The sequence below is a fragment of the Lysinibacillus cavernae genome, from assembly GCF_009724685.1.
In the GTDB taxonomy this organism is placed as follows: domain Bacteria; phylum Bacillota; class Bacilli; order Bacillales_A; family Planococcaceae; genus Lysinibacillus; species Lysinibacillus cavernae.
Genome location: NZ_WMEF01000002.1, coordinates 340,855 through 398,525, shown reverse-complemented (window position 1 = coordinate 398,525; position 57,671 = coordinate 340,855). Strand labels below are relative to the sequence as shown.

56 protein-coding genes, 1 riboswitch and 1 other annotated feature (2 of these 58 only partly in view) are annotated in these 57,671 nt (G+C 37.9%); of the genes, 17 read left to right on the top strand and 39 right to left on the bottom strand.

Features of this window, described 5'->3' with window-relative positions; genetic code table 11:
• On the bottom strand, positions 1 to 239 hold the 5' portion of the coding sequence (locus tag GJU32_RS06460; RefSeq protein ID WP_155591115.1) for an AI-2E family transporter. 961 nt of this gene lie to the left of the window's left edge; the window shows 239 of its 1,200 coding nt (coding positions 1–239); it begins with the start codon at positions 237 to 239; the stop codon falls past the left edge of the window.
• Between the two features lie 65 nt (positions 240 to 304).
• Positions 305 to 1,255: an LCP family protein gene (locus tag GJU32_RS06455; RefSeq protein WP_155591114.1), complete on the bottom strand. Its 951-nt coding sequence runs from the start codon at positions 1,253 to 1,255 to the stop codon at positions 305 to 307.
• A 174-nt stretch (positions 1,256 to 1,429) separates the two neighbouring features.
• On the opposite strand from GJU32_RS06455, the gene msrA reads away from it, so the two are divergent.
• Positions 1,430 to 1,951 carry a peptide-methionine (S)-S-oxide reductase MsrA gene (msrA, locus tag GJU32_RS06450; protein WP_155591113.1) on the top strand — a complete coding sequence of 174 codons (522 nt, stop codon included), beginning with the start codon at positions 1,430 to 1,432 and terminating at the stop codon, positions 1,949 to 1,951.
• 309 nt (positions 1,952 to 2,260) lie between these two features.
• Here msrA and GJU32_RS06445 read toward each other — a convergent pair whose 3' ends face one another.
• The 5 genes from GJU32_RS06445 to argS form a co-directional block, all read right to left on the bottom strand.
• On the bottom strand, positions 2,261 to 3,220 hold the full coding sequence (locus GJU32_RS06445) for an MBL fold metallo-hydrolase (protein WP_155591112.1): 960 nt from the start codon (positions 3,218 to 3,220) through the stop codon (positions 2,261 to 2,263).
• A gap of 209 nt (positions 3,221 to 3,429) precedes the next feature.
• Positions 3,430 to 5,202 carry a DNA helicase RecQ gene (gene recQ / locus GJU32_RS06440; RefSeq protein WP_155591111.1) on the bottom strand — a complete coding sequence of 591 codons (1,773 nt, stop codon included), beginning with the start codon at positions 5,200 to 5,202 and terminating at the stop codon, positions 3,430 to 3,432.
• Between the two features lie 7 nt (positions 5,203 to 5,209).
• Complete coding sequence (locus tag GJU32_RS06435) at positions 5,210 to 6,313, bottom strand: hypothetical protein (protein ID WP_155591110.1); 1,104 nt, start codon at positions 6,311 to 6,313, stop codon at positions 5,210 to 5,212.
• Positions 6,314 to 6,567: 254 nt separating this feature from the next.
• The gene (locus tag GJU32_RS06430; RefSeq protein WP_155591109.1) at positions 6,568 to 7,740 is read right to left on the bottom strand and encodes an MFS transporter; all 1,173 of its coding nucleotides are present in this window, start codon (positions 7,738 to 7,740) and stop codon (positions 6,568 to 6,570) included.
• A gap of 181 nt (positions 7,741 to 7,921) precedes the next feature.
• Entirely contained in the window at positions 7,922 to 9,595 is a 1,674-nt protein-coding gene (gene argS / locus GJU32_RS06425) for an arginine--tRNA ligase (RefSeq protein ID WP_155591108.1), read from the bottom strand.
• A gap of 44 nt (positions 9,596 to 9,639) precedes the next feature.
• Positions 9,640 to 9,858, bottom strand: a binding site (T-box leader).
• Between the two features lie 113 nt (positions 9,859 to 9,971).
• On the opposite strand from argS, the gene GJU32_RS06420 reads away from it, so the two are divergent.
• Together GJU32_RS06420 and GJU32_RS06415 are read left to right on the top strand one after the other, a co-directional pair.
• Positions 9,972 to 10,271, top strand: a complete 300-nt coding sequence (locus tag GJU32_RS06420; protein ID WP_155591107.1) for an ArsR/SmtB family transcription factor — start codon at positions 9,972 to 9,974, stop codon at positions 10,269 to 10,271.
• Positions 10,272 to 10,399: 128 nt separating this feature from the next.
• On the top strand, positions 10,400 to 11,587 hold the full coding sequence (locus tag GJU32_RS06415) for an MFS transporter (protein ID WP_196426615.1): 1,188 nt from the start codon (positions 10,400 to 10,402) through the stop codon (positions 11,585 to 11,587).
• 21 nt (positions 11,588 to 11,608) lie between these two features.
• Here GJU32_RS06415 and GJU32_RS06410 read toward each other — a convergent pair whose 3' ends face one another.
• Positions 11,609 to 13,495 carry an FAD-dependent oxidoreductase gene (locus tag GJU32_RS06410; protein ID WP_155591105.1) on the bottom strand — a complete coding sequence of 629 codons (1,887 nt, stop codon included), beginning with the start codon at positions 13,493 to 13,495 and terminating at the stop codon, positions 11,609 to 11,611.
• A gap of 176 nt (positions 13,496 to 13,671) precedes the next feature.
• Here GJU32_RS06410 and GJU32_RS23555 point away from each other — a divergent pair, with 176 nt between their 5' ends.
• Complete coding sequence (locus tag GJU32_RS23555) at positions 13,672 to 13,806, top strand: hypothetical protein (RefSeq protein ID WP_274381805.1); 135 nt, start codon at positions 13,672 to 13,674, stop codon at positions 13,804 to 13,806.
• A 580-nt stretch (positions 13,807 to 14,386) separates the two neighbouring features.
• Here the strand turns inward: GJU32_RS23555 and GJU32_RS06405 are convergent.
• The gene (locus GJU32_RS06405) at positions 14,387 to 14,911 is read right to left on the bottom strand and encodes a hypothetical protein (protein ID WP_155591104.1); all 525 of its coding nucleotides are present in this window, start codon (positions 14,909 to 14,911) and stop codon (positions 14,387 to 14,389) included.
• A 467-nt stretch (positions 14,912 to 15,378) separates the two neighbouring features.
• On the opposite strand from GJU32_RS06405, the gene GJU32_RS06400 reads away from it, so the two are divergent.
• Positions 15,379 to 16,983: an ABC-F family ATP-binding cassette domain-containing protein gene (locus tag GJU32_RS06400; protein ID WP_155591103.1), complete on the top strand. Its 1,605-nt coding sequence runs from the start codon at positions 15,379 to 15,381 to the stop codon at positions 16,981 to 16,983.
• A gap of 49 nt (positions 16,984 to 17,032) precedes the next feature.
• Here the strand turns inward: GJU32_RS06400 and GJU32_RS06395 are convergent, their stop codons facing one another.
• The 5 genes from GJU32_RS06395 to GJU32_RS06375 form a co-directional block, all read right to left on the bottom strand.
• Positions 17,033 to 17,776, bottom strand: a complete 744-nt coding sequence (locus GJU32_RS06395; RefSeq protein ID WP_155591102.1) for an amidohydrolase family protein — start codon at positions 17,774 to 17,776, stop codon at positions 17,033 to 17,035.
• 86 nt (positions 17,777 to 17,862) lie between these two features.
• Positions 17,863 to 18,039 carry a hypothetical protein gene (locus GJU32_RS06390; RefSeq protein ID WP_196426614.1) on the bottom strand — a complete coding sequence of 59 codons (177 nt, stop codon included), beginning with the start codon at positions 18,037 to 18,039 and terminating at the stop codon, positions 17,863 to 17,865.
• 68 nt (positions 18,040 to 18,107) lie between these two features.
• Positions 18,108 to 19,343, bottom strand: a complete 1,236-nt coding sequence (gene fabF, locus GJU32_RS06385) for a beta-ketoacyl-ACP synthase II (protein WP_155591100.1) — start codon at positions 19,341 to 19,343, stop codon at positions 18,108 to 18,110.
• 28 nt (positions 19,344 to 19,371) lie between these two features.
• Positions 19,372 to 19,929 carry a TetR/AcrR family transcriptional regulator gene (locus tag GJU32_RS06380; RefSeq protein WP_155591099.1) on the bottom strand — a complete coding sequence of 186 codons (558 nt, stop codon included), beginning with the start codon at positions 19,927 to 19,929 and terminating at the stop codon, positions 19,372 to 19,374.
• A gap of 80 nt (positions 19,930 to 20,009) precedes the next feature.
• Complete coding sequence (locus GJU32_RS06375; RefSeq protein WP_155591098.1) at positions 20,010 to 20,480, bottom strand: DinB family protein; 471 nt, start codon at positions 20,478 to 20,480, stop codon at positions 20,010 to 20,012.
• A gap of 171 nt (positions 20,481 to 20,651) precedes the next feature.
• On the opposite strand from GJU32_RS06375, the gene GJU32_RS06370 reads away from it, so the two are divergent.
• Together GJU32_RS06370 and GJU32_RS06365 are read left to right on the top strand one after the other, a co-directional pair.
• Entirely contained in the window at positions 20,652 to 21,290 is a 639-nt protein-coding gene (locus GJU32_RS06370; protein WP_155591097.1) for a hypothetical protein, read from the top strand.
• Between the two features lie 59 nt (positions 21,291 to 21,349).
• Positions 21,350 to 22,174 carry a S1C family serine protease gene (locus tag GJU32_RS06365; protein ID WP_155591096.1) on the top strand — a complete coding sequence of 275 codons (825 nt, stop codon included), beginning with the start codon at positions 21,350 to 21,352 and terminating at the stop codon, positions 22,172 to 22,174.
• Between the two features lie 44 nt (positions 22,175 to 22,218).
• Here the strand turns inward: GJU32_RS06365 and GJU32_RS06360 are convergent, their stop codons facing one another.
• From GJU32_RS06360 to GJU32_RS06350, 3 genes are all read right to left on the bottom strand, one after another.
• Positions 22,219 to 22,704, bottom strand: coding sequence for a YkvA family protein (locus tag GJU32_RS06360; RefSeq protein WP_420798369.1), 486 nt, complete (start codon positions 22,702 to 22,704; stop codon positions 22,219 to 22,221).
• A gap of 477 nt (positions 22,705 to 23,181) precedes the next feature.
• Entirely contained in the window at positions 23,182 to 23,382 is a 201-nt protein-coding gene (locus GJU32_RS06355) for a cold-shock protein (RefSeq protein WP_004230088.1), read from the bottom strand.
• A 222-nt stretch (positions 23,383 to 23,604) separates the two neighbouring features.
• Positions 23,605 to 23,961, bottom strand: a complete 357-nt coding sequence (locus GJU32_RS06350) for a DUF1033 family protein (protein ID WP_230874960.1) — start codon at positions 23,959 to 23,961, stop codon at positions 23,605 to 23,607.
• 52 nt (positions 23,962 to 24,013) lie between these two features.
• On the opposite strand from GJU32_RS06350, the gene GJU32_RS06345 reads away from it, so the two are divergent.
• From GJU32_RS06345 to GJU32_RS06330, 4 genes are all read left to right on the top strand, one after another.
• A complete protein-coding gene (locus GJU32_RS06345) occupies positions 24,014 to 25,741 on the top strand; it encodes a methyl-accepting chemotaxis protein (RefSeq protein ID WP_155591094.1) in 1,728 nt (575 codons plus the stop codon).
• A 44-nt stretch (positions 25,742 to 25,785) separates the two neighbouring features.
• Positions 25,786 to 26,067 carry an acylphosphatase gene (locus GJU32_RS06340; protein WP_155591093.1) on the top strand — a complete coding sequence of 94 codons (282 nt, stop codon included), beginning with the start codon at positions 25,786 to 25,788 and terminating at the stop codon, positions 26,065 to 26,067.
• 344 nt (positions 26,068 to 26,411) lie between these two features.
• Complete coding sequence (locus GJU32_RS06335; RefSeq protein WP_155591092.1) at positions 26,412 to 27,062, top strand: 5-bromo-4-chloroindolyl phosphate hydrolysis family protein; 651 nt, start codon at positions 26,412 to 26,414, stop codon at positions 27,060 to 27,062.
• On the top strand, positions 27,059 to 28,126 hold the full coding sequence (locus GJU32_RS06330) for a toxic anion resistance protein (protein WP_155591091.1): 1,068 nt from the start codon (positions 27,059 to 27,061) through the stop codon (positions 28,124 to 28,126). The genes GJU32_RS06335 and GJU32_RS06330 overlap by 4 nt, the downstream gene beginning before the upstream one ends.
• Before the next feature lie 50 nt (positions 28,127 to 28,176).
• On the opposite strand, the gene GJU32_RS06325 is transcribed toward GJU32_RS06330, so the two are convergent.
• From GJU32_RS06325 to GJU32_RS06285, 9 genes are all read right to left on the bottom strand, one after another.
• Positions 28,177 to 28,374, bottom strand: coding sequence for a DUF6501 family protein (locus GJU32_RS06325; RefSeq protein ID WP_012294410.1), 198 nt, complete (start codon positions 28,372 to 28,374; stop codon positions 28,177 to 28,179).
• A 263-nt stretch (positions 28,375 to 28,637) separates the two neighbouring features.
• Positions 28,638 to 29,369: an amino acid ABC transporter ATP-binding protein gene (locus GJU32_RS06320; protein ID WP_155591090.1), complete on the bottom strand. Its 732-nt coding sequence runs from the start codon at positions 29,367 to 29,369 to the stop codon at positions 28,638 to 28,640.
• 12 nt (positions 29,370 to 29,381) lie between these two features.
• The gene (locus GJU32_RS06315) at positions 29,382 to 30,107 is read right to left on the bottom strand and encodes an amino acid ABC transporter permease (RefSeq protein WP_155591089.1); all 726 of its coding nucleotides are present in this window, start codon (positions 30,105 to 30,107) and stop codon (positions 29,382 to 29,384) included.
• 169 nt (positions 30,108 to 30,276) lie between these two features.
• A complete protein-coding gene (locus GJU32_RS06310) occupies positions 30,277 to 31,134 on the bottom strand; it encodes a transporter substrate-binding domain-containing protein (RefSeq protein ID WP_155591088.1) in 858 nt (285 codons plus the stop codon).
• Between the two features lie 119 nt (positions 31,135 to 31,253).
• A riboswitch (Lysine riboswitch) is annotated at positions 31,254 to 31,440 on the bottom strand.
• A gap of 344 nt (positions 31,441 to 31,784) precedes the next feature.
• Complete coding sequence (odhB, locus tag GJU32_RS06305; protein ID WP_155591087.1) at positions 31,785 to 33,044, bottom strand: 2-oxoglutarate dehydrogenase complex dihydrolipoyllysine-residue succinyltransferase; 1,260 nt, start codon at positions 33,042 to 33,044, stop codon at positions 31,785 to 31,787.
• A gap of 92 nt (positions 33,045 to 33,136) precedes the next feature.
• Positions 33,137 to 35,962, bottom strand: coding sequence for a 2-oxoglutarate dehydrogenase E1 component (locus tag GJU32_RS06300; RefSeq protein WP_155591086.1), 2,826 nt, complete (start codon positions 35,960 to 35,962; stop codon positions 33,137 to 33,139).
• Between the two features lie 232 nt (positions 35,963 to 36,194).
• Positions 36,195 to 37,580 carry a HAMP domain-containing sensor histidine kinase gene (locus GJU32_RS06295; RefSeq protein WP_155591085.1) on the bottom strand — a complete coding sequence of 462 codons (1,386 nt, stop codon included), beginning with the start codon at positions 37,578 to 37,580 and terminating at the stop codon, positions 36,195 to 36,197.
• Complete coding sequence (locus GJU32_RS06290) at positions 37,577 to 38,251, bottom strand: response regulator transcription factor (RefSeq protein ID WP_155591084.1); 675 nt, start codon at positions 38,249 to 38,251, stop codon at positions 37,577 to 37,579. The genes GJU32_RS06295 and GJU32_RS06290 overlap by 4 nt, the downstream gene beginning before the upstream one ends.
• 112 nt (positions 38,252 to 38,363) lie before the next feature.
• Positions 38,364 to 40,391, bottom strand: coding sequence for a diguanylate cyclase domain-containing protein (locus GJU32_RS06285; RefSeq protein ID WP_155591083.1), 2,028 nt, complete (start codon positions 40,389 to 40,391; stop codon positions 38,364 to 38,366).
• A 533-nt stretch (positions 40,392 to 40,924) separates the two neighbouring features.
• Between GJU32_RS06285 and GJU32_RS06280 the strand changes: the two genes are divergently transcribed.
• On the top strand, positions 40,925 to 41,473 hold the full coding sequence (locus tag GJU32_RS06280) for a GNAT family N-acetyltransferase (protein ID WP_155591082.1): 549 nt from the start codon (positions 40,925 to 40,927) through the stop codon (positions 41,471 to 41,473).
• Between the two features lie 79 nt (positions 41,474 to 41,552).
• Here GJU32_RS06280 and GJU32_RS06275 read toward each other — a convergent pair whose 3' ends face one another.
• A complete protein-coding gene (locus GJU32_RS06275) occupies positions 41,553 to 42,629 on the bottom strand; it encodes an undecaprenyldiphospho-muramoylpentapeptide beta-N-acetylglucosaminyltransferase (RefSeq protein ID WP_155591081.1) in 1,077 nt (358 codons plus the stop codon).
• 173 nt (positions 42,630 to 42,802) lie between these two features.
• Here GJU32_RS06275 and GJU32_RS06270 point away from each other — a divergent pair, with 173 nt between their 5' ends.
• A complete protein-coding gene (locus tag GJU32_RS06270) occupies positions 42,803 to 44,149 on the top strand; it encodes an MATE family efflux transporter (RefSeq protein ID WP_155591080.1) in 1,347 nt (448 codons plus the stop codon).
• Between the two features lie 42 nt (positions 44,150 to 44,191).
• Here the strand turns inward: GJU32_RS06270 and GJU32_RS06265 are convergent, their stop codons facing one another.
• From GJU32_RS06265 to GJU32_RS06235, 7 genes are all read right to left on the bottom strand, one after another.
• The gene (locus GJU32_RS06265) at positions 44,192 to 45,268 is read right to left on the bottom strand and encodes a Ger(x)C family spore germination protein (protein WP_155591079.1); all 1,077 of its coding nucleotides are present in this window, start codon (positions 45,266 to 45,268) and stop codon (positions 44,192 to 44,194) included.
• Positions 45,258 to 46,286, bottom strand: a complete 1,029-nt coding sequence (locus GJU32_RS06260) for a GerAB/ArcD/ProY family transporter (RefSeq protein ID WP_155591078.1) — start codon at positions 46,284 to 46,286, stop codon at positions 45,258 to 45,260. The genes GJU32_RS06265 and GJU32_RS06260 overlap by 11 nt, the downstream gene beginning before the upstream one ends.
• Entirely contained in the window at positions 46,283 to 47,716 is a 1,434-nt protein-coding gene (locus GJU32_RS06255) for a spore germination protein (protein WP_155591077.1), read from the bottom strand. The genes GJU32_RS06260 and GJU32_RS06255 overlap by 4 nt, the downstream gene beginning before the upstream one ends.
• A 256-nt stretch (positions 47,717 to 47,972) precedes the next feature.
• Positions 47,973 to 48,662: a CAP domain-containing protein gene (locus GJU32_RS06250; protein WP_155591076.1), complete on the bottom strand. Its 690-nt coding sequence runs from the start codon at positions 48,660 to 48,662 to the stop codon at positions 47,973 to 47,975.
• A 444-nt stretch (positions 48,663 to 49,106) separates the two neighbouring features.
• Positions 49,107 to 50,009 (bottom strand): CobW family GTP-binding protein, encoded by a 903-nt coding sequence (locus tag GJU32_RS06245; protein WP_155591075.1) that lies wholly within the window; start codon positions 50,007 to 50,009, stop codon positions 49,107 to 49,109.
• Positions 50,010 to 50,079: 70 nt separating this feature from the next.
• Positions 50,080 to 51,594 (bottom strand): lmo1851 family serine protease, encoded by a 1,515-nt coding sequence (locus tag GJU32_RS06240; protein ID WP_155591074.1) that lies wholly within the window; start codon positions 51,592 to 51,594, stop codon positions 50,080 to 50,082.
• A gap of 333 nt (positions 51,595 to 51,927) precedes the next feature.
• A complete protein-coding gene (locus GJU32_RS06235; RefSeq protein ID WP_230874959.1) occupies positions 51,928 to 52,695 on the bottom strand; it encodes a GNAT family N-acetyltransferase in 768 nt (255 codons plus the stop codon).
• A 144-nt stretch (positions 52,696 to 52,839) separates the two neighbouring features.
• Here GJU32_RS06235 and GJU32_RS06230 point away from each other — a divergent pair, with 144 nt between their 5' ends.
• Complete coding sequence (locus GJU32_RS06230) at positions 52,840 to 53,115, top strand: translation initiation factor 2 (RefSeq protein WP_155591073.1); 276 nt, start codon at positions 52,840 to 52,842, stop codon at positions 53,113 to 53,115.
• 40 nt (positions 53,116 to 53,155) lie between these two features.
• Here the strand turns inward: GJU32_RS06230 and GJU32_RS06225 are convergent, their stop codons facing one another.
• On the bottom strand, positions 53,156 to 53,902 hold the full coding sequence (locus GJU32_RS06225) for a polysaccharide deacetylase family protein (RefSeq protein WP_155591072.1): 747 nt from the start codon (positions 53,900 to 53,902) through the stop codon (positions 53,156 to 53,158).
• 219 nt (positions 53,903 to 54,121) lie between these two features.
• Positions 54,122 to 54,547, bottom strand: a complete 426-nt coding sequence (gene fabZ / locus GJU32_RS06220) for a 3-hydroxyacyl-ACP dehydratase FabZ (RefSeq protein WP_155591071.1) — start codon at positions 54,545 to 54,547, stop codon at positions 54,122 to 54,124.
• A 249-nt stretch (positions 54,548 to 54,796) separates the two neighbouring features.
• Here fabZ and GJU32_RS06215 point away from each other — a divergent pair, with 249 nt between their 5' ends.
• Positions 54,797 to 55,414 carry a LysE family translocator gene (locus tag GJU32_RS06215; RefSeq protein ID WP_155591070.1) on the top strand — a complete coding sequence of 206 codons (618 nt, stop codon included), beginning with the start codon at positions 54,797 to 54,799 and terminating at the stop codon, positions 55,412 to 55,414.
• An 88-nt stretch (positions 55,415 to 55,502) separates the two neighbouring features.
• Positions 55,503 to 55,982, top strand: a complete 480-nt coding sequence (locus GJU32_RS06210; protein ID WP_155591069.1) for a DinB family protein — start codon at positions 55,503 to 55,505, stop codon at positions 55,980 to 55,982.
• Here the strand turns inward: GJU32_RS06210 and GJU32_RS06205 are convergent.
• From GJU32_RS06205 to GJU32_RS23115, 3 genes are all read right to left on the bottom strand, one after another.
• Positions 55,979 to 56,413, bottom strand: coding sequence for a DUF7832 domain-containing protein (locus tag GJU32_RS06205; protein WP_155591068.1), 435 nt, complete (start codon positions 56,411 to 56,413; stop codon positions 55,979 to 55,981). The genes GJU32_RS06210 and GJU32_RS06205 overlap by 4 nt on opposite strands.
• Positions 56,397 to 56,900: a GNAT family N-acetyltransferase gene (locus GJU32_RS06200; RefSeq protein ID WP_155591067.1), complete on the bottom strand. Its 504-nt coding sequence runs from the start codon at positions 56,898 to 56,900 to the stop codon at positions 56,397 to 56,399. The genes GJU32_RS06205 and GJU32_RS06200 overlap by 17 nt, the downstream gene beginning before the upstream one ends.
• Positions 56,901 to 57,003: 103 nt before the next feature.
• The gene (locus GJU32_RS23115; protein ID WP_196426613.1) at positions 57,004 to 57,156 is read right to left on the bottom strand and encodes a hypothetical protein; all 153 of its coding nucleotides are present in this window, start codon (positions 57,154 to 57,156) and stop codon (positions 57,004 to 57,006) included.
• Positions 57,157 to 57,319: 163 nt separating this feature from the next.
• On the opposite strand from GJU32_RS23115, the gene GJU32_RS06195 reads away from it, so the two are divergent.
• On the top strand, positions 57,320 to 57,671 hold the start of the coding sequence (locus tag GJU32_RS06195) for a copper amine oxidase N-terminal domain-containing protein (protein WP_155591066.1). 494 nt of this gene lie beyond the right edge of the window; the window shows 352 of its 846 coding nt (coding positions 1–352); the start codon lies at positions 57,320 to 57,322; the stop codon falls past the right edge of the window.

Here is a 57,671-nt window from a genome sequence, read left to right as displayed (position 1 = left end):
ATTGCCAACAATGGACGTAATAAATAGTAGCCTATAACGGCTAGTACTCCTGGTAAAATCACTACTTCAAATAATACTTGAAGCGGGGTAAAGATAAAGGAAACTTCATTAAACATAAAAATAACACATGCAACTAGTAATAAAATCACCAGCATAAATAATAGGTTTCTCCCACCTAAAAAACGAATAAACTTGGTTGCTAGCAGGTTTGAACGTTCTTTTGGTCTCTCTTTTTCCATATATCCACCCCAATCCAACTTGCTTTACCTTTATATTACAGGATAATGCTGGTTTTGGCTAAATATCACTCCAGCGAAATGCCTAAAAAATCACTTAAAAAGGCTTTATTTTGCTCCACATCAATGACAATGGAATCGCCCGCATGGCTAAAGTTTTGGAATTGATAGCTACCTTCAATTGGTATCGTTGCTTTTTCAATGTTGACCTTGCCTTTTGACAGCAATTTAAGCACTTGTTGCATTTCCTCAGTAGATGAATAATCTGTTGTAATATAGCCCTGTGCTGCTCCGACGAATTTCGGTAAATGTAACATATTCGTAGGCGTTAATAGCTCCGATTTTAAAGCTTCAATGACTTTTTGCTGACGCGCAACACGACCAAAATCTCCTTCAGCATCGTGACGGAAACGTGCATAGCCTAGTAATTCCTGTCCATTTAAACGATGGACACCTTGCTTTAACTCTACTCCAATATTTTCAGACATATCCTTTTCAACATCCATCTCCACACCATTTGGCGCTAAAATATCCACTAGTGATTCAAAGTTTTTAAAATCAATCAGTGCATAATGATGAATCGGTAAGCCAAACATATTTGTCAATGTATCCTTTAACAGCTGTACCCCGTCTAAGTAGTAGGCTGTATTGAGTTTATAGGATTGATAGCCTGGAATTTCTGCGTAAATATCACGCATAAAGGACACAAGTTTAATATCATTGTTTGCTTTATTCCAAGATAATACCATCATCGTATCTGTACGAGATTTTTCCTCGCCACGTGTATCGACCCCTAAAATTAAATAGTTCTCAATTTCCCCTTTGATCGTATCGCCAGAAAAATCCTCCTGTGCAACTTTCGTATCATTTGCCAGCTTAAGCCCGCTACGATATTGCATAACAGAGTAACCTACTATCACTATGATGCACAGTAATAATAGTGTGAAAATTGCTCTCCCTTTACGTAATCTACGTTTTTGTGGACGTTGTGAGCGTCTCGTATAATCTTGCTCTTCCATAACAACTAACTCCTCTATTTTGATATAGTTAATGTAACGATTGATTAGCTGGAAAGTTTCATTTAGCTAATGTTAAATTCCATCTTCTTCTATCTAATCGTTATTTTACACCTAATTGCTCAGTTTGGAGCAAAACAATGCTATAATATTTTCACAAAAGAAAGGATGATTCAAATGATCGAAAAAGCTACATTTGCTGGCGGATGTTTTTGGTGCATGGTCAAGCCATTCGTCGAGTGGGACGGCATACATAAGGTTACTTCTGGCTATATGGGTGGCCATTTAGAAAACCCAACATATGAAGATGTTAAGAAAGGGACTTCAGGTCATTTAGAAGTAGTCGAAATAGAATTCGATTCTGCTATTTTTAGTTACGAGCAGCTCCTTGATATTTATTGGATGCAAATTGATCCAACAGATGCTTATGGTCAGTTCCATGACCGTGGAGAATCCTATTCTACAGCCATCTTTACCTATACGGATGAACAAAAGCAAATCGCAGAAGCTTCTAAAGAAAAGCTCACACACAGTGGTCGCTTCGATAAACCTATTGTAACCAAAATTCGCGCTGCCGAACGCTTCTACCCAGCGGAGGATTATCACCAAGATTATTATAAGAAAGAGTCTGAACACTATCAGCAAGACCGAGCTGTTTCAGGTCGTGATGAGTTTATTACAAAACATTGGGATAAATAACAAAAAGAGGTGTCTCAAAAGTTTGAGACACCTTTTTCATTTGATTAAAAGTAATTCTAAAATTCATTTTTTATAGTAAATGAAAAGAAAGTATTTAAACAAAGATTGATCAAAAGGCTTTCTTTACTGGTAATTTAAGATACAGTTTTTATAAAAAAGTTTGATTATGTTTTTAGTAGCTATTTTCCAACTAAACACCCATTAAAAGTAATAGCAATACCATAGAAAATGACAGGCTATTATGTTCTTTTATGGGAGTTGAATAAGTTAGTAGTGTAACCCTGTTCTTAAATCAACAGCCTAATAGAATTAGCCATTAGTTGAATTAGCTAATGAATAAAAATTATATATTTTTGTAAGGTTATCCTTAATACCATTTACGCCTCTCCACTCAGTGTATTCTTTTGGTATAGTAAACTCTAAAAGAAATGAATCAATTGAATGATTGTTTTCCAATGCTTGTAATGAGCTGTTAATTAAAACAGAAATATAGCGTTCTAATGAATTCAACTGTTCTCTATTTCCGACATTTCCGTGACCAGGAACTAAAGTTATGATATCCATTTCCTTCACTTGCTTTAGAATTGATCTGTATTCGTCAGGGTTATAAATAGGTAAGTGTAGATTTTCAGTAACTAAATCTCCCATAAATGCAATCTTCTCTTCAGGCAAATACATGAACGTATCGCTAGGTGTATGACCCCCACCTAAACAATGCAATTCGACCTTTCTCTTCGAACCTTCAATAATGAGCTTTTCTTCAAAAACAACTGTAGGTAAAACTAATTTCAATCGAGGTAAGTCAACTAGTACCTTTGACATTTCATTAAACTGATTGACCAGACTATCTCTTATTACTTGTTCTTGATTTTTCTCAATCTTGATTTTAAGGTTATTTAGATATTTTTCCATCTCTTCTATTTCTCTTTTTAAATCACCAATCACATTTTTCTCAATAAACCACTTCTTTGTAAGTGAAGTAGAAATAATCGTAGTGTCTTCAAATGCTTGATTACCAAAAACGTGGTCCCCATGATAATGACTGTTAATTAGATACTTTACTTTTTTTTCTGTAATATTTTCAGCATGTCTTCTTAACTCAATTCCAGCTGATGGAGTTGAAAAAGAATCGAAGACTAACAATTCTTCTCCTAAATCAACAAAACCAGCATTACTCCAAGCCCCGTGACCAGGTTTTGCAATAGCAGCATAAATCCCTTCACTTAAACAATTCAATATAAAAAAATCTGTTTCTATTGCTCTGGTCAATTTTTCTTTCCCCCTATACTACTCTTGTTCAACTAAGATGACTCTATAGTTTAAGTACATTTCTTCACAATCTTCATAGTAATACTAACATAAATATCCAAAAAATCATCTCACCTTAACAATCTATAAAGGTGGGATGATTTTAATCAAACATTGTTATAAATAATTAATCTTTTTTATAAAACTACACTGATTAGACTACCGCAGCGTCAAACAGAGCCTTCTAAAAACGATTGCAGCGCGTCAAAGAAACGTTTACCGTACTTATCAAACTTCACCTCACCAATACCGCTCACCTGGCGTAAATCCTCAAGTACAGCTGGTTTTTTATCGCATAGATCACGCAACGTTTTATCAGAAAATACTACAAAAGGTGGTACCTTTTCTTCATCTGCAATCTCTTTGCGCAATACACGTAAATGCTCGAATAATGGATCATTGTCAACAAGTTTACGAACAGTGACAGCTTCTTTTCGCGTGACCTGCCGATTTCCAAGTAGTACTTCCTTGCCGTCCGCAGAGACATATATCGTTGGAAAGGTACCATGCTTAACAGCAAGTAAACCTTCTGCAATTAAAAATTCAATAAAGTTTGAAACATCCTTTGAGGCATACTTCCCTTTTAAGATGCCATAAGTCGATAAACGAGCAAAACCAAATTCAGCTATTTTTTGATTTTTGGAGCCAATTAATACTTGGGCAACCATCGTCTTGCCGAATTTTTGCCCCATGCGTACGACACATGCCAATACCTTTTGTGCGTCCTCTGTTACGTCTGTCACAGTGCGTCCATCATTGCAATTACTGCAGCGACCACATGGCTCCTCTTGCACTTCACCAAAATACGATAAAATGGCATTTTGTAAGCAGCCCTCTGTATGGCAATAATCAACCATTGTTTGGAGTTTGGCTAATTCCTGGGATATACGTGCTTCATCAAGTGTTTGTTCAATCAAAAAACGCTGTGTTTGGACATCTCCAGAAGCATACAGTAATATACAAGCACTTGGTAAACCGTCTCGGCCAGCACGCCCCGCTTCCTGATAATAGCTCTCCATATTACGTGGCATTTGATAATGTAGCACAAAACGCACATTGCTTTTATCAATGCCCATACCAAAAGCGTTTGTTGCTACCATAATACGTGCCTCATCTTTTAAAAAGCGCTCCTGCTCAGTCATTCGCAAGTCCTCTGATAGTCCTGCATGGTATTTAGCAACAGCTTCTCCAGAGCGAGTTAGCGTGTCATAAATAGCATCTACTGCTTTTCGTGTGGCAGCGTAAATAATGCCGACTTCTTGTTTATTTTTCTGTAAGTAATTTTTTATATAACGCTCTTTGTTTTCCCCAATTAGCACGGATAGTGCGAGGTTTTCACGTGAAAAACCTGTCATCACTGTTGCCTGCTCATCAATCGTTAATAAGTGGCGAATATCATCACACACAGCAGGGGTCGCTGTTGCAGTAAGCGCTAAAACAGTTGGCTTTTGTGGCCATAGCGTAAATAGCTTCTGAATGGAGCGATAACTAGGTCTAAAATCATGCCCCCAATGCGAGATACAGTGTGCCTCATCAACCGCTATTAATGGCACTGATAAATACGACAATGCTTGAAGAAAGGACACACTTTCCAGTCTCTCAGGTGCGATATATAGTAGTTTTAAATAGCCAGCACTGGCAAGTTGCATCGTTTCATCCACTTCCTGCGCTGTCAATGTGCTATTAATATAAGCCGCAGGAATATTGGCCGCACGTAAAGCCTCCACTTGATCTTGCATCAACGAAATAAGTGGCGAAATGACGATGGTTAAACCCTCTAACATTAACGCAGGAATTTGATAGCAAATGGACTTCCCTCCACCTGTTGGCATAACACAAAGGCTCGATTGACCTTGTAATGTTTGTTCAATAATTTGGGTTTGTCCTTGACGAAAGGATTCATAGCCAAAATGATGCTGTAGCATTTGTCTTGCTTGCTCCATGCAAAGTTCACTCCTCGTTTGTTAGACGAAGTAGCTTGTACTCGCCTTGTTCATTTTTCTCAATTTCATATAGCGTAATGGAATGGGCAAGTGCTTCCTGTCCAGCAGCATTCGTCAAAACATATTCCGTTTTGGCTCGAACAATGAGATGCTGTCCTTCAACACGAATAGCTTGAATGTCGGTGTTAGAGAAATGAATCTTCGCTTGTTTGGAAGCATAATAAGCAACCATACTCTCCAAGGTGTCTAGTAAATCCTCTGTTCCGACAATTGGTTTCATGACAATTGCATCCTGTATCGCCACAGCTCCTTTTAAATGCTTATGGAACGTATCTAAAAATAACTTGATTTCATCCGTATTATAGGCAAACACATTTTCACCATATTGCTCAATTGCTTGCTGTACAGCTTCTTTGTCCCCTTGTTCTATATAGGGATATAAATTTTTGGATTGGGATAACCGCACACTGGCTTTCATTCCTTCTTCAATCCATTTATCAATGAATGATTGGATTTCCTTTGTCGGCAGTATGTATGGCTGGGACTCTCCCTGCTGCTGACGATTAAAATAAAGGCCTACGATGGCTCCGTTTTCAGCCTCCATCACAGGGCTTCCTAAAGGCATAGCTTCTTGTACATCTATGTAATAGGCTGCAACTCTATCTTGATATTTCTGAATCGTATAGGGCAAGCCATTCACATATACGGCTAGCTGATTCAGCTCACCTTCATATATTTTTGGCACTTGTACATTCGCTTTATACGTTACTTGCAAAAGCGCTAGATTATGTGCAGTCGACATGACATGTACATTCGCTGCCTTTAGCTTATCCTGACCAAATTGAACAAGGGCCGTTGGTTTGGACGCAACTAGTGCACCATTCGTTAAAATAAACAGCTGATCATCCTGCTGTTTAATAATTATGCCTGCACCAATACCATACTCTCCAATGACTTTGACCTCTGGAACAATTTTTTCTTCTTGCTTGGTCACTGCCCCCTCTGTTTGACTCTCTGCATTTTTATTTTGAAACCAGCCTGCTCCTATTTGAGTGTCACAGCCTGCGACGAGTAAAGCAGTCGCTCCTAAAATGAGCATTTTTTTATACATACTTTCACCAAAACTTTCTATTCAACATTCTCTAATATCTATCATAATCAAGGATTTAGGATGTTTCAAGTTTACATAATATTATTATTTATATAGTGTTATTAGGAAAATGCAGCAACCTCTCTAAATTTATTTCATTCTACCTATTATTATTTATGAATTTCGAGATTTGCTGTGAGGATTGGAGCATAACTGAACCTCAAAATAATTTTCACTAAAAAAGACATGCGTATCGTTACACATGTCTTCTTCTATTATTTTTTTCTTAACAGTCCTGTTGTTACGATAATGCCCACCATCAACGCTAAAAAAATGATATAAGTCCATGTATGGTTGCCTGTGATATCATAGCAAACCCCAATCATAATGGGAATAATGGCACTCAGCATAAAGCCACCTGATAACACCATTGATGACCAGCTATTGGCCTCTTGATCATTTTTGGCTTCATCGAGCGGTAACAACAAACCAATCGGAAACAGACCACTTAGGACAACGCCGATTAATAATACAGGCAGCCATAAATAAGTACCTGACATAAGCCATAGTAGTGTAAAACCAAGTAATCCTAAAAATCCTAATGCCAGTATCCATGCCATCCGGCTTTGCCATTTTTCCATGAGCATTGGCACAGCAATATTACCAATCATTTGCACAATGGACATAAACGTCAGCATGGCACTTGCTGTTTCTAGTGAAAAGCCTTTATCCTGCAACAGCGGTGTGAGCCACGACATCATAGAGAAAAACAGAGACGTTTGTAAGCCAAAGTACAACAAGATTGCCCAAGCACGTCCAGATGTCCATGGATTACGAGCATGTTCAGTCGACGTTATTTGAACCTGTTCATTGTGCTGTGATGGTATCGCCCAACCCCAGATTATTAGGGCAACCACAGCAAGGAGGGACCACATCCCAAGTGCAACTGTCCAGCTATTACCGGATTCATGATAAAAAGTCACGGTTAAGGCTGCACTTAATGTAGCACCTACGCCAATGCCTAACGAATAAATGCCAATAACTGTCGTAAAACGCTGTGGAAATGTTTTCTTGATATACGCATTTAGAATGGGCCCAATCATTGCAATGGCCAAGCCTGCGCCAAAGCTTGTGATGACTAGCAAGAAATAGCTTTCTTGGAAAAAACGTAATCCATTGGCTACTACGAGGATTACCACTAATAGTATGATAGCTGATTTCGTTCCAATCTTTCGCTGAAGCGGTACTGCAAAAGGTGCAAATAACCCCATACAAAACACAGGGATGGCTGTGAGAAAACTCATGCTTGTATTGGATACATGTAAGGATGTCATGAGCACATTAAATAGTGGTCCGATCCCTGTTACTACTGGTCTCATATTAAGTGCTACAAAAAATATACTTATCACCACAAGTATGAGTGAAACGTTCCATTGCTTTTTAGCCATTTATTCAAGATCCTCTCTACTGCCACTCAACATTCTTGATGAAAGAGTTTATTCATTACTCTATCCTTTTACCATGTTTTCTATAGTCGGTCAATAAATGGACAATTCACTTGAAAATGGCGGTGAGTTTTGAGCAAGAACAGAAATAAATCTGGACGCTATTACACCGTGGCATAGTTGATTACATATTTTCAGGTGATTCAATGCCAAGTAAGGCTAATAATTCTTTTAATACAATCGCTACACAAGAACAAAGAGCTAGACGTGATGCTTGTTGTGCATCGTCAGTTAATATTTTATGTTGTGCATAATATTTATTCAATAAACGTGCTAGTTGTAAGGCGAATTTCGCTAGTTGTGACGGATCAGCCTGCTCAAAAGCAGTGGCCACCACTTTCGGAAACTGCTCTAGTAATAAGATTATTGGCCAAGCCTGTTCTCCTAATGGCATGAAGGTCACATGCTGAGATGGATTCTCTACTTTTTCTAAAATAGAGCAAATACGTGCATAGGTGTATTGCACATATGGTCCTGTTTCACCTTCAAAATTCATCATTTGCTCGATTGAAAATTCAATATCATTGAGGCGATGATATTTTAAATCATTAAAAATAACTGCTCCAACCCCTACTTGCTGTGCTATTTGCTCTTTATTTGGCAGACGAGGATTTTTCTCTTCTATATTGCGCTTTGCCGTGGCAATTGCCTCCTCTAGTACATCTGCCAATAACACCACTTTCCCTTTACGAGTAGACATTTTTTTGCCATCCTTGAGCATCATCCCAAATGGTACATGTTGCAGATCTGCTGCCCATGCATAGCCCATTTTCTCAATCACTTGGAATAATTGTTTAAAGTGGAGTGACTGTTCATTGCCAACGACATAAAAAATCTTTTCAGGCTGGTAATGTTGTTGACGATAAAACGCAGCTGCTAAATCACGTGTTGCATACAGCGTGGCACCATCCGTTTTCGTGATTAAGCATGGGGGCATCTCCTCCATCTCTACTACATAAGCACCATCAGATTCCACCAGAAGTCCTTTGGTTTTCAGTTCTGTTACAACTGACGTCATTTTATCATTGTAAAACGCCTCGCCTGTAAAGGCATCAAAATCAATTCCTAGCAACTGATAGATTGTTTGAAACTCTACTAATGATACATCTCGGAACCATTGCCATAATGCAAGTGCCTCTGCATCCCCGTCCTCTAATGCTTTAAAAGCGGCACGAGCCAGTTCATTCAATGCTGGGTCTTGCTCCGCTTCTTCATGAAACTTTACATAAATCTTTAATAACTCCTCAATCGGTGACGCTGTAATGGCCTCTTTATTACCCCAACGCTGATAAGCAACGATGAGTTTGCCAAACTGTGTACCCCAATCCCCTAAATGATTGACACGAATGGCTTGATAACCATTTTTCTCGGCAATATTTGCTAAGGCGTTGCCGATGACTGTTGAACGTAAATGACCCATGGAGAATGGCTTTGCAATATTTGGTGAAGAAAAATCTAAAACGACGCTTCCCTTTGAACTTTGATTGGTGCCGTATAATTGTTTTTCATGCAGGATCTTGCTCAACACCTGTTGCGTCACTTTTTGTTGATTTAAAAAAATATTGACATAGCCACCAACGGATTGCACTCGTTGAATGCTATCGCTTGTTAATTGACTCGCCAATTCGGTCGCAATACTTACTGGTGATTTTTTCCACGTTTTAGCTAAGGTAAAGCATGGAAATGCCACATCGCCTAGCTCTATTGTTCTTGGTTTTTCTAATAATTGTTCAATTTCATTGACTGATAACTGTTGATTTAATACGGCTGCAATACTTTGCGCGATTTGTTTATTCATCTTTCTCATCCTCCTGTCCAAATAAAAAAGCCCCCGCCTCTATAATTAGAGACGAGAGCATAAATTCCCGTGGTACCACTCTAGTTGCCATTTATCATGACCACTTTCCATTGTTAACGAGGTGACGCCCCGCTATTCTCTACTACTCGTTCGAGAATCTTCTCCAAAGTGCGCTTCATTCATGGTTACTGCATTAGGCTCACACCATCCCTAACTCGCTTTCCAGTCGTTCCATCAATTACTCTCTTTTTCATCGAATTTTTCTATGATTTTGACATATATTACAGGACTTTCATTTTGCCGTCAACCTTTTTTTCATTTCTGTATTCATATTTAGTAATTGACATATCGAGATAATCCGATATATCATTTTAACATGGAACCAATTGAAATTTTCAAAGCGTTATCAAACGAGACAAGGCTAAACATCTTACAGTGGTTGAAGGAACCTGAGAAGCATTTTCCAAAAGTGAGTATTGAAGGAGGCGTGTGTGTTGGTGATATTCAGGAAAAAGCGAAAACTTCTCAATCAACCGTTTCTCACTACTTAACTATGATGCAAAAGGCTGGCCTTCTCGAATCTTTTCGTCATGGTCAATGGACATATTACAAAATAAAAGAGGAAACGGTGCATCAAATTGCATCATTTCTCGTATCAGATACCCAAAATGAGTAATTGGGTTTCTGTTTAGGATGTCATATCGATTATTCACGATAAATAGATATACGCTTCTGAGTTCCGATTTTCATTTAGTTTTATATCGATAATTCTCGATATATAAATATATTAGGAGTGACTATATAATGACCAACGAAGAAAATGAACTTAGCTATAAGCATAAGATTTTAGCCTTTACATTAATTTTATTAACTTTTGTCATGGGAACGAGTGAATTTGTTATTGTAGGTTTATTAACAGAGGTCTCGACAGATTTAGGTATTACAATTGCTACGGCTGGTTCATTGGTATCTGGTTTTGCCATAGCCTATGCGATTGGTACACCCCTATTAACTGGATTTATTAGTAGATTTCCAAAATATCCGCTCATGTTAGTGCTCATCTCAATCTTTATTCTTGGAAATATCGTAAGCGCCTTATCTAGTTCTTATGGACTTTTAATAAGCTCCAGAGTTGTTACGGCTGTTGTCAGTGGTGTGCTAACGGCATTGTCTATGTCTATAGCCAATGATAGTATGCCGAAAGAAAAAAGATCATCTATCATTGCTTTTATTTTTGCTGGCTTTACCATTGCAAACGTAATGGGTGTGCCTCTTGGAACTATGGTGGGCCAATTGAGTAATTGGCATATGACATTCTGGTTAACGGCTTTTTTAGGAGGCATTGCCTTTATCATCAGTATGTTTGTGCTGCCTCGAAATATAAAAGGTACAAAAGGTTCACTTTCAGAGCAATTGAGTTTATTTAAACAACCTAAAATCATTCTAGCATTCTTTATTCCTATTTTCACAATTGCTGGAACATACACTATCTATACATTTATAACGCCAATTTTAGAAAACAAACTTGGTATTCCTACTAGATACATAGGCGGTGTTCTCTTAATCTATGGTTTCTTTTCTATTTTTAGCAATGTTTTAGCTGGCAAGATTGCTCAACAGAATGGTTTAAGTAAATTACGCTATACATTTATCGTCCAGGCCATTATTTTATTTTCACTGTATTTTACAATGTCCTCCATGTGGTTGGGTCTGATGAGTATAATGCTAATGGCAGTTACGCTTTATGCCGTTAATGCAACGGTTCAATTATACTTCATGGATTTAGCAGAAAGGTATTCTCCATCGGCAAAAGACTTTGCGTCGTCATTAACACCAGTAGCCGTTAATGTGGGGATTGCGTTAGGTTCTGCCATCGGAGGCATTGTCGTTGCTTCAGGTAGTCTAGACAAACTTGCATGGGCTGGTGGACTATTAGCTCTCATAGCTTCTGGATTAACCGTTATGAGCTATCGATTAGAGCAAAAGGATTAACAGTTAAAAAAGAAACATTCCTCAAGAGGAGGAATGTTTCTTTTCTACATAATGAATGACATCTGCCATGATGGCATACATCTCTTTTAATTTTAATTTCTTATCGTTTGAGATTTTCTTCGCCACTTTGTCAGTCACAATTCCTTTTTCGATTAACGTATCCCAGTTAGTCGCATTGGATTCACCTAAAAGGACGTCAGCCAAATATTGTGCCATCTCATCTCGTGTAATGGCTTCATCGCCATTATTGTAAACTTTATTAATGACAATTTCGAGCTGGTCAGTCATAGTTGATGAGTTTTCTTTACCGGCGCGTAGCATACTCTCTTTTAACATTTTAGCAAATTTTAATTTCGTTGCCTTACTGTCTACTTTTAGGTCATTATCATAGCCACCCACTACAAGGCCATAATTAATTAATGTTTGAATGGCTTCATCATACCATTCCCCTTGATATGGGTAATCCACAGAAAATGAGTCGACATAGGCTCCCTGTTTATCCAACTGCTTTCTTAATTTAGCAATTAACTTTTTATCTTTGCTCATGTCTCTAAAGGTTACATCCTGTTTCAATGCTAGTGCTGCCGCAGTCCCAGCCGCTTCACCTGTCACCATTCCTGTTGGAACAATGCGAGCACTTCCTGCTGCCAGAGAAGAATAACCAGCCGAACGTCCAACAACAAGTAAGCCATCGATGTCCTTCGGTACTAATGAACGGAAAGGTATGGCATATTGCTTTGGTGCGGAAATGACATAGCCATAATCATGAGGTGTTTGTGCTTGCACATCGACTGGATATGAGGCAATACCAATGCTATCCCATTGATCACTATTTTTCCAAAGGTCTGACATCGGTAATTGATATTCTGCCCAAATATGTCTTGTTTCTCTCACATACAGTTCTTCTGGATAGCTGACAATTTCAGCATTTTCAAACCCTGGGAACTTTTCTTGTAAATACTGCAGTATTTGTTGTGTTTCTTTCTTGCCAGCAACTATAGCAGCCTGTTTCGAATTCTCATTCAAGCCATCAATTCCAAAGATTTGTAAGGCATTAATAAAGTATTCATCATCTACTCGAGCCAAATTTAACCCTCGTAACCTTGTCCCCTCTTGCAAGGGCTTGTATTCATCATGAAGCTTCGTAAAGCCCCACATTACGGTATGATTTAAGTTCGCCCCACCAAATACATCGGATTTTGCCGCTTTTTTCACTTCATCCCAATTTACATTTTTCAAATGAAGCATTAATGTTACAGCCATGCGTTTATCCTTTATACCAATATCCTCTCCGCCAACAAAGAAAGGAACATTAGACATGGCAGCAAAATCAGCATCTTGTGTGGCATCTATGAATGATTTCCCTGTTACAACATATGTACCGTATTCATTTTTTAATTCCACAGACGTTAATTGCTGTTCATTGAGATTCGCTTTCACAACCTCTGTTTGTACTGACAATGTTAAATTTGGTTCCTCATCAATCAATTTTTTAAAGGCTGCCTTTGCACCTACAATCCCAAAAGCATCATTTCCTCTGACAAGCTCGTGCCATTCTTTAAAAATACCTTCACTGATTGAGTTATTATGGCCATCACGAGGAATATCGAGGAAATTTAGCATACCGTATGTAAATAATCCACCTAGCTCTTCCCTTTTTTCTACAAGCAATGTTTTAGCTCCATTACGTGCAGACGCAACCGCAGCAGCAACACCCTCAGGCTCACCACCGATGACAATTACGTCATATTGTGCCTCTATATTTTTAATTGGTACTGGCTTTTTATACTCATCCACTAATTTATCGTATGCCATTGAGTTCGTTAATTCTTTAATAAAATAGTAGCTTCCAAAACCAAGTAAAACTACTATTATAGAAGTGGCTGTCCATAATAAGACCTTACCCATAATATACCTCCAATAGTTAATATTTCCATCAATGTGTTTATTTTACCATCATTACCACCCCTCGAAAGAGCTGAATGTCCTAATTGTTCATTTACTTTAGAATGCAGGAATACCTTTACCGCAAACGAATAGTCCTGCATGATACAGTAGTCTCTATGAAATTATCGTAAAGATCAATGAATGAAATCATTTATGAGGATTGTGATGTTTTGGCTGACTTGCAACGGAGACAGCAACATCAATCTAGTATGAATGAAAAGCAAAGAATAAGCTGGCATTCAAAACGAGGATGGGCTTGTGGGCACCCATGATGATTCACCTGACATAAAAAAACAGTCAGAATCATTTTAGTCCATACCTTTGTGAATAAGCAAACAAAATCCTTGTGGTAAATGATGTCATTTTTCTATTCTTTTTCAAAAATAGTTAATCACACTACAATATAGACGTCTCATTCTAAGAGAAAGTTACAGCAAAGAAAAAATTTTTTCACTGTATCTTTATTCAGTTTATGTTTACTAATGATTCTAGCTTGTTCTTTGTTTCAAGTGTGACCATATGGACACTTCCAATGAACATTCTTATTATCTGACTCGCATCTTCTCAAAATCTCAAATTTAGATCATTACTGGCTAATTCTTTAACATTGAATTGTACAGTCTAGGATCATCTGGTTTGATCCTTTCAAGGAAAACTTCATTTTATTGTAAAGACTTCATAGCTCTATTGTGAACTGAAAACGCTGATTTGAAACATCTATCACTGTGATTTAGTTGCTTCATATTCTGATTTCAGGTACTATCAAAATCCAAAAAAAGTCTCCAGCACCACCTAAATGCTATTCACAAATTTCCTCTGCATGCATAATAGACTTCTAGGTAACTAAATCCTTTAATCGTCTAGTTCATCATCTTCAATCAACACAATCTCAACCTTGGAAATTCTTTCACCCCATTGACTGCAGTCTTTAATCGTTGCAAAAACTTCATACATCCCATCACCAAAGCCTGAACGAAATGCTACACCTAATCCTTCATGCCCTAGCTTGTAATGTAATTGACCGCCTTGTTTTTCCTCATCTGAAGTTAATTTACATACCGTATCAAAACTATTGTCCGTTTCAATAGTTGAAACAATCAATAAGTCGTTTTCTTTTGCCGTTTTTTTAATCATGTTTAAAGTGTCCTCAGCATTCATATTGGTACAGGAGACATACTTAACATCCTCTTCACTAATTGTGTAGCCTAGATTTTTTAACAAAGATGACAATTTATCTTCATCTCTTCCCCAGAATTTAACGGCTATCGGATTTCCGTCAACCTTCCATTCACTATTGATATAGCATGGGTCAATAATCATTAGTTGACCTGAATCTACCCCCACTACTCCAAGTGACACTTTTCTTTCTTCTGACATTTAGGTCACTCCTCCATTTTTATAAACGCTGATCTTCCCTATTATAATAACTAATTGATTAGGGAGTTTCTCACGTAATTCTATTCTTTAATAGCCATTAAACGATGCTTTTATATGTCGCTCAAACTTCTCCAATGATTCATGCTGTGTCCCTTTATTTATATAACATTATACCCAATATCTTATACTATAGGGTATATTTTCTGGTAACGAGGTTGCTTTTTGTTAAATTTAATAGGAAATAAAAAGGGATAAAATATTTCTATTCACTTCCCTGTTCTTTACCCTAGGAATGTTTAAATTAAAACAGGATTATTTGGATTTATTTATTATTACATTATTTCCCATGCCTACTTCACTCATTCCATACATCCGTAATACGCTAAAGCTTGATTTAATAATGTTTATAGACTATGGAACATATTTCATGATATACTAGAGCCATTGTGAAAAAAGGAGGAACTTGCATGATTCAAGTTAGTAATGTAGGTCTTCGCTATGGCGATCGTAAACTATTTGAAGACGTAAATATAAAATTCACACCAGGAAATTGCTACGGTTTAATCGGAGCAAACGGTGCTGGTAAATCAACATTCTTAAAAATTCTTTCTGGTGAAATTGAAGCACAAGAAGGAAATGTCTCAATGGGCAAGGACGAGCGCCTATCTGTCCTGAAACAAAACCATTTCGAATATGATGAATTCAATGTATTAGATACAGTGGTTATGGGCAACAAACGTCTTTGGGAAGTAAAAGCTGAAAAAGACGCAATCTATGCAAAAGAAGAATTTTCTGATGAAGATGGCATGCGTGCTGCTGAATTAGAGGGTGAATTTGCTGACCTAAATGGTTGGGAAGCTGAATCTGAAGCAGCAACATTATTGAACGGCTTAGGAATTGGCGACGAGCTGCATTATATGCTAATGGCTGACCTAGAAGGTTCTGACAAAGTCAAAGTCTTATTAGCACAAGCTCTATTTGGTAAACCAGATGTTCTATTACTGGATGAGCCTACCAACCACCTTGACTTAAAAGCAATTCAATGGTTAGAAGAATTCCTAATTAACTTTGAAAATACGGTTATTGTTGTATCCCATGACCGTCACTTCTTAAACAAAGTATGTACACATATCGCTGACCTTGATTTCTCTAAAATCCAATTATACGTTGGGAACTATGACTTCTGGTATGAGTCTAGCCAATTAGCGCAAAAAATGATGGCAGACCAAAACAAGAAGAAAGAAGAAAAGATTAAAGAATTACAAGCATTCGTTGCGCGTTTCTCTGCGAACGCTTCGAAATCAAGCCAAGCTACTTCTCGTAAGAAAATGCTAGATAAAATCGAGCTTGATGACATTAAACCATCTAGCCGTAAATATCCATTCATCAACTTCCAAACAGGTCGTGAAATCGGTAATGATGTGTTAACGGTTGAAGGCCTTACAGCAAGTAATGAAGGCGAAACACTACTGAATGATATTCGCTTCTCGATGAACAAAGATGATAAAATCATTTTACTTGGTAACCCAATGGCAAAAACAGCGCTTCTTGATATTCTAATGGAAGAAAGACAAGCAGATGCTGGTACATTCAAATGGGGCGTGACAACATCTCAAAGCTACTTTGAAAACGATCACGATAAATACTTCGAGGGTTCTGAGAAATCATTAGTGGAATGGCTACGCCAATATTCACCTGATGATGAAACAGAAAGCTTCTTACGTGGCTTCTTAGGTCGTATGCTATTCTCTGGTGAAGAAGTGAAAAAATCTCCTTCTGTGTTATCAGGGGGCGAAAAAGTACGTTGTATGCTTTCTAAAATGATGCTTGCAACTGCAAACGTTATCTTACTCGATGAGCCTACGAACCATCTTGACCTTGAGTCAATCCAAGCACTTAATGAAGGCTTAATTCGCTTCAAAGGTGCGATGATCTTCACATCTCATGACCACCAGTTCATTCAAACAATTGCGAACCGTGTCATCGAAATCCGTGAAGACGGCACAATTCTAGATAAACTCTTAACATATGATGAATTCTTAGAGTGGAAAGATAGCCAAGGTTTAAGCTAATTTCTACAAAAAATCCTCTACCGAGCATGTTGGTAGAGGATTTTTTTTTTTATTTGAAATACCATTTCATAGCATTTTTGTAGAGGATTTTATCAGCAGCCTGTTCATCAAAAAGCTGTTGAATTAATTCTATATCCGCATACGCAAAAGGTCGTTTTGCTCTTGTAGATGGCAAATCTGTTCCAAACATTAGTGCATCTGGATTGATGTTATAAATGGATTGTAATGCATTCTTTACATCCAGTTCCACACGACCAAAGCCAGTCGCTTTGACACGCACCCCTTTGTCCACTAGCTTTAATAAATATGGAAGTCCTTCTTCTGATAACCCTAAATGATCAATGGATACGGCTGGTAATTTTTCAATCGTTGATGTGATGTCACGTATTTCCTTCGCATCTATATACAGTTCACTATGCCAGCCAACCAAATCATACACTCTTCGTGCAAAGCTATCTAGCTTGGATAAATCTTCTGAACCGCCTCGTTTAATATTAAAGCGTAATGCTCGTACCCCATTGTTATGTAAATGAATAATTTCATCATCGGTTACTGAATAAGGCAATTGTGTCACACCACAAAATGCTGAACCCAATTGTTTCAAAGCTTTTAACAAGTAATCTTGGTCAAATCCTTGAAAAGATCCTGAAACAATTGCTCCTCCCATTACATTGAGATGAGCCGTTTCCTGTTGATAATCCTCTACCACGTAGCTCGGTGGTGTATATCCCTGGTTTTCGATTATTGGAAAATCAAAATCAATAATATGAAAATGTGCATCAAAAATTCTCATCATCCATCCCCCTTGTCACCTTAAAATTACCACATTATAAGCATAAGTAGAATTATCGTTTTTTATCATGATGTCATAAGTAAAACTTATTGCATGCTATAATTTTGTAGACACTCTTTCACTTCATCAGTATGTGTTAAACCATTACGAATGATTTTTACCTTTGCAAGAGGATAATGGAGTTGAAATACTTTAAGCTTTTCGTACTTCCCTACCCCTACTTCAACCCTTTCGTTGACTCTATTTTTTTCATTATTATACATAGAAAAGATGGTATGAACAGCCAATTTCATACCATCTTTTTCACAAACAATCTTTTGTTTTGTGTCACTTATTCCTCAAACTTCTTAAAGGCTAACACGGCATTATGACCACCAAAGCCAAAGCCATTGGATAAAGCAATGTTGACGTTTTGTTGAAGCGCTTCATTTGGAACATAATTTAAATCACATGCTGGATCAGGTGTTTCGTAATTGATGGTTGGTGGAATGATGCCTTCCTCCATACTTTTCAACGTAATAATGGCTTCTATTCCACCTGCTGCTCCAAAGAGATGCCCTGTCATCGATTTTGTGGAACTCACCTTTAATTGATAGGCATGGTCGCCAAAAACACTTTTAATAGCCTTCGTTTCTGATTTATCTCCCTCTGGTGTGCTTGTCCCATGTGCATTAATATAATCAACAGCTGACACATCAATGTCGCCCATTTTTAAAGCGAGCTTCATGGCATTTGCTGCTCCACTATAATCAGGTGAAGTAATATGATACGCATCCGTTGTGACGCCATAGCCAACAATCTCACCAAAAATCGTTGCGCCCCTTTGTTTGGCATGTTCATATTCCTCTAAGAACACGATGCCAGCACCCTCTGACATCACAAAACCATCTCGCTCGCCATCAAAAGGACGGCTAGCTTTTGCTGGCTCTTCATTTCTTGTGGACATCGCTTTCATTCGTGAGAATCCTGCAAAACTAAGTGGATTAATTGGTGCTTCCGCTCCACCTGCCAATATCCCATCGGCATAACCATGTCGAATAGATAAAAAGGCTTCGCCAATTGCTTGATTTCCTGTCGCACAGGCAGAAACAGGTGAAAAGCTTGGTCCTTTAAAGCCAGTTTTAATCGCCAGTATCCCCGCTGCCATATTACTAATCATCATTGGCACCATAAATGGTGACACCTTCCTTGGGCCATTATTGAGCATGGCTTGATGATTTGCTAAAATCGTGTCAATACCTCCAATACCAGAGCCAATGTAAACACCTAGTCGCTCCGTATCGACCTGCTCCATATTTAAGTTCGCTTGCGCCAAAGCTTGCTGAGAAGCGGCAAGAGCATATTGCACAAATAAATCATATTTACTTATTTCTTTTTTATCCATATATTGCGTTGCATCAAAATCCATGATGGTCCCAGCAATCTGCGTATTAATACCACTAAATCCCTCAGCTTGTATTTGTTGAATGCCTGACTTACCTTCTTTTATATTCTCCCATAATGCTGATACCGTATTACCTAGTGGAGATATTACACCATATCCTGTAACAACGACTCTTCGTACCATACACATCTCTCCTTCTCGTTTTGAAAAATTACTTGACTAGTTCTTTTAATTGCAGCAGCATTTTTTGAAAGAATTCTTCGCCTAAAACACGCTTGTATTGTAAAGCACCCTTCGTACTTGAAATGATGACTATTGCTAGTGACTCTAGATCTTCTGTCGATTTGAGTGCGCCATGTTGTTTAGCCTCTTTTAGTAACTCAACAAAGACATCAATTTCCATTTGGCTAAGCTGTTGAATCTTTTCTTGCATTGGTTGTGGTAATTCTTGATAGTCTGCCTGTAAAGCTGAAATGGGGCAAACACCATTTTGCTCTAGGAATTTTACTCGCTGTAAAATAAAGGCGAAAGGTTTTTCTTCAGCTGCCATAGCTGATTCTCTTATAATTGTATAAGCCTCTTCTAATCCTTTTTGTATTCTTTCGCAAACGGCAATCCCTAAGTCTCCTTTCTTTTCAAAATGATAATGAATACTTGCCTTCGTTACGCCGAGTTCTTTAGCTAAATGGTCATAACTAAATGATGTGAAACCTTTTTCCTGAATATTCTTCAATGTTAATTCTATTATTTGTGTTTTTCTATTTGTCATGACTTTACACTAACTTACTAGTAGGTAAGTGTCAATTCAAAAAATGCAGCAAATAAGTTGTTTATCTGCTGCTTGACGAACTATTGCATTTCTTTTGTTGGACCCATAACACCTGGTACTGGTAAACCTGCTTGACGAAGGAGTACAGTCATTTGTCCACGATGATGTGTTTGATGTTCGATTAGTACACGTAATAAAGCACCTCTTGGCACTGGCCCTGAAAAACCATTTACTAACTCTAGTAAGTCTTCATTTGTCAGTTTTGCTGCTTCCTCTTTGATACCGTTTACGACGTTTTCATACGCTGTCACAATCTCAGCAGCAGACGTTGGGACTGGATCTTCTTGACGAATCATTGGCACCTTTAAGCCTGCTAGATAACTAAAATAACCTGCTGATCCAACTAAATGCCAACCTAGCCAGCCAAGTGTACTATGACCTTCCACAATGCTTTGCTCTAGCTTGTCATCTGTTATAGCCTGTAATACTTGTTGTGTTCCCTTTGCTGCAATTGACCATTCTTGTAAAAAATCGTCTACTTGTCTATACATATCTTTGCCCCCCACATTTTAACTTCATTTCTATCATAGTTAATTTTCTCCCCTGTTACAAGTTTCTAGCTTTTAGTTTACATAATATGATTACAAGTTAATTATGACTTTTCATTCGTATAACAACTACCATTCACGTATAATAAAAGAAAATAGCGAAGGAGTATGCCTATGAGACTTCATGTCCTCGTACTTTCTCTTGCATTTTTACTCACCGGCTGTAGTAAAGAAATTAAAGAAGAACCTACACAACCGCCTACTCCACCTGTGGAGGACAAACAACCGGTTGAACAAGAACAAACGTCACTTCTATCCTTTTTCCCACCTGATGGATCTATCGCTTATTTTCAGGGTGAAGGAAATGAGTTTGCCAGTTTCACACTACAAACAACCTATCTTGATAAACAGCATATCGCACAGATAGAGGATAACGGTGGTGTGACACTATTAAAAATCTATCGCATTTCAGATACAAGTATTGATCTTGTCTATCGAGAACCCGTTGACAGCAAGCCTAACCTACCAGGTACAACAGAGGCAGTGTCCTATCCAGTGCTAGAAACGATTCTTCAAGAACCATTACAAGCTGGGGCAAATTTCCAAGGCTGGACGATACAATCAACGACAGCCACTGTCGATACAGGTACAACGGTCTATCAAGATGTCATCCAGCTAACACGCACTGAAGATACAGTCACAACGACCAAATATTTTGCGAAAGGCATTGGCCTTATTCGCTCAGAGGATACGATGGAGACAGAGCAAGATGAGCCATTTGTTGTGACATCGACCTTGCAAAAAATAGAATAGTAAGGTGATAACAGGGGTCCAGCTTGGGCGCCTGTTATGTTAGCAAAGGGGGTCATTCTATGAGTGATATACATAATTCCACCACTAAACAAGAAGAATTGACGGAAGAAGAGTTTATAGAACTAGTGCTCGAGGAACAGCAAAAAGCATTAGCACAGGAACGAGAAGAACGGCTTCGTGGAAAAAAACCAAAAAAGAAAAAGCCACTCGTCCGCTGGCTAGTCTGGGGCATGGCGTTGGTACTGTTTTTCAACACATTTGCGCTAATCTTTCAAATTTATTCCATACCTGCTATAGAATTTATCAAGGTTTCAACGAGGCTTTCTGCACAAGAAGATATACAAACCTATAAAAAGGCGATCGTTGAAATTTCAACAGGCTCCAGTAAAGGTACAGGTTTTGCTATCTCTCCTGACGGCCTTATTGTCACCAACGCCCACGTGGTTGAACATGCATCTTCATTATCGGTAGTGTTTCCTGATGAGGGATTAATGGAAGCAACATTAATTGAGAGCTATCCAGAAGTAGATTTAGCTCTATTACAAGTGGAAGCTGAGCAACTTCCCTATCTTCCTCTAGCAACAGATCCATCTTTTTCTGCTGATGAACATGTCTATTTTATTGGCAATCCACTTGCCTTCTCGGGAATTGCCAACGAAGGGACATTACTTGAATCCATTCAATTAGAGGATTGGCAGGAGCCTGTTATGATGTTGAAAGCACCTGTTTATCGTGGCAATAGTGGTAGCCCCGTGATTAACCAACAAGGTGAGGTCATTGGAATTGTCTTTGCGACAATGAAATACGAGCCCATAGGACGTGTAGGTCTCTTTGTTCCTGTAGAACGGCTTCATCATTTATTGGAAGATGAACATAAAAATTGAACCTGCTTGCCACAGGTTCGGTTTTTATAGTTTACATAATATAATTATTTATCTTTACTTTCTTGTTTGACAAACTGAGCGATTGGCGATTTTACAGGGATCTTACTTACTACATCATCACTTACTTCTGCAACCTTTTGCAGCACATGTAGCAGGTTGTCATCCCCTGTCCAATGTTTTTCCACTACTTCTGGTCCTAATTTATTGATGATCGTATTCACCACAAAGGTTGCCAGCACAACATCATCTAAATAGCCCCCAAAGCCTAGTAACCCTTCTGGCATCAAATCCATCGGCAGCACAAAATACGCAATCGATGCCCCTATTAATGCACGGCTTTTCTTATCCACACCTGCATCTGTTAATGTTTTTATTAATAAATGAAATAAATCGGGCACAAACATTAAATATGGTGTAAATTTATTGCTTTTCCCCTTTTTCGATCCAAGAAAAGCTACTAATTTTGTACGTAGCTTCTGATAAAAATCTTGTTGCTCCTGTTCATCAGGTAATTTTTCTAAGTTTTGCATATTCATTTACCTCCTTCATTGCAAGCTTACTGGTATTTTACGGGGTTATCTGCAAGTGCTATCCGTCACTTTAACCATTCTATCCACTACTTTTGCGACTCTATCCGTCATTCTTGCAGCGCTATCCGTCACTTTTGCGGCTATCCGCCACTTTAACCATTCTATCCACTACTTTAACCATGCTATCCACTACTTTCGCGACTCTATCCACCACTCTTGCAGCGCTATCCGTCACTTTTGCGGCTATCCGCCACTTTAACCATTCTATCCACTACTTTTACGACTCTATCCACCACTCTTGCAGCGCTATCCGTCACTTTACCCTGCTATCCATCACTTTCGCGACTCTATCTATCACTACTATATATTTAACCTAAATTATGATTTGTAATCCTAAAACTTTTAAATGATACAAAAAAGACATCCTATTTGCATAGGATGTCTCGGATTAACGAAAGTAATTTTAATTACTGAGAATTAAAGTTTAGTTACGTTAGCAGCTTGTGGTCCGCGGTTGCCATCTACAACTTCGAATTCCACTTTTTGACCTTCGTCAAGAGTTTTGAAACCTTCGCCTTGGATAGCTGAGAAGTGTACGAATACGTCGTTTTCACCTTCAACTTCGATGAATCCAAAACCTTTTTCTGAGTTAAACCATTTTACTGTACCTTGTTTCATTTAAGAAAACCTCCAAAAAATAAAAGTGAACAATATGTAATTTCTTCAGCGAATGAAAAAAATTCACATATTACAAAGAGTACCGAACTAACGCGATCACTTTTTGTAATATGTGAATTCATGTTACCGGTGAAGCAATTAAATTGTTAACCTAAGTATAACCAGCATTCATAATTTTGTCAAATAAAGAAAAAATGTTTTTTACTTTATTTGAAATTTTTTTTACTTTTCTTTTATTTTACAAGCAATTATTCCATGATATACCTGTGCATCATCATCGCAAGCATCACAATAAAAGCTTTCATCCTCCGACCAAAAAGCCCAATATTGCCCTTCTTTTGTTGCCTCATTGTCATATGAGGAGCGAAAGTGACTTAATTTTTGCTGTAATGCTCGTTCAAAGAGCTCCTTCGCTTCAAATGTATCTTGTGTTTGAATAAAAGCTTCCCAGCCTTCAAATTTCCACCAAGGCTCATAGTCCGCTTTCATGTAAATAATTGTATACATATTTGCCCATTCCTTGCTGTCATAAGATAGTTTCATTTTAGCAAACACATCTGAAATGTCTATTAAAATCACCTGAATTATGCTATTATTACCTTATTATACATACTTTTCGGGAGGTATTTTTATGTTTTCAAGTATTCGACCTAAAGCTGAGATAGAAGAGCTACTAAAACGTGGTACAGATTTACATGCAACAGGCCGATTTCATCAAACATTGGCATTTAATCATTTCAATTCACAGGATGAGGAGCATTTAAAAACACTCTATCAAAAGTTAAAAGATATTACCCCTTCCATGAATGCCATTTTTCATCATTATTTAAGCGAGATATCCCCTACCTCTCAATTAACCATTAGTGAAGAAAATATTAATCAATACTTGAAGCAATTTTTCTTAGCAACGCGAGATGATCATTATGTGGATGAAACTGTCAAATTTTTCAATCTATTTCGTAAGCATCAATATGAGCCTGGCAAATTAATTGTCGTATTCAATCAATTTGCCTTCTATATCACTACATATATTTTACACAATTTCGGTATGAAGCCTAATAAGGCATTTCAATTCATGAAATCATTCCAGTCCGCTGTCAATGTCGATCAGGAACTATTGGTGGAAGTATTGACGGAGCGTATAATTGAAAATGTAGTGGGAGAAATATCCTCATTAATGGATGTCAATGCCAAAATTATGTACATGAAGGATTTAGTATTTAGTTTAGATAAGCAAAATGAGGAAATTCAATCCTCCACTGCTGCAACTGAACAGATCGCCGCTTCTATAAATGAGGTAGCTCGCATGTCTTCCCATATATCTGAGAAAACGACAGAATCTGTTGATCATGCGACGAAAGGAAAAAATGCCATTGAGCATGCCTTAACAGAAATATTCAAAACAGAAGAAACGTTTACTTCCATTGTAAAATCATTTTCCGAACTGCAAAAACGGGTTAATGATATTGAGCAGGTTGTAACGTTAATCAATCAAATTGCTGATCAAACCAATTTACTCGCACTAAATGCATCCATTGAAGCAGCACGTGCAGGCGAACATGGGAAAGGCTTTGCGGTTGTTGCGCAGGAAGTACGAAAGCTTGCTGAAAACACAGTCTCTGCTCTAAGCGAAGTATCTGCGAATGTTCATCATTTAAAAAGTTATTCCAATGATGTTTCCAACTCGATTACGGAAACGACAGCTATTATTAAAGAAGCAACCGTTGAGGCAAAAGATTCGTTACCATTATTAAATGCCATTGTTCATGCGATTGAGGGCATTAATTTAGATGTGACAAATACCGCTGCGATTTCACAGCAACAAGCTGCTGCGATTGATGAAGTCTCTGCAAGAATGATTGAGATTTCAAGTTTGCAAGAAGATATTCGTGATTATAGCCATAATACATCTAGTGATATACATTTATTAGGGAAAGAAATCAATCGTTTCCGTAATGATATTATCGCCAACAATAATGTGCAGCTTTCATCTATTGCCCTGCTACAATTATCGAAGGCTGATCATATTTTATGGAAATGGCGCATTTATAACATGTTCCTTGGCCTAGAAACTGTTGAACCAGGCGATGTTTCCTCTCATAGAGACTGTCGACTTGGCAAGTGGTATACAGCGACTCGCACAGTAGAACGTTTCGGCCATTTACAGGATTATCTTGATTTAGACGGCTATCATTTACGTGTCCATGAATCTGCGAAGTTAGCTGCTGAAGCTCATAAAGCGGGCAAGATTGAGCAAGCTGATGTTCATCTAAAAGAGGTGGACGAGGCTTCTAAGCATGTTCTCTATTATATTAATAACTTAATCGCCTATTTAGAAAAAGAACGTGTCATGCAATAAACGGAGAGGTTTCCCCCTCTCCCTAGTTAGTAGGAGGTATTCGCTTGAAAAAACGAGCAAGTATAAAATTTTTTGGTGATGTTTACGGCACTGGCTACCGTTTCTTCATAAAGCAAAAGGCTATTGAATTAGGATTAAAAGGATACTGTAGACTAAATGACGCAGAACAAATTGAGGTGGAAGTGGAGGGTTCAGAAAAAGCACTTAACGAATTCCTTCTTTTTGTACAAAAAGGCGTTAGTCTCCAAGCGGATTCCAATTCATTTTCGTTAGAACTGTACGATGATTTAAAAGGATATGTACGTATGGAGTCAGACATTGTTTAGTCTGGCTCTTCTTTTTTGGAAAATGGCGTTGCAAGTTTATTTAATTTGATTGAGGCTAATGCTTCAATCTATTTTATTTCGATAAGTAAAAATCATTTTGAGAATGTAAAAGAGCAAGTACCACTATCGGCACTGCTCACATAGAAAGAAATCTAGCAATTCTATATAAGGATTAGCCTCGTACGATAGTATTAATAGAAACAACTCGTTTTTTCTGTGTATTATCATTGAGAAAGTTAACAATTAGAAGTAAAATTTATGTAAGGTTTTATTTTCAATGAAACTTTATGTCGATTATTTCGTATAAGAAGATAGACATATTGAAAAGCAAGGAGGATGAAACAATGCTTAGTGTCGGACAGTTTTTTTCTAGACATGCTGCTAGCTTCTTTATTTCGCTCACAACTGTTTCTATCGCAACGATTGCAGCAAATCCTGGATTCTTCCTTGGTGGTTTACTGTTTGCTGGTTCATATGCGACGAGTACAGCGTTGTTGAAACATAGACAAAAAAAGAAAGTCATGCAAATAGCAGGTATCACAAAAGAAGAATTCAAGCACATTGAAACACAGCTATCAACAGCTAATAAGTACATTCAAACATTAAGTCAAAACTATTTACGTGTGCGTTCTGTATCCGCTTTTAAACAATTACTTGAAATGACGCGTATTTCAAAAAATATCGTAAAAATTGTAAAGACAGACCCACGAAAATTTTATAATGTGGAACAATTTTTCTATGCGCACTTACCTTCCGCAGTGGAATTAACAGATAAGTATACAATGCTATCAAAGCAGCCTGTGAAGGATAAGGAAATTCAATTGACGCTATCAAAGACGCGTGAAACCTTGACCAATTTAAATGATACCATTCAAATTGATTTAAAGGATGCGCTTGCTAATGATATCGATCACCTACAAATGGAGATTGAATTCGCAAATCGTTCCAATCTTAGACGTAGAGAACAATTGGACTGGCGAGGCGATGATAAATGACAGCAAATGAACATGCATTTGAACTAAATACCATACCAGGACTTTCTCCGCTAGTCCAATCCTACTTAGAAACAACTCCACAAAACGAGGCGATGGCGATTTACGAAACGCTATCGCCTCTTGCACAAAGTCGTGCTTTACTTTATGCGAGCCAAATCAATTTGACTGATTTTGAATCATTGCTGTCCCTTGGGCAAGATTCACAACGATCCCTGTCGCAATTTGCCGATCGTATGCTAGCTCAAGTGAAACAAAAAGATGTGACGAAAATTGGTCAAATGCTCGATTCCTTAATGCACACTTTAGATCGAGTAGACCCAACAGCTTTAGAGCCAAAGAAGCAAACCTTTTTCAATAAAATCTTTAAAAAAACAGAGCCTACCGTGAAGCAAACGTTAACGAAATTTGAGCGTATTAGTATTCAGGTGGAACGTATTGGTGTCCAGCTAGAACGTGCCCAGCTACAGCTCATAAAGGACGTTGAAAACTTAGAAGCGCTTTATACACATAATCGGGGATTTTTTGAGGAATTGGCTACAGCTATTGCAGCGGGTCAAATGAAAAAGCAGCAAGCTATCGAGGTAGAGTTACCAACAAAGATAACGAGTGTCCAAGCTACGAAGCAGCCACTTGCTATTCAACAGCTCAATGACTTTGCCGCTCAAATTGAAAGACTGGATCAACGTATTTATGATTTACAAGTATCGCAGCAAGTAGCCCTGCAAACGGCTCCTCAAATACGCATGATTCAACAGGCCAATCAAACTTTAGCCGAAAAAATTGAGTTTTCTATTGTTACGCTGATCCCTCTTTGGAAAAATCAATTAGCGATGATGCTATCGATGCATATGGATCATCATTATGCACAGCTAGAGGAAAGATTATCACGTACACATGATCGCTTCTCTAGCCCTTCGTTTGAGCAGCAAGTTTCGAAATTTAAAGAAACACAGCAAGAGCTGCAAACAGCCATTAAAGATGTCTTTGCTCTGCATACGGCGACTGAACAAGAGAAACAACAGTTGCAAGATGCGGCAGATGCTAGAAGCTATCAGAGGGATTAGCAAAAAAAATGGGTGGCTCAGCAAACGTTCTGAACCACCCTGTTTTTATTTTATGCAAAGTAATCTTTGTAGTAGCCACCGACATTACCTGTATTATCGATGATAAAAATGAACTCTTCTGTTTCATTTTTCACTTCATATTCTTTGCCTACTGTTAATACGTTTGACACTAAGTATTTTGATGCATTTGTATGTTTGCACGTTACTGTCCGTAATGTTGGCGCATCTTTCCATTTTAAATGTAACATATTCTCTCTACCTCTCTTTACTAGCAAAAGCTAATGTCTAATGCTTATTTTATAATATTTTTGGTCTTTTGTGGAGAAAAAAGAAATACAATACCTATTCTATCCAAAAAAAATTAATATTTGAGGTGTTCTAATGAGTTTTGGTGGTGTACCGCAATGGTTTTTTATTATTGCCGTAGCATTCGTAATCTGCTTTGTCCTATATGCAGAGTGGAATTCTAGAAAATAAGTGAGTCCAGTAGATTGGACTCACTTTTTTATGCTTATTTTAGTGTACGCTTTAAAAACTCTTTCGTACGGTCATGTTGAGGGTTTACTAATACTTGGGACGGAGGACCTTCCTCGACAATGATGCCTTTATCCATAAAGACAACACGATCTGCCACTTCTTTCGCAAACTCCATCTCATGTGTCACGATTAACATTGTGTTACCTGCATCTGCTAACTGACGCATGACCTTCAACACCTCACCCACCATTTCTGGATCTAGTGCTGATGTTGGCTCATCAAATAGCATAACATCCGGATTCATGGACAATGCCCTTGCGATAGCCACACGCTGCTTTTGTCCGCCTGAAAGCTGACGAGGCTTTGCGTTCACAAATTGATCCATACCTACGATTTTCAAATATTTAAGCGCCGTTTCTTCCGCTTCTTTCTTAGAACGCTTTAATACTTTGATTTGGCCCACTGTACAATTACTTAAAACATTGTGGTTATTAAATAAATTGAACTGCTGGAACACCATTCCTAGATGTGTACGATATTCTTGAATATTGTGCTTTTCATCTAAGATGTCTTCCCCTTTATAAATAATCTGACCACCACTTGGCGTTTCTAATAAATTTATGCAACGTAGTAATGTGGATTTACCAGAACCAGAGGAACCAATTAAACAAACAACCTCGCCTTTATCAACTTGGAAATTCACATCTTTTAACACTTGGTTACGTCCAAATGATTTACTTAAATGTTCGATCTTAATCACTGCCATTTGTGCGTCCCCCTATACTGCTTCTTTTTGTTCTTTTTGATAGGCATCAGGTCCATCCAAACGTTTTTCAACATATAGAAGGATGCGAGATGCGGTAAATGTCATGATGAAATAAAGAACGCATGCGACAAAGAATGATTCAAAGTAACGGAAGTTGTTACCTGAAATTGATTTTGTTTGGAAGAATAATTCCGTTACCCCTATGACATTTAATACGGCTGTATCTTTAATATTCATAATTAATTGGTTACCTGTTGCAGGTAAGACGTTACGTGCTACTTGAGGTAAAACAACGTGAAGCATGATTTGAAAGTGATTCATGCCAATGGCTGATGCTGCCTCGTATTGGCCATTATCAATCGATACAATACCACCACGAACAATTTCTGTCATGTAGGCCCCTGTATTGAGAGAAACGACTAAAATACCTGCCGTAATAAAGTGCATATCAATACCAAATGCAATATCTAATCCGTAGTAGACGACCATAGCCTGTACAATCATTGGTGTACCACGGAAAAATTCAACATAGCATGTCAGTATAAAATTAAAAAGCTTTAAGCTATAAAATTTCACACCCTTTTTACGAACTGGAATCGTATGCATAATTCCGATGAAAAATCCGATGAATGCACCAATAATTGTACTAATAATCGAAATCAATAGCGTATAATACGCACCTCGTAAAAACATTTGCCAGTTGTTTTCAATAATTGAAAGTATCCATTCAAGACTCATGATGTTCCTCCTAACAATGTCATGTTGCTTGCTTATTTCTTTTTGTCCTAGCTCTTTCTACCATTCTATGATTTGTCACGCTAGGACATTATCATTATGTAGAGAGGATCTCATTTTGATAATGATGAAATGATAGTGCACGGACCAGGAACTAGTCCGTGCCTTATCATTATTGTGCTGCTGGTTGTTGAGAAATAGCTTCTTCCATAATTGCTTGACGATCGTCTTCCGAAATACCTTTTAGGATTTCATTAATTTTTTCACGATTTGCATCATCTTTACGTAAGCCTACAGCAATCGAAGTGTTTGAGAGATCAGTATCAAAGCCTTCTTCAAATGCTACATATGTGAACTTATCGTTCGCTGCAGCAGCGGAAATTCCTTCTGGACGTTCTGCTACATAGCCATCAATTTTGCCTGCCTCTAAAGCCACACGCATCGCTGGGAAGCTTTCCATTGCTGTTTGTTTGTCTACACCTTTAATTTGATCAATCACAGTGTAGTTCGATGTATTTAATTGTGATGTTACTTTAGCTCCTGAGAAATCTTGAATGGATTTAGCATTTTCATATTTGCTACCTTTTTTAATAACCATTACGAAATCAGAAGTATAGTAGTTTTCTGTAAAATCAATTGTTTTCTTACGTTCTTCAGTAGGTGACATACCAGCGATGATCGCATCAATTTTATTAGATTGAAGCGCTGGAACTAATCCATCCCATTCCATTTTGACAATGACTAGCTCTTTGCCTAAGCCTTCAGCAATTTTTTTCGCCATTTGTACATCATAGCCGCCTGCATACTCTGCATTATCCGCAATTTTCACTGCACCATTTGCATCATCTTGCTGTGTCCAGTTGAATGGTGGATAGCCAGCCTCCATTCCGATGCGGAATTCACCTCCGCCTTCTTCCTTGTCGGCTCCAGCATCACCTGAACCGCCATCCTTTTTGTCACTCGTGCCACATGCAGCTAGCACAATTGCCGTCATGATAGAGATCATTACTAACAACCATTTTCTTTCCATGAAAAACTCCCCTTTTCTGTAAAAAAATAAGACAACTGTACTAAAAAAGACCTAAGTTTATTGAACTTAGGTCTTACCTTTTATGACAGTTGCCCAAATCCTCACTATAATTTCCATATTTCCGAGATAGCACAACCTAGTAAATCTGGAAATCAATTTACTAGGACAGTCCTGCACTTATTCACTGCAGACCCAGCATAAAAGTACGAGCTCCTTTTATACTTCGGCGATATTTCCTTCTTCATTGCGTCTTCGCTTGCTTTAACTCAACAATGAACTAATAAATACCGCGCCTCTACCTCACTGGTAAACGTTAGTGAGGTTTGTTTATTTAATTGATATTTAGATACTACTATAAAACTAATACGTTAGTCAAGACAGTTTTAACATTTTTCTGACTAATGACAATATTAGGGTATTATGCTTTCTCTAACTAATTTAAATCGAATAATTCAGAAAAATTACCGCAAATATTTATTATGAAGCATGTATTCCCTGTGAGAAAAGTTATAATCATTCGTATTTTCACTCTAAAACGACATAACTCATGAAGTTTTTGTATATAGTATCATTGTCCAGGAAGCGCTTCTCTCACGGATTCTCAGCAACAAAAAAACCCTGCTGAACATTGTTCGCAGGGTTTAATAGCATTATGAATTTAATAATAAATCTTCAGGATTTTCGATTAATTCTTTAACTGTTTTTAAGAATCCTACAGAATCTTTTCCATCAATGATACGGTGATCGTAAGAAAGTGCTACATACATCATTGGACGGATTTGAACTTCTCCATTTACTGCAACTGGACGGTTAACAATTGAGTGCATACCTAAAATACCAGCTTGAGTACCGTTCATAATTGGTGTTGACATTAATGAACCGAATACACCACCGTTTGTGATTGTGAATGATCCACCAGCCATGTCATTTAAGCCTAATTTTTTATCACGAGCTTTTGTCGCTAAGTTAGCGATATCTTTTTCGATTTCAGCGAAATTTTTGCTGTTTGCATCGCGTACAACTGGTACTACTAAACCTTCTTCAGTTGATACAGCAATACCGATATCAAAGAATTTATTTAAATGAATTTCATCGCCAGCGATTTGAGCGTTTACGTATGGGTATTTTTTCAGCGCTGCAACAACAGCTTTTGTGAAGAATGACATGAAACCAAGTTTGATGTCGTTTGCTTTCACAAACTCTTCTTGTTTACGTTTACGAAGTGCCATGATATTTGTCATGTCAATTTCGTTGAATGTTGTTAGCATTGCTGTTGATTGTTTAACTTCTAATAAACGTTTTGCAATTGTTTGACGACGACGGCTCATTTTTTCAATTGTTACACGGTCAGAATTAGCTGCTGGTGTGAATACTACTGGGCCACCTGATGTTGCTACTGATGTAGGTGCTGCTACAGGTGCTACAGCTGGTGCTGTACCATGTGCTGTTACATCTTGTACACGTACGCGACCTTGTGGATCTACTGGAGAAACCGCTGCAAGGTCAATACCTTTTTCACGTGCAAGACGACGTGCTGCTGGAGATGCGATTACTCGCTCACCAGAAGTTTCTTCAACTACCGGAGCTGCTGCAACTGGTGCAGGTGCTGCTTGTGGCGCTGCTGGAGCTGGAGCTGCTTCAGCTGGAGCCGCCGCTGGTGCAGGTGCTGCACCTTCGCCTGCTTCTACTACTGCGATAACTTGACCAACTAGTACAGTATCGCCTTCTTCAGCTAAAATTTGTGTTAATACACCTGCTTCTTCAGAAATGATCTCAGCGTTTACTTTATCTGTTTCAAGTTCAACGATGAATTCACCTTTTTCAACGCGATCGCCCACTTTTTTTACCCACTGTGCGATACTACCTTCTGTAATCGATTCTGCTAATTCAGGGACTTTAATTTCAGCCACTTTCATTTCCTCCTTTGATTAACGTGCATGACGCACATAAAAGGGCTACTGCTTATGGGCAAGTAGCCCGGTTTTCAAAAAATCATATGTGATTATTTAACCTTTACTGACTCAGCAACTGCTTCTTCAATAAGTGCTGCTTGTGCTGCTTTATGAGAATCTGCATCCCCTTCTGAAGTTGAGCTCATTGCAGGACGACCTACATAGCGTAGCTTTTTACCTTCTGAAAGTTCATGTAATGTTTCTAATGCATAATTCCATGAGCCTTGGTTTTTAGGTTCTTCTTGTACCCAAACGATTTCTTTCGCATTAGGATACTTAGCAATAATACCAGCAACTTGCTCTTTTGGGAATGGGTAAAGTTGTTCTACACGAATAATGTGTACGTGATCGAAACCTTCTCCGTCTTTCACACGTTCTGCTAAGTCGATCATCACTTTACCTGTACCTAAAACGATACGCTCTACAGCTTCTGGTTTTGCACCTAATCCTGGTTGTTCAATCACTTCTTGGAATGAACCGTTTGCTAATTGCTCAGCGTTAGCTGCAGCTAATGGGTGACGTAATAGTGATTTTGGTGATACGACTACAAGTGGACGTACCCCTTCTGTGCCCAATAATGCTGCTTGGCGGCGTAATAAGTGGTAGTAGTTACCTGCGTTTGAACAGTTTGCTACAAACCAGTTATTTTCTGCTGACATTTGTAAATAGCGTTCCATACGGCTTGAAGAGTGCTCTGGACCTTGCCCTTCATAACCATGTGGTAAGAGGATAACCATGCCTGATTTTTGACCCCATTTAGAGCGTGCCCCTGAAATAAAGTTATCAAACATTACTTGTGCCATATTGGCAAAGTCACCAAATTGCGCTTCCCAAACAGTTAACACATGACCATTTTCTAGGTTGTAACCATATTCAAAGCCTACTACCCCTGCTTCAGTCAGTGGTGAGTTGTGCACTGTAAATGATGCGCTCGCACCAGAAATATGGTGAAGTGGTGTAAAGACATTGCCATTGTTTTTATCATGTAGTACTAAGTGACGTTGAGAGAATGTACCACGTTGTGCATCTTGACCTGTAAATCGCACTGGTGTGCCGTCTTGGATAATTGTTGCATAAGCTAATGTTTCCGCATGACCCCAGTCTACTTTTGCAGACACATAGGCATCACGACGTTTTTCTAAAATTTTACCAAGCTTTTTCTGAGGTTCGAAGTTTGATTCAAACACTAAAAGCTCTTCATTGATTTTTTCTAAACGTTCCACACCAACTGCTGTGTCAATTTGTGGAAACTCTACTTTTAATTCTGCTGGCATTTCTAAATGATGATGATCATCTTTATCTGCCATTTCTTTAACATGATCGTAGGCCGCTTGCATTTCTGCATAGATAGCTGTATCTAATGCAGCTACATCATCAGCAGATACAAGACCTTCTGCCACTAATTGCGTACCGTATAACGTACGTACTGTGTCATGTTTAGCTACTAATTTATATGTTTCTGGGTTTGTCACTGTTGGGTCATCTGTTTCGTTATGACCATGACGACGGTAACCAACTAAGTCCACAATAATATCTTTACCGAAAGTTTGACGGTAGTTAGCTGCAAAACGACCAACTAGTGCTACTGCCTCCGGGCTATCTGCATTGACATGAACTACTGGTACTTCATAACCTTTTGCTGGGTCAGAAGAGTACACAGAAGAACGAGAATCATAATGTTCTGTTGTGAAACCAATCATATTGTTCGCGATAATGTGGATTGTACCGCCCGTTGTAAAGCCTTCTGTTTTAGCGAAGTTTAAAACTTCCGTTACGATACCTTGCCCTGGGAATGCCGCATCACCATGCACAAGAATACCTAAGCCTTTAGTACGATCAAATACAGCTTGCCCTGGCTTAGACGTATCATCTTGAGTTGCACGAGTAGCCCCTAATACAACTGGATTTCCTACTTCTAAGTGAGATGGGTTGTAAGCAAGTTTAACGTTCATACCTGTTTCACGGTTGTAAGAAGCACCCATGTGGTATTTCACATCACCTGTCCAACCTTTTGTAATTTCTAGACGGCCATGCTCTGGCATAAATAATTCATTTGAAACATGTGCAAAGTCAGAGAACATCATGTCATAAGGTTTATTTAAAATGTGTGTTAAGACATTTAAGCGACCACGGTGAGCCATACCAATACGTACTTTTTCCACATTTTTTGCTTCTGCCGTTTTAATGATTTCATCAAATAGAACGATTTGCGTATCTAAGCCCTCACCAGAGAAACGCTTTTGCCCTACAAAAGTTTTATGAATAAATTTCTCGAAATTTTCAACGCGAGTTAAACGATCTAATAAGGCTTTCTTCTCATCAGAAGATAATGCATGTTTAAATGAACCTGATTCGATTTGCGCTTGAATCCAATCACGTTCTTCTGTTGCTACTACGTGACCATATTCAAATGCTACTTTATCTGTATAAACAGCTTTTAAATAGTCAATTGCATCCTTACCATTTTTCACGTTTGCTGGCACATCTTTGAAGAAGATTGCTGCAGGAATTTCAGCTAAATCTGCAGCGCTTAAGTTGAACGCGCTTTCTTCAATTTGAGCTGTTTGTAGTTCACGGTTTTTCAGAGGATAAATATCTGCCGCTAAATGACCGTTTGAACGGATTGCGTCTGCTAACTTAACAGCGGCTAACACTTTTTTGTAATCGCCAGCAGGAGCCGCTGCTGTATGACTAGCTACAGCTACTTCACCTTCTACTACTACTGGTGCACCAAATTGTTGGAATAAAGAAACTAACTCCGGTTCTACTTCTTCAGGAGACTGTAAGAATAAGTCGTATTGCTCCATCACATATCCTAAGTTAGGACCAGAGAAAGCTGACCATGGAGAACTTACAGTTGTAACGTTGTTCGACATGAAAAATGACCTCCAAATTTTGCCATACGGCAGTTCCATTAATTAAATTGCAATTAATTATATAATATTTAGCCGTTCTTTAAAAGAATGTTTCACACTACTTTTCCATATTTTAAAGAACGTTTTTTCCATCTCAATCTTACTACTCTTCACAAAAAATACAACTCTTTTTAGCAAATTAAGCAATTTTTTTCGCAAAGAATAGAATAATGAAATAAAGCGTGAATTTTTCTTAATATTTTAGCGGTATTTTCAACGAGAAAACGGTTCCACTATTAACCTCACTCTTGACTTCTACTGATGAATTGTATTTTTCAAGTAACATCTTCGAAATGCTAAGCCCTAAGCCTGTTCCACCAATTTGACGATTTCTCGCTTCATCTACTCGATAAAAACGATCAAAGATAAACGGGATATGTTCTTCTTTTATTCCTATACCATTATCTGTAATTTCTAAACATGCATTATTGCCAATAGTTGAAATAGAAATTTGAATCTCAGGAACTTTTTCACAATAACGAATTGCATTCTCTATTATATTACGAACGATTTGACTTAGTGCATTTTCGGTGATAAATAAAGGACCGATTTCACCATTTTTCGACAGCAAAATTCGCGCTTGTGGATGCACAAGCTTCATTTCATCCATCACTGCTTCGATTACCGCTAGTCCATTTGCTTCACTAGTATGATCCTTCTCCTCACGCCGTGCTAGCTCTAATAATTCTTCAATCATTTTGCGCATACGGGCGATTTCCGTTAAAGAAGTATCAATGGATTCTTCTAAAATGGCTGGATCATTTTTACCCCATCTTTTTAATAGAGAAAGATGTCCTTCAATTGCTTGAATGGGTGTTCGCAGCTCATGGGAAGCATCTGCCACAAATTGTTGCTGTTGGGCAAAGGAAATTTGCAACTCATTCATCATTGCATTGTACATATTCAACAAATCACCAATCTCATCGCGTGATGGATACGTTAGCTGTATAGGCTCATTAAATCCTTGATCCATCACTGTTTTCATGGATGATCGCAATTCACGTAGTGGCTTCATTAAATAATTTGCAAGATAATAGCCAATGGAACCTGATAACACCAATGCCCCTAGACCCGCAATGAGCATCGCAGTCAGTAAATAATGCATGAGCGATTGAAAACTAGTTAATGGATGAATCACTTGGATATACCCTTGAAAAAAGGCTATCTGTATTGGCTCATTAATGACCAACACGTTCTGCTTATGAATAGTCATTTCCACAATTTCTTGCATGGGGCTAAGAGGTGCTGCAGCCGAAGTATCATTAATACGCAAGATATCAATACCATCTGCATTAAATATTCTGACCGTTTCATCGCGATCAGCAATTGATTTAAGCAAACCCGTATTTTGTTTAATTTGCTGTATCGTAATATTAGGACCTTGAGATTCTAAAAAGGAAATGATATCGTCGCTTGTACGTTTGACCTTACTTTCCTCATCGTTTAAGAGCCAAGTATGCAGTGAAATATAAACGACAAGGCAAATAATCGTAAAGCTAATAAAGATCACACTACTTGATGTGAGCATCCATTTTTTTTGCAAAGATTGATGGCGTAAATAATCTTTTAACTTGTTCATTCACGCATCACATACCCAACACCACGAACGGTTTCAATATAAGCATTCATATCACCTGGGAGTTTCGTGCGTAAATGTCTTACATACACATCAACCACATTGGTCTCAATATCTGTATCATATCCCCAAACTGACGTTAAAATATGCTCACGCGTGCATACTCTATTTTTGTGCTCAATTAATAGTTTCAGTAAGTCATATTCTGTCTTTGTTAAGTCCAGTTTATTCCCTTGGACGAAAACTTCATAGGCTGCTACATCTATTTCGATATCACGTAAACATAAGAAGTCACTGTTTGTAGGCTCTGGTGTCACTCGGCGTAAAATTGTTCGTATTCTCGCCAGTAGTTCTTCAATAGCAAAAGGTTTGACGATATAGTCATCTGCTCCTGCATCCAAGCCCGCTACACGGTCCATTACTGCATCTCTAGCCGTTAATAAAATAATCGGAACTTGTGACTGTGTCCGTATGCGCCGACATATTTCAATCCCATTAATGCCTGGTAGCATCACGTCCAGTAATAGTACATCAAAATTTTCAGTTGTTGCCATTGCTAGTCCCTCGCGACCATCAAAGGCGGTTTTCACCTCATAGCCCTCATGCTGTAGCTCTAGTTCGACAAAACGCGCAATATGCTTTTCATCTTCTACCAACAATATCTTCTTAGGCATATTATCACCTTCTATTCCAAAATACGAAGTAGGATTTTTACCCCTTATGGTTATAGCATAACATCAAATAAAAAGTCTGTCTCACAAGTAAATACTTGTAGACAGACTTTTTTTAGTGTGTTCCCGAAATGGAGAGGTTATTTTTTCCTGATTCTTTTGATTTATATAAAGCTCGGTCAGCTAAATACAGTAAATCATCCAATGTTTGTGCATGATCTGGATAATAGGCAATGCCTATAGAGGCCGTTGGAGTAAAGTGATGATCCTCAATCATCCAGCCTGCTGCTAATTCATCACGGATTCGACGAATAATATGCATGATTTGGTCATGTCTTTTTTCTATATCTCTCGTTAAACCTGTTAAGATGACGATAAACTCGTCGCCACCTATACGAATAACCATGTCATGACTTCGGACCGTTTTGTTCAAAGCATTACCAAATCGCTGAATAAAAGCATCACCTGTGTCATGCCCAAAGCAATCATTTACTTCCTTAAAATCATCACCATCTAGATAAAGCATAGCCACACAGGTCTGATTCTCAGTTGCTTCTGCCAATATTTTAGGAAATTCCTTTTGTAAATAACGGCGATTGGGTAACTGTGTTAATGCATCATGATAAGCAAGATACAGCAAATCATTTTCCCTTTCTTTACGATGGGTAATTTCACGAGACACCATCATGATCTGGGAAACCTTTTCACGCTCAGGATCATGTACAACTGTGACATTGCCCTCAGTCCAAATCGGTGTACCATCCTTCGCCTTAAGCAATAGTTCAAACTGTGTATCCGTTTGACCCGTATAATTGTTTAAAAATGTTTGCCATTCACTTTTACTTTCTCTATCAACGATATCACTGTAAAATTGTCCTTGTAGCTCTACTTTTTCATACCCTAAATAAAGTTCATAGGATGGTGAAGCATAAATAATGATGCCATCCTCATTCGTAATCACAATTAAATCATTCGTATTTTCAGTAATTAAACGAAAAGTACGTTCAATATTTTTTAATTCTGTGAACATTCTTTTCTTATCTGTAATATCATAGTTAATGGTTAATATTTGTTCAATTTGACCAAATTCATTTTTTAAAGGCACAATGGTTGCCTCCACCCAATAATCGGCATGATATTTCGTTCGATAGCAAAGCTCCCCTCGCCATATCCCCGTTGTATCCAGCTTACCTTCGATTAATTGAAAAAAATTTTGCGCATGGAACCGTGGTTCAATCAATGCATATGGCTGACCAATTAATTCATCTGCGGTGTAGCCAGAAGCCTGTAAAAACATGTCACTCACTTCAGTAATAATGCCTTCAAGATCTAACACAGTAATTGCCGTAGCTGAATTTAATGCAGACTTAAAAACCTCTAGCCCGTGCGACTTCGAACGCAGCTCTGCTTTTTGTAAAGTAAATTGTGTAAAATCTTGCATGATAAGAAATATGGCAAAAGAATTATCATCCTGCATCACAGGTGATAATGATAACAAATACATGCGTTCCTGCTGGTCCAAAGTATACAATTTTACAACCTTTTCACCAACGTATTCTCCTCTTGCTGCTTTTTGTAAACAAATGTTAATATGTTCAACTTCTTCTTTTGGAATAATGGGTAGATCAATAAACATTTTTTGTTTGACGGTTTCATTATCTAATTGGAAGTCTTCCATAAAGCTTGAATTCACTTCGTAAATCATGCCTTCAGCAGATAAAATGACCGTTGAGAAAAAAGCATGATCGAACATAGAGCGCATAAATAAAAATTTATCTTCAATACTGCGATCATAAAGAATTTCCTTCGTGATGGCTAAAATATAGTTTTCATTATTATATATCAATGGCCTGACGGACGTTTCGTATTTACGAACCTCCGACTGAACATATGCATAATCTACATAGTCAACCTGATTATGTTCGCTAATTGCCTGATGATATTTTTCCTGAATGTTCGAAAAATTACGTATTGAGGTAACGGTCGAAATCATTTTTCCAATTGCATCCTTCGATAACAGATCTCGAGCTGCTTGGTTTAAGCGAATATATTGATAATCGTCCCCTACTTTTTTCATGAGAAAAACAAAATCTTTGCCAATAAATAATGTATTAAAAAAATCTTCGCTTAAAAGATACTCCATGCTGTCACCTCCAGAAAAGCTATTGCAATCATGCTATATATGTATGTTTATATATATTTAAAATAATACTACTATTATAACATAAAAACAAAAAATACCCTTTCTTGAATTGTATAAATTATATCCTTTTTAGGATATATTTTGTTATATTACCTATTCAAACAAAATTTAAGTAATACTAAAGAAATAGAAAAAAGATTAATATTTGATAAAAATGATAGGATTGGCTTAATACTAAAAAACAACAATTTCATTGATAACTTCCTTTCTTTTGTCAGAATTTACTGACTATTAAACTCAGATTTTGTTTTTTACGAGCAAAATGATTGCATCAAACAGCTTCTGTGTTATATTATATTTAAAAAACTAGCCTTTTTTCGGTATGGTCGAAATCAGTAAGACAGCGGGAGATTATGGAATATCATAGTTATAACGTCTAGTTCTTTGGGTTTTAATTCCAGTACGAATTTTAGTTTTCTTCTTTATGCTTCAACGGAATTGTTTTAACTACCCTAGTAAAGGAGGCGTTTCGTATGCTTAAACATCGAGACCTGCATGAATGTACAGAGCTTTATGAGCTATTATCACACCCTTCTGTATTCCCTTTTGTCCGTCAAAAAGCCACATCCGCTGATGAATATTGGTTTATGACAAAACAACTGATTGAAGAGGAAGCGAGAGGACTCGCTATCTCGAGGACCATAACTGATGATTGGGGTCAACCAATCGGCACCATTAGTATTCACGATGTTGAGGACGGTGCAGGCTTTTTAGGAACGTGGATTGGACTCCCTTACCAAGGTAAAGGTTATAATCAAAAAGCAAAAATGCTTTTTTTGAACGAGTTATTTTTTGAATATAATTTCCATACGGTATTTCTCCGTATTCGTGTTGAAAATATAAAATCACAGCGTGCTGCCTTAAAGTTACCTTATGTGATGAGTGCCAATGACAGTCATCCAACTTTATTAGAACAGGTTAATAGCGGCAAGGCACAATTTAATTTATTTAAAATTCCAAAAGATTTATTCTACCTAACAACAGCCTATCAAATGCAAGAAGGCGAAGAACAAGCAATGTAATGCTATATAAAAGAAGAAGCTATAAGGTTGGGTCATCAATGACTCGCCTAATAGCTTCTTTTCTTTTTTCAAAAAGCACTTATTTTTTATAGTGTAAAATTAATGATGCCATTTCGTCTGGTGTTTTAGGTTTTTGCGTTTTCGCCATCGTCTCCACCATTTCTGCTTTACGCTCTGTAAGTGTATGAACCGACTTCATAAAAGATTCCTTTGTTAGCTCTTCTTCTTGTAGCACTTCAGCATAGCCTTGTTTTTTAAACAATTTGGCATTTAAAATTTGATCCCCACGGCTTTTTTGCGCAGATAGCGGCACTAATAGCATCGGCTTGTGAAGCGCTAAAAATTCAAAGATTGAGTTAGAACCTGCTCTTGACACGATAAAATCTGCTGCATGTAATAAATCAGGTAACTCCGTTGTCACATACTCAAATTGCTTGTAGCCCGGCATCTCCGCTAGTGCTTGATCGTAGTTCCCTTTCCCGCATAAATGGATGATGTAAAATTGCTTTAAGAGCTCTGGTAAATTTTTGCGTAGTGCATCATTCAGGACAACTGAGCCTAAACTTCCTCCCATGACAAGCAACACAGGTTTTAATGTCGTGAAGCCACAGAAAGATAATCCTTTTGCTCTATCTCCATCAAACAACTCTGGACGTATAATGGAACCCGTGCATGTCGCCTTTTCTTGTGGTAAATGTTTCAGCGTTTCTTCAAAAATCGTGAAAACATGAGAGGCAAAAGGCAAGGCAATTTTGTTAGCAAGGCCAGGCGTGACATCGGACTCATGAATTACGACTGGAACACCAGCAAGTTTCGCTGCCATGACAACAGGTACAGAAACGAAGCCACCCTTTGAAAAGATAACTTGTGGCTTCACTTTTTTTATAATACGAAAAGCTTGCATCATTCCAGCAAGCACTTTAAATGGGTCTGTAAAATTTTTCATTGAAAAATAACGACGCAATTTACCACTCGCAATGCCATAAAACGGAACATTGGGGAACGCCTCGCCAATTAATTCTTTTTCAATACCATGTTCTGAGCCAATATAGTGGACATCATAACCAAGTTCTAGTAAAGACGGGAGTATCGCTTGATTTAACGATACATGGCCTGCTGTCCCACCACCGGTTAAAATGATTGTTTGTTGTTTCACACAAATTCTCCTATTCCTTAAAAACCATTGTAGTTAGCACTACTTTTTTTGTTTACAGTGTTCTATTTTACTATATGCTGACGAAAAGATATAGATGAAGCATTAAAATTTCAGCTTTTCTCTCTTTACATATGCTATACTTGTTCATTATGTTCATGAAGGAAGTATAATACATGTATCAAACATCCACAATCAAAGAAAAATACGCACTACTTTTAACAATGATTGTCCCTATTTTAGTGACACAAGTAGCCATTTATCTCATTTCATTTTTTGATATTTTAATGTCTAGTCGCTATGGGACCACTGATTTAGCCGGTGTATCGATAGGTTCCTCCATTTGGATGCCGATTTATACAGGGCTGTCAGGTATTCTCCTTGCCATTACACCTATTGTCTCACAGCTTGTCGGAGCAAAAAAAGAGATGGATGCGAAAAAGGCTGTCCAACAAGGTATTTATGTAGCGTTTTTGCTTGCTGTCATTATTTTCACAGGACTCTTCTTTGGCATCGATTGGATACTTAGCAATATGAACTTAGAACCTGCTGTACATAACATTGCGAAAGGCTACATTTATGCGATGTGTGCTGGGCTTTTACCGCTATTCTTATTCTTTGTCATGCGTTGTTTTATTGATGCACTTGGTCAAACACGTGTCACAATGATCATTACATTAATGACGACTCCGATTAATATCGTACTAAACTACATATTTATTTTCGGCAAATTCGGCGTACCTGAACTTGGTGGGATCGGGGCTGGTGTAGCCACTGCGATTACGTATTGGCTAATTTTCGTGATTACTGTCTGGATTATCGCCAAACGTGTACCGTTCGAACGTTTCCGTCTGTTTCATCATTGGCCCAAGCTTGAATGGCTTAGATGGAAGGAAATTTTACTCATTGGTGTACCGATTGGCATTTCCTTATTTGCAGAAACGAGTATTTTTTCCGCTGTCACAATGATGATGAGTAATTTTAGCACAGAAATTATTGCAGCCCATCAGATTGCATTAAATTTCACCTCTCTGTTATATATGGTACCGCTTAGTATTTCCATGGGCGTTACCATATTAGTAGGTTTTGAGGTTGGTGCTGGTCGTATGCGAGATGCCCGAATTTATAGTTATCTATGTGTAGGAACAGCCATTTTATTTAGCTTTATTTCTGCTTGCATCTTATTTATTTTCCGTGAGCCTGTTGCACATATGTATACAACGGATAGCCTGGTGCTCGAAAATGCCGTACAGTTTTTAGTCTATGCAGCCATTTTCCAGCTATCTGATGCGATCCAAGCACCTGTACAAGGGGCATTAAGGGGCTATAAAGATGTGATGATAACATTTATAATGGCGATTATTTCTTACTGGGTGATTGGATTACCAGTTGGCTATGCCCTTGCTACGTATACCGATGTTGGCCCGTTTGGCTATTGGATTGGACTGGTTGCAGGCTTGACAATGGGCGCAATTACCCTACTGATTCGCCTGCTTATAGTGCAAAAAAGAGTAACCATCTAACGACATAAAATCGCCTTTCTCTATCTTGAGAAGGCGATTTTTTTAACGTAAAACACCAGTACGAATAATTTTCACTTGAACCGTCGGCACTAGCTGCAATGAGGCATATTCAGCATGCCAATCCTCCTTGAACATTTTTGGATGAAAGGCACGAATATGACGACCAATTCCCAATGTATCAGACTTCTGATTTTGAAGAATGCGTAAAACTTCCTCAAATTCAGCTTGCACATGATCTTGAATCATTTGTTGAACATCCTTAAGAATGGGCTCTTTATATAAATGGTTTTTGGCAAATTCCTCGATTTCTACCTCGATGCTATAATCCATAGTGATTCGCCGTAATTCCTCATTAACCGTCCACTTCCGCTTCACATGGATGACATCCGCCGTAATCGGAATATCTTTTCCGTCGTTCCGCCACATATAGCTCATTCGTGCTTGTTTACTAGATTGATTCATTAATAACAGCATGATTAAGGACTGCTTAGGCGTTAATACTGTTCCAGTAAAGGTTTGACCCGAAAACAAGGCTAAACCAGCCGCAACAGCATGTTTACTATCCTCACTTAGCTGAATATACGGAAGAGCAATATCCATTGTCTGTTCGAATAACATCGAGCCAATCGTCTGTAAATCCAATTTGGGGAAATAGGTATTTTCCTCCGTACTTTCAATAAAGCGTTCATAATAGCCTCCTGCACTCCCCGCTAGATCCTTTGTTAGGTCAATAAACGGTTTGACATCCCCTTCTGTTATTGCAATTTTGATGGAAATGGGGTTTTGCGGATCACGAAAATATATATCCAAAATATCATAAATTGGCTCTCTCACCGTTTGATCCGAGACAAGAATGGTTGATAGCTCTGATAAATCAAGTGTCTGTTCGACTTTCAAATTGGCCTTAGTGCGCACATCTCTAGGTGAAATTCCATCCGCTTCGATCACTTCATTTTGTTGAGCCGTTGTATTCGGATAGGCATAATACCCTTTGTACTCCCCAATATGCCCTTCCACACCAACGAGCGTCACAACGGAAGAGTTTTTATAAAGACGTTCATCCCAACAGCTGGCTAGAAGAAATACAGACAAGATGATGATAATCCCTTTACGATACACTTTTCCCCCTCCATTTATTCCAACAGATAATGACAAGCGGTAACAGAAAAGTAAAAACGAATAATACGTAGTGTAAAGAATTTTTGACAAGCTCAATGCGTTGAAATTGCATAACAAATAGCGGAAGGATGGCTAATAAAAGATGATAGATGAATATACTCCATTTCGGATGCTTCCTCTTTTTTGACAAATAAAGCACTCGAAAGGATAGTCCGAAAATCATGACAGTGACAATGGACCAAGATAGCCAAATATAGACGAAAAATATATCAAGCCGCTTCACAAATGTCACTTCTTGAGATTTTAAAATATACGTAATTGGCTCTGGTATTAGTTTGATTTCCTCCAAAGCAAAGAACATTTGCGTAAAAAGAACAGAAATAAAATAAAACATAAAAATGACCAGTTGATAGAGCAATAGAGGTTTGCCTTTTACTTGTAAATCCTGTTTTAGAAATGGTCTATAAATTAGGTACATTTCAATGCCAAAATAAGCATAGGTGCTGTGAATCAATCCCTCCATGATTTGTTTCGTATTGTTCCATTCTATTGGGAAAAGGTTACTCCATGTTAAATCTGGGACGGCCAACATTAAAAAAATGACAAAGAGTAAAATGATTGGTATGAGCATCACACCGATATTGATGACTGTTTCTGGTCTTACTAAGTTGGCATACAGAGATAATGCCACAATCATGACAACGACAACCCATTCAGGTGTTTGTGGTAGTACCCACGATGCCAAAACATACCCCATGTACGCAATCAATGCAGCCGTCAATAACAACCAATAGATTTGATAGACCCAGCGAAAAAAAACATTTAAATAGAAGTACCGATAATAACGTTCAAACAATAGCAACAGGCCATAATGTATGACACTCGCTACAATAAAAATAAGCCAAGCACTATTTTGGCTGTTAATAATTAACGGTGTTTGAAAGGCGATGTACACAACACCTGTCTGAATAATAAATAATAGTAAAAAAAATTGCGCCTTCGATAGTGAAACATTCATGGTGTATCCTCATTTTTTGCATGTTCATCTTTAGGTAGTTGAAAGGAAGTGACCTGAACTGTTGGTTTTATAAATGGCCAACGTAAAAAAATTTTATAAACCGCTTTAGGTTGAAAAGGTATGATGGGTGAAAAATACGGCTGTTTTAATGACGTTAAACTGATAAGATGAATGAGTAAAATAATAACCCCCACAACAATCCCTAAAAAACCAAATAAAGAGGCAAGTACCATAAAAGGAAAACGTAGCATGCGGATGGTACTATTCAATTCGACGGATGGGACGACATAGCTTGAAATAGCTGTTAAGGCAACAACAATCACCATTAGATTCGATACTAATCCCGCACTAACAATAGCATCCCCTATGACTAATCCTCCTACGATTCCAATTGTCTGCCCTACCGATTGCGGCAAACGAATACTTGATTCTCGAATGAGCTCCATTATAATTTCAAGAATAAGGGCTTCAATAAGTGGACGATAGGGAATATTATTGACATCATTTTTCACTTGATTACTTAATTCCAAAGGCAGTACCTCAAAGTGAAAGCTAATTACAGCAATATAAAAAGCTGGTAAAAAAACAGCCGTTATAAACGACAGTAAACGAACAATTTTGTAAAAGGAACCGACTACAACCCGCCCATTATAATCATCTGGTGTTTGATAGAAGGAGAAAAACGTAACTGGTCCAATCAAGGCAGAAGGTGAAATATTTGTCATGACCACGACTTTGCCCTCCACTAAATTGGCTACCACTCGATCAGGATGCTCTGTATTTAATAATTGTGGAAATGGGGATAGTACGGAATCCTCTAACGCATCACTTAATTGACCAATACTATAAAAATAGTCGATATTTATAGCCGCAATCCGTTTTTCCATCTCTTGCAAAGTCTCCTGCTGAATCACCCCATCCATGTAGAGATAATAAGCTTTTGTTTTGGTTTGTTGGCCAATTAAAAAAGATTTCACAACAAGCGCGGGATTGTTCACCCGCTTTCGTATCAACGCTAAATTGGTGTCCGCCCTTTCAATGAGGCCTTCATGTGAGCCACGAAGAATATGTTCATTCATTGGCTCTTCGAGATTACGACGTACTTCATTGACAATGGTCAGCGTCAGCATTTTCCTAGTTTCAGGCAGAATCACGACGGTTTCCCCCTGACATACTCGCTCAATCGCTTGGGGCAAAGCTAAATTTTCTAGTGTCGTAATTAATGTTTCACTCCAAAAAGGTTTATCTGTATCTAAACGTGCATAAATCGTATCTAATACTTTTTGTACTTCCTTAGCATCAACAAGAGAAGCGTAAAAGCATAAAATAGCCGTGTTTCCTTCATGCCAATCTACCTGTCTGACTGTCAAATCAGATGAATGGTAGAATGCTTTTTGCAGGCTTTTCATCATATATTCCACTTTATCCATAAAACGCCTCCTCTATTGGAGAGTATAAGCATTTTTGAATGATTTCAAACGCCACCACTGAAGGATTCAAAGACATGAAAAAAGATGCCCTTAAGGAAAAAAACAGGCATCTTGGTGAGGGTTATTTTTTAATTAGCTTCGATATCCTCATACATCGCAAATGGACTACTAACGCCTCTTTTCCCAATCTGTTCAATAAAAAAAGATGCCCTATCAGTCTTTTAAAACTGATAGGGCATCTTCTGTTCAAACCATATTATTTTTGAATAAATTGTTGAGTCCAGTAGTTACCTGATTTCACGTAACCCACACCGATATGCGTAAATTTACCGTTTAAAATGTTCGCACGGTGACCTGGTGAATCCATCCACGCTTGTACTACTTCTTGTGGTGAACGTTGACCTTTGGCAATGTTTTCTCCTGCACCTTTATACGTGATGCCTAAAGCTTTCATACGATCAAATGGTGAACCGAATGTTGGGCTTGTATGTGAGAAATAGTTGTTAGTTTGCATATCTTGTGATTTTTCACGCGCTGCAGCCATTAATTTCGCATCTGTTTGTAGCGGTGATAAACCAGCTTTTGTTCGCTCAGCGTTTGTTAATTTCACTACCTCTTGTTCAAATGCGTTTACATCTGAAGTTGTTGTTGATGGTGTAGATGTAGATGGTTTTGTTGCTGGCTTTTGATTTTGTGATGGTTGATTAGTATTTGGTTTTGTTTGTGTATTATTATTTGTTGTAGGCGTCTCTTTAGATGGTGTAGATGCCTGTGGGAATTTAATATTCCATTGATGGTTGTTGTTTGACCATTTATAATAATAAACTTTACAGTTCGTTGATTGCTGTACTGAATTCCCTTCTGTTGTATTGGAAGCAGCGGAAGCTATTTGAATTGGAGCTGCTAAAAGAAATGTTGCACAAATTGCAGTTAGTGTTTTTTTCATGTTTGCAATTCCTCCTTCTATGCCACTTATCGTAAAGGACAATTTTCCTTAAAATTTTACCAACATCTTCTAACTACCCCAACGAAGAAAGAAATCCGCGGAAAACCGCGTTTTTTTCGCACTATTTTTTACTAAGTTTCTCCAATCTATGAAATACTTACGTTTGAAAGAGGGTTGACACCCCTCCTAAACTAGCAAATAGTTTCGTAATTATGGACCTAAAATGAATAAAAATTGTATGTTTTATTCATTAGATTCACATGCTATTTTCTTTCCTTCGATTACTGGCTAGGCCAAGAGATACCTAGTGTCGTGTGATTATTGCGTTTTCAATATTACAGTTATGTTACAAGGGCGTTACAATTCATTTACATAAAAATAAAAAAACCTGCGTAAATCTCCACACTGTCTAGATGTGCAAAAATTCGCAGGTTTACATTTTATTCATTCTATCCCAATGACAGGTAAAGAACTTACATTTTCACCGATGATGACAAGCTTAGCTGGCATTTTAATAAATTCAGGTAGCCATTGCACCATTCCATATGCATATTGGAACAGCATGGGATTTTTTACACCCTCTATCGGCACATAGCCTTTCATACGATAGACGGTTTCAGGCAATGTGCGAACCCAATCTTCAAACTGCTCCTGTGTAAATGCCATATCCGTGAATGCTACTAAGCGTGAGCCAAGTTGCATAGAGGCTATAGGTGCTTTGACTATGTCTGCCTTATCTACTTGTGCTGTTGCCTTTAAATCCTCTAATAAGCTTAGCGGTACTCGCCCATTTGTTGTTTGCAATATAAAAGCATGTGGGTTTAAGCCTTGGAGTTCATAGACCACTTGCCCTTGCTCCGCCTCTGTTAATAAATCTGTTTTATTTGCTAGTAATAAGTGCGCATGGCGGATTTGCTCCATAAATAAAGAGCGTATTTGTGGTGTTAACGTATCACGGTGGAGCCAGAGCTTTGAATCTGCCACGGTTACAATACCTTTGATATTTAGCTTATCGGCAAAAAGTGGAGAATAAACAGCATCCAAAGCTTCTACAGGATGTGCAGCACCTGTTGTTTCTATAATTAGCACATCAAAATCACTATCTAATAGAAGAGATTGAATTTGCGCCTCTGTTTTTTCAGCACCTGAACAGCAAATACAACCCTCTAGCATCTCCTTAAGAGGAATGTCTTTCTCCACTGCTTGTGAGTCAAATGGCAGTTTGCCAAGCTCATTCATAATGACTGCAGGTTTTAAATTCTTTTCTTTTAGTTGGCGAATGACATCTGTGAGCATCGATGTTTTGCCACTCCCTAAAAAGCCACTAAATAGGTAAACATCCTTCATTTTCGTTTTCCTCCCATAATAAAAGCTGTCGCAGATGCCGTGAAAGACGACTGCTGCGACAGCTACACTGTTAGTTTGTTGATTGCTCTGTTTTTTCAGCTGTCCCTAAAAGGACCTCTTTCGCTTTTAATAACTGAGGATCATCCGCTTTCATTTTTGCACGTAAAGCATCCATTAATGCGTACGTTGTATTGCCTGTTAAAATACCTGTCTCTTCAAGATTATTCGCTGCTTGTAGTTTTTCTACAGCACGCTCTGTATTTTCATCAAAAATACCGTCAATTTCACCAGGCTCATACCCTAGTACTTGGAGCATTTCCTCTGCTGCTTTCACAGAGTCAGATTGTAAGCCTGCCTTCATTTCTAATGAGGCATTTAAATATGGTAAAGAGGCATACGATGGATAAGCAACTTTGACATCAGGCTCAATACCTTTTTCATTTATCCAGTTGCCATTCGGCGTTAACCATTTACCTGTTGTAAATTTCAGATTAGAGCCATCTTTTAATGGTGTCACATTTTGGACAGTTCCTTTACCGAATGATGTTTCACCTATAACTTTGGCACCTACAGATTCTTTTAATGCACCTGCTAAAATTTCAGAGGCAGAAGCACTACCACTATCGACAAGCACTGTAATCGGTAGGTTATATTTTTTACCTGCAATGGCATTTGTAATTTCTGGCTCTTTTTCTTTTTCTTGTACCTGAACAATCGCTTTACCTTCTGGCACAAATAAATTAGAAATATCTACTGCAGCCGTTAAGTAGCCACCAGGATTTTGACGTAAATCTAAAACAATGCCCTTCATTCCTTTACCTTCGTACTCAGCAAGGATTTTTTCAAGCTCTTGCGTCGTTTGTTCACTAAACGATGTAATTTGAATATGGGCGATATTGCCATCAAGCATCTCGCCATAAACAGTTTCCACTGGGATATCATCACGAACAATCGTCATTTGAATAGGCTCCGTGTTTTCTCCACGTTTCACCGTTAACTTCACTGGTGTTCCTTTTTCCCCACGAATAAGCGCGACCGCTTCCGTTGCACTTAAGCCTTGAATGCTTTTCCCATCAACCGTTAAGATGATATCTTTTGGTAATAAGCCTGCCTTTTCAGCAGGAGAATTTTTGATAGGTGACACAACTGTAATATAGCCATTACGTTCTTGGATTTCTGCACCAATTCCTTGGAAACTAGAAGATAAGCCAGAATTAAATTGATCTGCTTCTTCCTTCACCATAAAATCAGAGTACGGATCTCCTAAAGCATCGAACATCCCATTAATGGCACCATCGACTACTTTTTCATCATCAATATCTTGGTAATAGTTATTTTTCAGTAAATCAAATGCTTCATATAATTTTGTAAATTCCGCACGTTCAATCGGAACTTTCACTTCCACTACCTTCTTATCACCAAATGTTAACGCAAAAATCGTTAAACCAGCCGTAATAAGAATTGTAAAGAACATTAGCATGATAAATTTAAACGGTTTCAGTTGTATAAATTGCCCTGCCGGCTTTATTTCAGTTGTATTCGGTTCTTGCTGCTGTTCTGTACTTTCTTTTTTCTGTTCATCCATCTTGATTGTCACCACTCTCATATACACTAACTAACTTGTTGTCACACTACTACCATCTTAACAGGTTATATAGAAGACGAAAAGAAAAAGACTGTCCAAATTTCATGACAGACATTGTCCTATCATGCTTCATCCTATCTAGCATCTTAGCACCTATTCACCTATCCTATTCTCAGCCATAGACTGGTCATTGGTTGGGCTAAGTAAGGTAGATAATGGTACTGCCTTTTAATTTTACTCATTTCCTAGTCGCAGTCAACAAAAAACTCAAAGAATCATAGAAATGCTATAAGATTATAACGTACAAGTGACCAAAAAAGTTGCACGCAATTATCAACTATTCGTTAGTTTTTGAAGCCTTTTATAGACCGAATGAACGGTTAGGCGGTGGAAAGAAATCAGTTGTCCTTTATAAACGAATGAAAAAATGCCATATGGCGTCGGTGATTTTTCCATCAGCTCTTCTCTATTTTGAATGTCAATCACATCTACTGATATACCTAGTTTAGTAGCAGCCACTAGAATGTTCTCAGTCGCAACTTCCACATATGGACATTGAAAAGACCGTAAAATCGTTACGTTTTTAAAGTTCACCAATCGTTCTTGCCAATTTTCAGGAAAGTATGGTAAATCAACATCTTCACTAAATGGATAAACTAATAATTCAAAATCATATGGGGCCGTTGCAATGAGTTGAAATTGGTGATGTAAAAATAAATCCTTGCTTGGTGTCCAAGATGTTTTGTCATTCGTAATGACCACCACGCCTTTTTTACCACGCATTTTTGCATCCTCAAGACACTTAGCCAATAATCGTGTCCCATAGCCATTGCCTACAACACTTACCCATAGGCAATGAATAACAACATAGCCATCAGCATACACGACCCTTGAAGAGTATTCCGCGTCCGTATACTCAATAAAGCCTACTTGTTTATGGTTTTCGAGTAACTGTATGTATTGTAAGCCTTTTTCAAACTGTTGATTGAGCCATTTATTTTTGTTTTGATACCCCTCTGAATTCTTTTTGCTTCGTAGACAGTAACTGCCTATCCCCTCTAACAATTCACCATTCATTTCAACAAGCTCTACATGTGACAATGGCACTTCCCCCAATAAATGTTTGTTCTGTTAATTTTACCATTTCTCATAACGCAATCAAATAGCTCTATGAGAAACATTAATCCCCTTTTCACTTGTTCACGCATATGATGCAAGTAATGACAACTGTAAGGAGGAAGAAAAATGGGGAGAAATAATAAACCAAATCAAAGTAATGATTCCATAGAAATTTATGCGGCTAAGTTATCCTATATTGGCACAGCCATTTCAACACTAGGGGATGGCTTACAAACCATCGCAGCTGGTCTTGCCCTAGAAGCACTTGTAAATGCAAATAATGATTCTTCTCAAAATAATAATGGTGATGATATTCAAACGGTTAAAAAAATGGATCAAATGCAGAAGCAAATAGATTATTTGATTGCCGAACTAAAACACATTAGAAAAATGTTAAAATGACCTTTACATAAAGAGTAGTGTTGAAAGAAGGATTTCAACACTACTGTTTTTTTTCCATTTTTTTATTGGTCCTTTGTACTTCCATTAATTCAGAAACAGTCACAAACTGGTAGCCCTGTTTTTCAAGCTCAGGCAGAATTTGTTCAAGTGCCTTCACGGTTTGCGCTCGATTCCCTCCACCATCATGAAACAACACAATATTGCCTGCCTTCACACCTTTTAGTACCGTACTAACGATGCGAGAGACTCCAGGGTTCTTCCAATCAAGCGTATCCAAATGCCAGGACCACATGACCACTTTATAACCTTCTTTCGCTATCGCATCAATCATTGCATCAGTATATTGTCCTTCTACTGGGCGAAATAATGTTGGCTGATAGCCGGTAATACCTGCAATCACTTCATCTGTTTGTTGAATTTCTTTCATTAGCTTGGGTACATTTGTTTTAAATGGGTGTGTAAATGTATGATTAGCTAATTCATGCCCCTCTTCATACATTCTAGAAATCAGTTCAGGATTTTTTTCTGCATTTTGACCAACAATAAAAAAAGTGGCTTTGGCATGATGTTCTTCCAATACATCAAGAACATCTGCCGTATACGTACGATGTGGGCCATCATCGAAGGTCAATGCAATGATTTTTTCAGTTGTTTTGATTTCCCAAAGAATTTGCCCCGCTTCTTCATAATACTTTCTTCCTTTATTTTCAGAAGAACTCACTTTGACATAAAATAATGACACCGTGATCAAACAAAGTGGTAGTAAAAACAGTAAAAATTTTTTCACATTTTCACGTCCCCAAATAATTTTTCGTACTTTATTATTTGAGGTTTTCATAAAAAAATGCTTACGTTTCGCATTAATCCATTAAAATTGTTTTATATAATCTTGAATAAGTTATTTAAATGATGATGCACGGAGCGGCTAATGATTCATCAGGCGTGCTTTCCAGCACAAGTCATTTACGTATGGTGAAACTTCATAAATTCAGTGGCACTTAATTTTTTAATTGCCAAATGCAAAAACAAGGTCCGTTTCACACACGATTTCTCCATCCACCGTAGCAATGCCCCTACCTTTACCGATTGCGCCTTTTACACGTGTGATGTCAACCTCAAGACGTAGTTGGTCACCAGGCTTTACTTGCTTTTTAAAACGACAATGATCAATCCCCGCTAACAAACCCAATTTCCCTTCATTACCTTCCTTTGTCAGCATAATGACTGCACTGACTTGCGCCAACGCTTCAACAATAAGTACACCTGGCATCACAGGATATTGAGGAAAATGACCATTAAAGAACTCCTCATTGATGGTCACATTTTTCAGTCCTACTGCTCGCTTCCCTTCCTCTAATTCCATAATGCGATCCACTAAAAGAAATGGATAACGGTGTGGCAAAATTTCTTGTATTTGTTGGCTTGTTAACATGTTGATTCCTCCACTTCATTTTTATAAGCTTATTCTAACACTTAATATTAGTAGTTGGTATTAAAAAAAATACCAACACCCTCTAATCATCACAAAGAAAAGTAACTGTAGGTGATAATAAATTATTTTCAGAATATTTTTTCATTACTTTTTCAATATTTCTTTATCGACAGCCCTACAGTAGCTGGAATATAATATTTCATGCATTCACCCTAGAATGATTAGTTTATTAGAATAGGATGGTTTCGCATGTTATCTTTTATCGCAATAGTTCTTTTATTATTTTTAATTCCAGGCCCTGCTGTTATTATCACGATTACCCATACATTAAAAAGTGGTAAAAAGAACGGTATTTATACAGCTTTAGGCATTGGTCTAGGAGACTTAGTTCATACATTGGCAGCTGTTTTAGGTCTTTCAGCAATTTTAATGAAATCCGCCACAGCTTTTGAAGTAGTGAAATATATTGGTGTGGCATACCTTGTTTACTTAGGTGTTCAGATGCTTCTCACAAAGCCAAAGAAAATCGAACAACCAATTGTGGAACAAAGCCCTGCTAGTACTTCATTCCGCCAAGGCTTCTTAGCAGAAATTTTAAATCCGAAGACCGCATTATTTTTCCTTGCCTTCTTACCACAATTTGTACAGCACAACGAACAATCTGTCACAAGCCAATTACTAACACTTGGCATTACATTTGTCGTGATGAGTGCTTTGTATACAATCTTATTAGCTATTATTACGAGCTTCATTGGTGAAAAAATCTTTACCAAAACAAGTGGTAATTCACGTTGGCTTGAAAAAACTGTCGGCTTCGTCTATATCGGTCTCGGTGTCCGTTTAGCGTTACAGACACAAAGTAGATAAACTCAAGGAGAACACCAAATGGTGTTCTTCTTTTTTTGCAGGAAAATGAAACATTTTAGCCAATACATACTAGAAAGGAGGATTTAACATGAATCAAAGACAGGAAAATATATTTCAGCAGTTAGAGGCCTATCGTAGCGAGTTGCTCCAAGTACTAGAGCATGTATCGGAAGAAAGGGCGAACATAATCCCAATTGGTTTTTACAATAATATCCGCTGGAATATGGGGCATCTTTACCTCGATCAATATTTATGGATAGAAGCTTTAACGAAAGAAAAGCATGTGGAGTTAGATGCTTTCATGAAATGGTTTGGCTTCGGAACTTCGCCTAAGCATTTTGACGAAGAGACGCCAACATTTGAGGAATTAAAAAAATATTTGGCTCAGCAGCCAGCACAATTAAAGGAACACTATGGCCATCGATTAGTTGAAGATTTTACGCCTATAGAAATGGGCATGCAAACCATTGAACAAGTACTATTCCGCACCATATTCCATGAGGGTATGCATTTACAAGCCATTCTAACTATCCATCGTTTACTTAACGAAGCAGAAGACCAATCTTAAGCTGGGTCTTTTGCTTTCTTCCATTCCTGAAAACGCTGATCCATTTTCTCTTTTATTTTAAAATAGTTCTCCCATGTATCTTCTACATGATAAAATGAATCATATCCTGAAAGAACGTTGTCATAATCTTGCAAAAATAATCCCTGTTCGAAGTCAAAATATGATTGGGCAAATGCGTTCCCCTCATCGTTCAACATATCATCAGCCAAAACACCATCCCACGCTTGATAAAGTTGAGGACCAGTGACATGTCTTGTTTTAAATTTTTCAATTTCATCTAGAGCATCTTCCTCAAATTCTTCACTATACAATTGATGATCCACAATCCAGCCTAGAAACATTCCTGTATGAACATAGGCTTGTTCGAAAGCTATGCCATCAGGAAAATCACCTTCAATTTGATATTTTGCTTTATCATAGACTACCGTCATTCGTCCTCACTCCTGTCAATGATTTAATCATCTGAACATTCATTAACGTTATGCCTAGACGTTCAACGGTTTGTGTTTGTTTACATTGATATCCTTTACGCTCGAAAAATGGTCTCGCTGTTAGGCTAGCATCTGTGTAGATATGGGAAAGACCAAGCTTTTTTGCCTCTGCTTCTAGTAAATCAACTAAGGCTGACGCAATCCCCTGCCCCTGAAAATCCTTATGTACATAAAGTCGATCTAAATAACCATCAGTCGTTATATCACCAAAGCCTACAATTTGATGATGGATTCTAGCTACATAGGTTCTGTTGTTCTTTAAAGATTTCTGCCAAGCCGTTATTTTAAACGACTGCTCTTCTAGCGGTGCCCATGCATTCAATTGTTCCTGTGAATAATCTTTGGCATTTACACTATGTACGGTTTCATAAAACAACTGTAGAATTTCTGCCAGATCATCTTCCTGAAAGATTGTAAATTTTAGCATATACACCCCTCCTTCTTACGATCTAGTATACCAACGATAGGTTATTTATGTAAAATTACAGTAAGCTTATAGATACAAGCAATCTATAAGCTATCACTTTGTTTTACTGTTTCGGTGTATTGGCTGTTAGTGGATTAGCATTAGCAACTACTTGAACTGGTGTAGTCACTTCCTTCTGTGCTTGACTTGATTTCCCATAGCCTTTCATAGCAGCAAATAATGCCGCTCCAACAATGCCCCATGTTAAATACTTCATGCAAAAACCTCCTTTCTGCGTTAGTATTCGAGAACAACTATGGATTATACCCTGTAAAAAAGTAGATATTATTTTAAATAGTAAAATTTTCATTAATTACATAAGAATATTATGGTAAAATTCGTAGGTGGTAAGTGTTTTAACTAAAGGAGGTTTTATTACCATGAAAAAAATTCTCACGGGGATCATTATTACATCTATATTATTTGCGGCTTCCCCAGCTGATGCAGCGACAACTCAAATCAAAATTGACGATGTTGTGGTAAAATCTGATACTACGCTTGAGCAAAAAAACAATCGTACGATGGTGCCATTACGTGTAATCAGTGAAAATCTCGGTGCACAAGTTCATTGGAACAATTCACAAATTACACTTTCGATGAATCAAGCAACCGTTATTTTAAATGTAAATGACCAAACAGTCATTAAAAATGGCAAAAAAGAACAAGTGGATGTAAAACCATACATTAAGGACAATCGTACTTTTGTACCAATCCGCTTTATTGCCGAAACAT

Excerpts from the sequence above, each read along its gene's own strand:
- argS (WP_155591108.1), bottom strand. The coding sequence starts at position 9,595 with ATGAATAAACAAATCGCGCAAAGTATTGCAGCCGTATTAAATCAACAG.
- GJU32_RS06250 (WP_155591076.1), bottom strand. The coding sequence starts at position 48,662 with ATGAAAAAAACACTAACTGCAATTTGTGCAACATTTCTTTTAGCAGCT.
- GJU32_RS06290 (WP_155591084.1), bottom strand. The coding sequence starts at position 38,251 with ATGCCTAAGAAGATATTGTTGGTAGAAGATGAAAAGCATATTGCGCGT.
- GJU32_RS06215 (WP_155591070.1), top strand. The coding sequence starts at position 54,797 with ATGTTATCTTTTATCGCAATAGTTCTTTTATTATTTTTAATTCCAGGC.
- GJU32_RS06395 (WP_155591102.1), bottom strand. The coding sequence starts at position 17,776 with ATGAGAATTTTTGATGCACATTTTCATATTATTGATTTTGATTTTCCA.
- GJU32_RS23555 (WP_274381805.1), top strand. The coding sequence starts at position 13,672 with ATGAATGAAATCATTTATGAGGATTGTGATGTTTTGGCTGACTTGCAA.
- GJU32_RS06335 (WP_155591092.1), top strand. The coding sequence starts at position 26,412 with ATGCTTAGTGTCGGACAGTTTTTTTCTAGACATGCTGCTAGCTTCTTT.
- GJU32_RS06200 (WP_155591067.1), bottom strand. The coding sequence starts at position 56,900 with ATGCTAAAATTTACAATCTTTCAGGAAGATGATCTGGCAGAAATTCTA.
- GJU32_RS06210 (WP_155591069.1), top strand. The coding sequence starts at position 55,503 with ATGAATCAAAGACAGGAAAATATATTTCAGCAGTTAGAGGCCTATCGT.
- GJU32_RS06325 (WP_012294410.1), bottom strand. The coding sequence starts at position 28,374 with ATGTTACATTTAAAATGGAAAGATGCGCCAACATTACGGACAGTAACG.
- GJU32_RS06400 (WP_155591103.1), top strand. The coding sequence starts at position 15,379 with ATGATTCAAGTTAGTAATGTAGGTCTTCGCTATGGCGATCGTAAACTA.
- GJU32_RS06410 (WP_155591105.1), bottom strand. The coding sequence starts at position 13,495 with ATGGGTAAGGTCTTATTATGGACAGCCACTTCTATAATAGTAGTTTTA.
- GJU32_RS06270 (WP_155591080.1), top strand. The coding sequence starts at position 42,803 with ATGTATCAAACATCCACAATCAAAGAAAAATACGCACTACTTTTAACA.
- GJU32_RS06435 (WP_155591110.1), bottom strand. The coding sequence starts at position 6,313 with ATGTATAAAAAAATGCTCATTTTAGGAGCGACTGCTTTACTCGTCGCA.
- GJU32_RS06330 (WP_155591091.1), top strand. The coding sequence starts at position 27,059 with ATGACAGCAAATGAACATGCATTTGAACTAAATACCATACCAGGACTT.
- GJU32_RS06380 (WP_155591099.1), bottom strand. The coding sequence starts at position 19,929 with ATGACAAATAGAAAAACACAAATAATAGAATTAACATTGAAGAATATT.
- GJU32_RS06430 (WP_155591109.1), bottom strand. The coding sequence starts at position 7,740 with ATGGCTAAAAAGCAATGGAACGTTTCACTCATACTTGTGGTGATAAGT.
- GJU32_RS06390 (WP_196426614.1), bottom strand. The coding sequence starts at position 18,039 with ATGTATAATAATGAAAAAAATAGAGTCAACGAAAGGGTTGAAGTAGGG.
- GJU32_RS23115 (WP_196426613.1), bottom strand. The coding sequence starts at position 57,156 with ATGAAGTATTTAACATGGGGCATTGTTGGAGCGGCATTATTTGCTGCT.
- fabF (WP_155591100.1), bottom strand. The coding sequence starts at position 19,343 with ATGGTACGAAGAGTCGTTGTTACAGGATATGGTGTAATATCTCCACTA.
- GJU32_RS06360 (WP_420798369.1), bottom strand. The coding sequence starts at position 22,704 with ATGCAAAACTTAGAAAAATTACCTGATGAACAGGAGCAACAAGATTTT.
- GJU32_RS06415 (WP_196426615.1), top strand. The coding sequence starts at position 10,400 with ATGACCAACGAAGAAAATGAACTTAGCTATAAGCATAAGATTTTAGCC.
- GJU32_RS06405 (WP_155591104.1), bottom strand. The coding sequence starts at position 14,911 with ATGTCAGAAGAAAGAAAAGTGTCACTTGGAGTAGTGGGGGTAGATTCA.
- GJU32_RS06240 (WP_155591074.1), bottom strand. The coding sequence starts at position 51,594 with ATGGATGAACAGAAAAAAGAAAGTACAGAACAGCAGCAAGAACCGAAT.
- GJU32_RS06245 (WP_155591075.1), bottom strand. The coding sequence starts at position 50,009 with ATGAAGGATGTTTACCTATTTAGTGGCTTTTTAGGGAGTGGCAAAACA.
- GJU32_RS06315 (WP_155591089.1), bottom strand. The coding sequence starts at position 30,107 with ATGAGTCTTGAATGGATACTTTCAATTATTGAAAACAACTGGCAAATG.
- GJU32_RS06375 (WP_155591098.1), bottom strand. The coding sequence starts at position 20,480 with ATGTATAGACAAGTAGACGATTTTTTACAAGAATGGTCAATTGCAGCA.
- fabZ (WP_155591071.1), bottom strand. The coding sequence starts at position 54,547 with ATGTTAACAAGCCAACAAATACAAGAAATTTTGCCACACCGTTATCCA.
- GJU32_RS06420 (WP_155591107.1), top strand. The coding sequence starts at position 9,972 with ATGGAACCAATTGAAATTTTCAAAGCGTTATCAAACGAGACAAGGCTA.
- GJU32_RS06370 (WP_155591097.1), top strand. The coding sequence starts at position 20,652 with ATGAGACTTCATGTCCTCGTACTTTCTCTTGCATTTTTACTCACCGGC.
- GJU32_RS06280 (WP_155591082.1), top strand. The coding sequence starts at position 40,925 with ATGCTTAAACATCGAGACCTGCATGAATGTACAGAGCTTTATGAGCTA.
- GJU32_RS06320 (WP_155591090.1), bottom strand. The coding sequence starts at position 29,369 with ATGGCAGTGATTAAGATCGAACATTTAAGTAAATCATTTGGACGTAAC.
- GJU32_RS06205 (WP_155591068.1), bottom strand. The coding sequence starts at position 56,413 with ATGACGGTAGTCTATGATAAAGCAAAATATCAAATTGAAGGTGATTTT.
- GJU32_RS06455 (WP_155591114.1), bottom strand. The coding sequence starts at position 1,255 with ATGGAAGAGCAAGATTATACGAGACGCTCACAACGTCCACAAAAACGT.
- GJU32_RS06345 (WP_155591094.1), top strand. The coding sequence starts at position 24,014 with ATGTTTTCAAGTATTCGACCTAAAGCTGAGATAGAAGAGCTACTAAAA.
- GJU32_RS06255 (WP_155591077.1), bottom strand. The coding sequence starts at position 47,716 with ATGGATAAAGTGGAATATATGATGAAAAGCCTGCAAAAAGCATTCTAC.
- GJU32_RS06310 (WP_155591088.1), bottom strand. The coding sequence starts at position 31,134 with ATGGAAAGAAAATGGTTGTTAGTAATGATCTCTATCATGACGGCAATT.
- GJU32_RS06365 (WP_155591096.1), top strand. The coding sequence starts at position 21,350 with ATGAGTGATATACATAATTCCACCACTAAACAAGAAGAATTGACGGAA.
- msrA (WP_155591113.1), top strand. The coding sequence starts at position 1,430 with ATGATCGAAAAAGCTACATTTGCTGGCGGATGTTTTTGGTGCATGGTC.
- GJU32_RS06260 (WP_155591078.1), bottom strand. The coding sequence starts at position 46,286 with ATGAATGTTTCACTATCGAAGGCGCAATTTTTTTTACTATTATTTATT.
- recQ (WP_155591111.1), bottom strand. The coding sequence starts at position 5,202 with ATGGAGCAAGCAAGACAAATGCTACAGCATCATTTTGGCTATGAATCC.
- GJU32_RS06355 (WP_004230088.1), bottom strand. The coding sequence starts at position 23,382 with ATGAAACAAGGTACAGTAAAATGGTTTAACTCAGAAAAAGGTTTTGGA.
- GJU32_RS06295 (WP_155591085.1), bottom strand. The coding sequence starts at position 37,580 with ATGAACAAGTTAAAAGATTATTTACGCCATCAATCTTTGCAAAAAAAA.
- GJU32_RS06230 (WP_155591073.1), top strand. The coding sequence starts at position 52,840 with ATGGGGAGAAATAATAAACCAAATCAAAGTAATGATTCCATAGAAATT.
- GJU32_RS06300 (WP_155591086.1), bottom strand. The coding sequence starts at position 35,962 with ATGTCGAACAACGTTACAACTGTAAGTTCTCCATGGTCAGCTTTCTCT.
- GJU32_RS06285 (WP_155591083.1), bottom strand. The coding sequence starts at position 40,391 with ATGGAGTATCTTTTAAGCGAAGATTTTTTTAATACATTATTTATTGGC.